Below are 57,671 nucleotides of genomic sequence, written 5' to 3'. Positions count from 1 at the left end.
TGCGTGACTGGGACGTGCAGGCCCAGGTGGGCGGGCAGTGGCAGACGGTCGCCCAGGTGCGCGGCAACACGGCGGGGAACGCGCGCTCGGAGTTCACCCCGGTCACGGCGGACGCCGTCCGCGTCGTGGTGCTGGCGTCGAACGGCGCCAACGACTACACGCGCATCATCGAGATCGAAGCCTACTGAGCGGCCCTGGAGAAGCAGGGAAGCCCGCTGAAAGGAGCACATCCGTGACCACCGGCACGTTCACCCGCGTCACCCCGCGCCGCATCAAGGTGGGGCTGGTCGCCGGCGGGCTGGGAGCCTACTGGCCGCAGTTCCCCGACCTCCTCCCCCAGCTCCAGCGCTCGGCCGACCGCGTCTCGGAGCGCATGCGGGGCTTCGACGCGGAGGTGGTGGACGTCGGTTTCATCTCCGACGCCCAGGAGGGGGCCGAGGCGGCGGAGAAGCTGCGGGCGGCAGGCTGCGATCTCATCGTCGGCTTCCTGACCACCTACATGACGGCGACCATGCTCGTGCCGATCGCCCAGCGCAGCGGCGCGCCCGTGCTGCTGATCAACCTGCAGCCCACGGAGTCGATGGACCACGCCACCTTCGACACCGGCCAGTGGCTGGCCTACTGCGGCGCCTGCCCGCTGCCGGAGATGGCCAACGCGTTCACCCGCTGCGGCATCCCGTTCCGGTCGGTCTCCGGCTACCTGGAGGACGAGCGGGCCTGGGAGCGGATCGGCCGCTGGGTACGGGCGGCGGGCGTGCGCGCCGCGCTGCGCCACGGGCGGCACGGCCTGATGGGGCACCTCTACCCGGGCATGCTGGACGTGGCCACCGACCTGACGCTGGTGAGCGCGAACTTCGGCGGCCACGTGGAGGTGCTGGAGTTCGACGACCTGCGGGTGCGGGCGGAGAAGGTCTCCGACGCCGAGGCCGGTGAGCGGGTGGCGCTGACCCGCGAGGTGTTCGAGCTGGCGGACTCGGTCAACGAGGACGACCTGGCGTGGGCGGCCCGCGTGTCGGTGGGCCTGGACCGCCTGGTCGAGGACTTCGGGCTGGACAGCCTGGCCTACTACCACCGGGGCCTGGACGGCGAGATCCACGAGCGGCTCGGCGCGGGCATGATCCTCGGCGCCTCGCTCCTCACCGCCCGGGGCGTGCCGGCCGCCGGCGAGTACGAGCTGCGCACGTCGCTGGCCATGCTGATCATGGACCGGCTGGGCGGCGGCGGCTCGTTCACCGAGTTGCAGGCGCTCGACTTCGCCCGCGGCCACGTGGAGATGGGCCACGACGGCCCCGCCCACCTGGCGATCAGCTCCCGCCGGCCGCTGCTGCGCGGGCTCGGCGTCTACCACGGCAAACGCGGGTGGGGCGTGTCGGTCGAGTTCGACGTGACGCGCGGCCCGGTGACCGCGTTCGGGCTGCGGCAGGCCAAGGACGGGAGCTACGGTTTCGTCGTCTCGGAGGGCGAGGTCGTCGAGGGGCCGCTGCTGCAGATCGGCAACACCACCTCCCGCGTCGACTTCGGCTGCGACCCGGGCGAATGGACCGACGCGTGGAGCGCCAGCGGCATCTCCCACCACTGGGCCCTGGGCACGGGCCACCGCCTGGCCGACCTGCGGGCGGTGGCCGACCTGCTCGGCGCGGAGGTGACCCACGTCCAGCCCTGAAGCCCGGCCCCGGGTTCAGGTGCCGAAGTTGCTGACCATCCGGTAGTAGAGGTTCGAGGTGAAGGTGCACGCCCGGTGGTGCGATGACGGGAGCTGGGACTCGCAGGCGGCGTACATGTCCTGCAGGAACATCCAGTCCACGTACCGTTTGACGTTGTAGCCGAAGAGCCCCATGGCTTTGGCGTTGCGGTAGCCGAAGTCATGGCGGTGGCAGGCGTCCCGGAAGTCGACCCGCCTGTTGTAGATCCACGGCTGGTCCCGGGCCCAGCTACAGCCGTCGTTGTCCCAGTTGAAGCCGTAGGTCGAGTAGTAGCTCCGGTTGAAGAGCCCGTCGTTGAACCACGCCCGCCCGTGGCGCCGATCATCGTGAGGTGGTTGTACATCTGGACCTTCGGCATGAGCACCATGGCCGTCCGTGAGCCGCCCTCGTGCTCCCCCGCCGGGTTGACGGCCGCGACCTTCACCTCGTAGCGGATCGGCGCCACCCACTTCAGGGTGGCCGAGGTCTTCGTGGTGGGATACCTGCTCCTGGTCCACGGGCCGTTCCAGGGGAACGAGGGACGCCAGTACACCCAGTACATGACGCCGGGCGTCCTGCTGGCGGTCCAGAGGAGTTTGATGCCGCCGATGGCCGAGGTCGCATGGAGGTTCTCCGGCTCGTACGGGTAGGCGTGGGTGGGGCCGCCCCAGACGGTGTTGCTCGCCGCGCTCGTCCCCCACCGGTTCACGGCGACGATCCGGAAGTCGTAGGAGAAGCCGGTCCAGAGCGGGTAGGTCAGGCGGGCGGTGGTCCCGATCGTGGGGTAGGCGAAGTAGTACCAGGTCGAACTGCCCGCCGACCTGAAGTGGGCCCAGTAGTACGCGTAGGGCGTGTCGCTCGGGTCCCAGGTCAGGCTGACGTAACCGTACCCCTCGCCGGTGACGCGCAGGTTCTTCGGCGCGGTCGGCGGGGCCGAGGCGGGGCCGGTGGTGATCGTGTTCGACGGGCCGCTCATGCCGTCGCGGTTGTTGGCGACGACGCGGAAGTCGTACGTGAAGTCGTTCCACAGGGGGGTGGTCAGGCGCGCCGAGGTCGCGCTGGTCGGGTAGGCGAAGGTGAACCAGGTGGAGCCGCCCTGGGAGCGGAACTGCACCCAGTAGAAGACCGGCTCCGACGACCCGGCGTCCCAGTCCAGGTCCACGAAGCCGTCGCCGGTGCGGACGGCCCGCAGGTTCCTGGGCGCGGCGGGCGCGGCCTGCGGGGCGACGGGCGCGACCTTGGCGACCGGCTTGGCCGAAGGCTTGGCGTGCGCCGACAGGACGGCCGGCGCCGCCACCGCCGCCGTCATGCTGGCGGAGGCCGCGCGGGCCGCCTGGTACGCGGGCGACGGCGACCTGGCCCGCGACGTCGCGCACCGGCTGAACACCCTGACCGCCACCCCTTCCCCCCTCGCCCGCACCCTGACCTGCCTCACCGACCTCCTCCGGGGAGAGCCGGCCGCCGGGGTCCCCCGGATCCGGGCGCTGATCCAGTCGGCCCGCCGTTCCCCGCCCGCAGACCCCCGCCTCGCCCTTGTCGTCGCCTCCGTCGGCCTGGCCACCCCCGACCACCGCGCCTCGTACGACCTGGCCGTCGCCCTCGTCACCACCTGCCGCACCCGCGGCCTGGTCGGCTCGCTCCCCGGCGCGCTGCTCGTCCGGGCCAGGGCCCAGACGTTCCTCGGCCACCACCGCCAGGCGGAGAGCACCGCCGTGGAGGGGCTCCACCTGGCCCGCGACTCCGGTCAGCGCCACACCGCCGGCCACCTCACCTGCCTGCTCGCCTGGCTCGCCGCCGTCTCCGGCGACCCCTCGCGCCGCACCGCGCCCCAGGGGCACCCGCACGACGACGCCGTGGGCGCCGCTCTGCTGAACTGGGCCCGGCCGGACCCGGCGGCCACCGCGTTCCATCGCTTCGACGCCTGGGCCGTCCAGACCGGCCGGCCCACCCCCGAGGCGCTGGCCCACCGCTGCCGGGCGCTCCTCCTGCCGCCCGGCTCCCCGGACGACGATCGCCAGGGGCACTTCGAGGCCGCCCTGCGCGCTCATGGCCTGGACCCGCAGGCGTACGAGCAGGCGAGAACCGAGCTGGTCTACGGCCGGTGGCTGCGCCGTACCCGCCGCAAGCGCGCGGCCCGCGAGCTGCTGCGCGCCGCCCGGGAGCGCTTCGAGCACCTCGGCGCCCGTCCCTGGGCCCGCCGCGCCGCGGGCGAGCCCTCCCCCGCCCGTACGGGAAGCCCTGTCCCCCGCGATCTGCTCACCGCCCAGGAGCGTCAGGTCACCCGGCTGGCCTCGCGCGGCGTCAGCAACCGCGACATCGCCGCCCAGCTCTTCCTCAGCCCTCGAACGGTCGGCAACCACCTCTACAACGCCTTCCGCAAGCTCGGCATCACCTCCCGCCGGGACCTCGGCGTCCTGCTCGGCCACGACACGCCGTGAGGTGATGATCGGGCACGTCGCGATCAACGCCGCCGAACGGGTGTCCGGGGCCCGCCGTCGCGCCGCGATAACGAGTCCCGGCCGCGCGGCAAAGCAATTGTTTGCTTGACAAGCATTTCCATCCGAGCCAAATTCATAATCGCGATGTCTTTCGTCTTTCGGATTCTGGGACCACTCGAGGTGGTCGGCTCCAATCGACCGATGACGCTCACGTCAGCGCGCCAGCGCGTCGTTCTCGCCACCCTGCTCCTGGAGGCGAACCGACTGGTATCGGTCGATCGCCTTATCGACGCCGTCTGGGACGACAATCCTCCGAGTACCGCGCGGGGCCAGATCCAGACGTGCGTTTCCCGCCTGCGGCGCGCGCTCGACGACGCGGGCCTGGACGACATGATCGAGACGCGGCCGCCCGGATACCTGTTCCGGGTCGGCGACGGTGCTCTCGACATGCACGTGTTCGAGCGCCTGCACGCCGAGGGAAGGAGCGCCGCCCAGGGCGAGCGGCTCGAGGAGGCGGTCGAGACGCTGCGGCGGGCGCTCGCGCTGTGGCGCGGGACGCCGCTCGCCGACGTCGACAGCCGGCTGGTGCGCTCGGCGGGGACGCGGCTCGCCGAGAGCCGGCTGAGCGTCATCGAGGAGTGCGTCGAGGCGGAGCTGCGGCTGGATCGGCACCACGAGGTCATCAGCGAGCTGATGGCCCTGGTCGCCGAACATCCGCTCAGGGAACGGCTGCGCGCCCAGCTCATGACGGCGCTCTGCCAGGCGGGACGGCCGGCCGAGGCCCTGGAGGCGTACCTGCTGGCCCGCAACGAGCTGGTGCAGGAGCTGGGCATCGAGCCGGGCGAGGAGCTGCGCCAGCTCCATTCGGAGATCCTCTCCGGCGGCTCGCCCTCGCTGCACACGCCCGCGCGGCCCCCGGCGGAGCCGCTGGTGATCACCCAGCCCGCGGCCCCCCGCCTGCTGCCCTCGACGATCACCGACTTCGCCTGCCGCGAGGAGCTCGCCGCCGCGCTGAAGGACAGCCTGTACGCCGTCGACGACAACGCGCCCGCCATGAAGATCGTCGCGATCTCCGGCAAGGGCGGCGTGGGCAAGACCACGCTCGCCCTCCACGTGGCCCACGCGGTGGCCGAGATGTTCCCGGACGGCCAGCTCTACGCCGAGCTGCGCGGGGTCGACGCGACGCCCACCAGCCCCCAGAGGGCGCTGGAGCGATTCCTGCGGGCGCTCGGCGTGCCGGGCGCGGTCGTGCCCAGCACGCTGGGGGAGTGCGCGGAGATGTACCGGGACCGGCTCGCCGGACGGCGGGTGCTCGTGCTCCTCGACGGCGCCGCCGACGAGGAGCAGGTGCGGGCGCTGCTGCCGGGCAGCGCCTCCTGCGCGGTGATCGTGACCAGCCGGGCCCGGCTGGCCGGCCTGCCGGGCGCCGGGCAGATCTACCTGGACGCGCTCGACACCGAGCAGGGCATGCAGATGCTGGAGAAGATGACCGGCCGCGAGCGGACGCGCGCCGAGCCCAGCAACGCCCTCACCCTGGTACGGCAGTGCGGCGGCCTGCCGCTCGCCCTCAGGGTGGCCGCGGCGCGGCTCACCGCCCGCCCCCACTGGACGGTCGGCCAGCTCACCGAGCGCCTGAGCGACGAGGAGCACCGTCTCGACGAGCTGGTGTACGCCGGCCAGGGCATCCGGGCCAACATCGCCGTGAGCTACGAGAGCCTGGACCCGCCGGCCAGGCGATTATTCCGGGCCCTCGCGCTCCCCGCCACGGCCGAGTTCCCCGGCTGGATCGCCGCGCCGCTGCTGGACTGCGACGTGGACGAGGCCGCCGAGATCCTGGAGTCCCTGGTGGACGCCCAGTTGGTCGACGTGCGGCGCATCGCCGGTGGCGGCGCCCGCTACCGTTTCCACGACCTGATCAGGGTGTTCGCCAGAGAGCGGATCACGCTCACCGACCCGCCGGAGGAGCGGGCGCTCGCCCTCCAGCGCGTGCTCTCGACCTGGTTGTTCCTGCTCGACGAGGCGCACCGCCGCGAGTACGGCGGCGACTACACGATCATCCACGGCCCGGCCCCGCGCTGCCCGCTGCCCCCGCACTGGGTGAACCGGGAGCTGGAGCGGCCGCTGGACTGGATGGAGTTCGAGCGCGCCTCCCTGCTCGGCGCGATCGGCCAGGCCGCCGACATCGGCGCGACGGACATCTGCTGGGACCTGGCGCTGACGATGACCACGCTGTTCGAGGCCCGCAGCTACTTCGACGACTGGCGCGACACCACGGAGGTGGCGCTGCGGACGGCGCTGCAGGGCAGCCGCCTCGGCGAGGCCGCCATGCTGTACTCGGGCGGCACCCTGGCCCTGTTCCAGCGGCGGCTGGACGAGTCGGCGGCACAGCTCCTGGCGGCCCGGCGGCTGTTCCTGGGCCTGGGCGAGCGGCACGGCGCCGCGCTCGCCCTGCGCAACCTGGCCTTCCTCGACCGCGTGCACGGGCTGCTGGACGCGGCCCTGGCCAAGTACAGCGACGCGCTCACCGCCCTGCGCGACGTGGGCGACCTGGCCTGCCAGGCGCACGTGCTGTGCGGCATCGGGCGCATCCGTCTCGAACGCGGCCAGCACGGCGACGCCCGCCTCTGCTGCGAGCAGGCCCTGAAGATCGCCGAGGTCATCGGCAGCCGCCGTACCCAGGCCCAGGTGCTCGAACTGCTCGGCGAGGTCTACCTGGGGCTGGGCGAGACCGCCCTGGCCGACAGGACCTTCCACGAGGTCTTCGACATCGTCATGGAGACCAGCGACCCGCTCGGCCAGGCGTACGCGCTGTACGGCATCGGCATCGCGCAGACCCTGCGGGGCGACCACCCGGCGGCGGAGACGTCACTGCTGAACGCGAGCGCGCTGGCGCGGCAGAGCGACGAGCAGTTGCTCACGGCCCGGGCCAGCCTGGCGCTCGCCGAGCTCTACCTCGCCATGGGGGAGGCCGGCCGGGCCGGTGAGCCGGCGGCGGAGGCGCGGCTGCTGTTCGAGAGGCTGGACGCGAACCCCTGGCATGCGCGTACCCTCGACCTCCAGGACCAGATGTCCATGGACGAGGGCAGCGCATAACGGCGTGAGATTCAACCCCAATGGGTGTCGCGGACGGCTCGCGCGACCATGACCGGCTCCTAAGATCTACGGACAGTACACGCCCCACGTAAGGGCGGGGCGGTGTCGCCCCGCTGTCGCCTTACTTTCCCCCTGGGCGGCTTTTATGCCGAAGCCGATACGACCGTGACAGCCGGGCGATAGCCGCGCCGGTCACCGTGCCTATGTGGACTCGACACATCCCTTGACCGGCCGAATCCGCAGCGGCCCCGGCCGGGTGCTGCACGAGGAGGTCCTGGCGCCGCAGTTCGCCTCCGAGGCGGCGGGCAACCTGCCGTGGTACGTGCTGATCGAGAAGGTCCTGCTGCTGGAGTACGTCAGGATGGGAGTGCTCAGCGCCGAGGAGGCCGGACGGGTGGCCGCCGCGCTGGCCGGCGTGACGCCGGAGGTCCTCGCCGCCGACCCGGAGACGAACATGTCGGACCTGGCGTTCGCCCTCGAACGCCTGGTGACCGCCCGGCTGACGGTCCCCGTCCCGCAGTGGCACGTCGATCGCAGCCGCAACGACCTGCAGGCCTGCGCGCACCTGATGGCGGCCAGGGCCGAGCTGCTCGAATCCGCGGCCGCCCTGCTCCAGTGCGCGCGTGCCGCCCACGCGCTCGCCGGGCGCCACACCACCTCGCCGATGCCCGGCTACACCCATCTGCAGGCCGCCCAGGTGATGACCCCCGGCCTCCACTTCTCCGCGCTCTCGGCCGCGCTGGTGCACACGCTCGGGCGGCTGCTCGCCACCTACGACGGCATCGACCTGAGCCCGCTGGGCGCAGGCGCCATGACGGGCCAGGAGCTCCCCTTCGACCGCGCCAGGATGGCGAAGCTGCTCGGGTTCGCCGCCGCCCAGCCGCATCCGCTGGTCGCGGTGGCCTCCCGGGCCTGGCAACTGGAGATCGCGGCCGAGCTGTCGATGCTGGGGCTGACGCTGAGCAGGTTCGTCACCGACCTGATGACGTGGGGCGGCAGCGAGCACGGTTTCATCGACCTGCCGGACGAGCTGTCCGCCATCTCCTCCGCGATGCCGCAGAAGAAGAACTTCCCGATCCTGGAGCGCATCCGCGGCAGGGCCGCCGTGCTCACGGGCGGATACCTGGACATCGCCCTGATCCAGCGCGCCACCCCGTTCGCCAACTCCGTGGAGGTCGCCAAGGAGGGCGGCGGGCAGCTCTGCGGGCTGTGGCGCACGGCGCGGTCGGTGCTCAGGCTGCTGACCGCGGTGCTGGAGAACCTCACCTGCCGGGAGCGCCGCATGAAGGCGGCCTGCGAGGAGGCCTATCTCGGGGCGTTCTCCCTGGCCAACCTGCTCACCCTGCGCCAGGGGGTGCCATGGCGGACGGCTCAGGTGATCGTCGGTGAGTACGTGGTCGCCGCCCCGCCGCCGTCGCGGCCCGACCCCGCGCTGCTGAACAGGGTCGGCGCCCGGCACGGCCACCCGGTGCGGATGGCCAAGGACCTGCTCGTCGAGGCGTTCGACCCCGAACGCGACCTGGCGCGCAAGTCGCTGCCGAGCACGGTGCGGCGGCTGCTCGCCCAGCAGGAGGCCGAGCTGAAGCGGCTGTCGCGCCAGTGGGACCGGCGCGGAGCCACCGCGCTCGGAGCCGCCGACCGGATCGAAGAGGAGCTGAGGGCATGCCGTACGACGACGTGATCGACGCGATCGGGCACACTCCGCTCGTCAGGCTCACGCTCGGCCGCGACACGGGCGTGCGCGTGTACGCCAAGCTCGAGCTGCAGAACCTGTACGGCATGAAGGACCGGGTGGCCAAGCGGACCATCCTGTCGGCCAAGGCCACGGGCGAGCTGCCCGACGACGCGCCCATCGTGGAGAGCTCGTCGGGGACGATGGCGCTCGGCGTGGCCCTGGTGGGCACGGCGCTGGGCCATGAGGTCCACATCGTCACCGATCCGCGGATCGATCCGATCACCCTGGTCAAGCTGCGCACGCTCGGCGCCCACGTGCACATCGTCGAGGCGATGACCGGCCATGGCTGGCAGAGCGCCCGGCTGGAACGGCTCGAGCTGCTCCTGCGCGACCTGCCGGGCGCGTTCTGGCCCAGGCAGTACAGCAATCCGGACAATCCGCTCGCCTACGAGGCGCTCGCCGCCGAGCTGTCCGGCGACCTGGACACGATCGACGTCCTGGCCGGCACCGTGGGCAGCGGCGGATCCATGTGCGGGACGGCCAGGACGCTCCGCCGCTCGCTGCCCGGTCTTCGCGTGGTCGGCATCGACTGCGTGGGCAGCGCGATCTTCGGCCAGCCGGACCGGCCGCAGCGGCTGCAGAGCGGCCTGGGCAACAGCCTCATTCCGCCCAACGTGGACCACGCGGTGTTCGACGAGGTGCACTGGCTCAACGACAGGGAGGCCTTCGACAGCACGCTGGAGCTGGCCGCCGAGCAGAAGATCTTCGCGGGGAACACCTCGGGCGCGGTGTACCGGGTGCTGCGGCATCTGAGCGAGCGGGAGCCGCCGGGCAGCGTGGTGGTGGGCATCCTGCCGGACCGGGGCGACCGGTATCACCAGAGCGTCTACGACGACGCGTACAGGAAGGCGCACGACCTGCCCGCGATGCCGGCCCGGCGCGCACCCGTCGAGGTGGAGCCGGGGACCGTGGTGGGCGCCTGGTCGTACCGCGTGTTCAAGGGAGGCGACCGTGCGACGTCTGATCTTCGTCGAGGCCAACACGACCGGGACCGGCATGCTCGCGATCCGTACGGCGCGGCGGTTGGGCCTTGACCCGGTCTTCCTGACCAACCGGCCGGAGCGGTACGGCGGGCTGGGCGAGGCGGCTCCCGAGGTGATCGTGTGCGAAACCAACGAGCCGGCCGAGCTGTCCGCGGTGCTGCGCCGCCTGGGCCGGGACCGGCTGGCCGGCGTCACGACCACGAGCGAGTTCTACCTCGGCGCCGTGGCGGAGCTGGCCGAGCGGTTCGGCCTGCCGGGCAACTCGCCCCGCGCGGTCGGCCGGTGCCGGAACAAGGCCCGGGTGCGGCAGGTGCTCGACGCCGCCGGACTGTCCACGGTGCGGTTCGCGGTGGTCCGGGAGCCCGGTGACCTCGGGCGGGCGCTGCGGGTGACGGGCCTGCCGTGCGTGGTCAAGCCGGTCGACGACTCGGGCTCGCAGAACGTGCGGGTCTGCGGGACGGCGGAGGAGGCGGCCACCCAGGTGGCGGTGGTGCTCGCGGTGCGGGCCAACGTCCGCGGGCAGGCGAGCGCCGGGCTGGCCCTGGTCGAGGAGTACGTGCCGGGGCCCGAGTTCAGCGTGGAGCTGTTCGGGGGCAGCCTCGTGGGCGTGACGGAGAAGGCGGTGACGCCGGCGCAGTGCCTGGAGTGGCGGCACGTCTACCCGGCCGACGTCGATCATCGCAAGGCCGTCGCGGTCGCCGGGCGGGCGCTGGAGAGCGTCGGCGTGCGGTACGGGCCCTCGCACGTGGAGGTCAAGATCGCCGATGGCCGGGTGGAGATCATCGAGATCAACAACCGGCTGGCGGGCGGGATGATCCCGGAGCTGATCCGGCTGGTGGACGGGGTCGATCTGCTGGAGGCGCAGTTGCGCTACGCGGCGGGCCTGCCCGCCCGGGAGGCCGTCGTGACGAGCGACCGGCCGGGCTACGCGGGCATCCAGTTCCTGACGGCGGGGCGGGCCGGGGTCGTGGAGGAGATCGCCGGGGCCGGGGAGGCGCGGCGCATGCCCGGTGTCGCCCAGGTGAGCGTCACCGGGCGGCCCGGCATGACCGCCGGGGAGCCGAGGAGCGCGTACGACCGGCTGGGGTTCGTCATCGCCACGGGCGTCTCACGCGCGCAGGTGCTGGACCGGCTGGCGGCCGCGGCGGGCAGGATCACCGTCCGCAGCCGGGCCGTCAGTAGCCCAGCTCCCGGTCGACCGATCCTCGAAGGGGCCGCCCCGCCGCTCGGCACGCTATGTTCTCCCTGACCAGCGCGGCGAAGGCGGGCATCGCGTACGGCAGGTCGTCCGCGCAGTGCGCGGTGACGAAGCAGTTGGGCAGCGACCACAGCGGATGACCGTCCGGGAGCGGCTCGGGCGCGGTGACGTCCAGCCCGGCGGCGGCGAGTTCGCCGGCGGCCAGCGCGCGCACCAGCTCGTCCGTCACCACCAGCTCGCCCCTCGCCACGTTGACCAGGCAGGCGTCGGCGCGCATCAGCCGCAGCCGGCGCGCGCCGATCAGCCCGCGCGTCTCCGGGGTGAGCGCCGCCGCCAGGACGACGACCCGGGCGGCGGGCAGCGCCTCGTCCAGGGCTCCGGCGGGCAGCACGCGGGTGGCGCCCGGCATCGCCCGCGCGTCGCGGCGGACGACGGTGACGTCCGCGCCGAACGGGCCGAGCAGCTTGAGCAGTTCGCCCGCGATCGAGCCGCCGCCGACGACCAGCACGTCCTGGCCGGTCAGGGTGACCGGCGGCTGCGGCAGCCACCGGCCGGCGCGCGCGGACCGGTCGGCGCCGCGCAGGCAGATCATCGCCAGCATCAGCGCGTGCTCGGCCACGGACGGGCCGTACACCCCTCGCGCGCAGGTCCACTCGCGCCCGTCGGCCATGCCCGGCAGGTACGCCTCGACCCCGGCCCAGGGCAGTTGCACCCACGTGACCTGGGGCGCCTCGCGCAGGCAGGCCCCGAGGCGGGCGGGGTCGTCGCCGAGCCAGACGAGCGCCTGCGCGCTCTCCTTCGGCACGACGACGCCGCCGCCGGCGTCGATGGCCGCGGCCAGGGCGGGCGGCGCGGGTTCGGGCAGAACGGCCACGCGGAGCATCAGATCACCAGTCCCCCGTTGGGGCACAGCACGGCCCCGACGTAGTAGTCGGCCTCCGGAGAGGCCAGGAAACAGATCGAGGCCGCGATCTCGGCGGGCCGCGCCCACCGTCCCGCGGGGATCGCGGCCTGCCGGCCGGGGTTGTACGCGACGGGGTTGGCCATCAGCATCGGCGTCTCGGTCATCCCGGGCGCGACGACGTTGACGCGCACGCCGTAGGGGATGAGCTCGCGCGCCAGCGCCTTGGACAGCCCCAGCACGCCGGCCTTGGCCGCGCAGTAGTGCGCCAGCCGTGCCTCCCCGGTGAAGGCGAGGTCGGAGGAGATGTTGACGATCCGCCCGGACCGCCGGGGGATCATGCTCCTGGCGACGTACTTGCAGCACAGGAAGACGCCGGTGAGGTTGACCGCGAGCACGCGGTCCCATTCGTCCTCGGCCAGCTCGGCGCTGTCGGCCCTGGACAGGATCGCGGCGTTGTTGACCAGCAGGTCGATCGGGCCGGCCGTCTTCTCGACGTGTTCGACCATCTCGCCGACCGCGGCGGCGGCGCTCACGTCGGCCTCGACCGCGAACGCGCCGGTGCCGGACAGCTCGGCGGCCAGCGCTTCGGCCTGCTCGGGCCGCCGCCAGTGGTTGATGGCGACGACGGCGCCCTCGCGGGCCAGGGCCCTGGCGGTCGCGGCGCCGATCCCGGTGGCCGCGCCCGTGACGAGGGCGACCTGGCCGGTGAAGCGCGCGGGGCTCACCGGCTCGCCCCGCCGGTCAGGGAGGGCTCCCGGACCAGGCGGTCCAGCAGCTCCAGGTAGACCTGGCGGTAGACGATGCCGTACCGGTCGGCCCTGGTGTGGGCCTGGGCGTGCACGTCGAGGGGCGCCTCCGCCGGCCACTGGTTCTCGACGATCGGATGGTCCTCGGCGAAGATCTGCCGTTCGTACTCCCACATCTCCTCGATGGACACGCCGTGCGTGGTCGCGACCACCTCGTCGATGCCGACGACCCAGAACTGCCGCACCCGGTCCCCGTCGGCGGTGATCGGGGTGGCGAACTGGGCGACCAGCCGCCGGCCTCCGTCGGGGAAGCGGGTGCGGATGTAGGTGAACATGGGCAGCGCCAGGTGGTAGGTCAGCGTCTGCCCGGTCGCGAGCGGGGTGTTGCCGTTGAGCGCGCTGCCGCCGAGGTCGGTGCCGAGCGTCCAGCGCAGCTCGTAGCCGTCCCGCTCGACGTGGTACGGGGCCACCTCGCGCCGCACGTTGTGCCCCATGGTCTCGGTGTGCACGAACGGGAAGTGGGCCATGTCCCGGAAGTTCTCGGTGAGCTGCCGCATGCCGCAGGCCAGGTCGGTGGGCACGCCGAAGCCGTACTGCCAGCCGGGGACGGCCCAGTCGGCCAGGGTGGGCAGCGGCAGCACCGGCTCGCCCAGGCAGGCCCACACGTGCCCGTAGGTCTCCCGTGTGGGATAGGTGCGCAGCGCCACCCGGGGCGGGCGCGCGCCCTCCGGCAGCGAGGGCACCTCGACGCACCTGCCGCTGCCCGCGCTGAAGAGCCAGCCGTGGTAGGGGCACTCCAGCGCGCCCTCGCGGATCCGGCCCATCGGCAGGGCCGCGCCCCGGTGCGGGCAGGCGGCGTCGGCCACGGTGGTGACGCCGTCCACCCGGTAGACCACCAGCGCGCGGCCCAGGATGTTGCCCGCGATCACGCCGCCGGTCAGGTCCTCCGACCGCGCGACGGGGAACCAGGTGCCCTCCAGCAGGGTGCGCTCTCTCGGATCCATCATGAGGCCCTCGCGATCAGTTCGCCGTCCCTGGTGAGCGTCTGGACGGCGCCGGCCGCGCCGGCTCCCGGCCGTACCGGCGCGCCCATCGTGTGCAGGGTCAGTTCGAGCGCCGCGATCGTGGCGAGGACGTCCAGGGTGTCCACGTACCCGCAGTGGCCGACGCGGACGACCCGGCCGGCGAGGGGGCCGCCGCCGCCCACGATCTGCACGCCGTAGTCCTGCCTGACGCGCCGCACGACCTCCTCGCTGTCGATGCCGGCCGGCATCAGCGCGGTGGTGACGGTCGCGTTGCGGTCCCGCGCGGGCGCGAGCAGCTCCAGGCCCATCCCCTGGAGGCCGGCCCTGGCGACGCGACCGAGCAGCACGTGCCGCCGCAGTGCCTCGTCGAGCCCCTCCTCCAGCAGCAGGCGCAGGGCCTGGTCGAACTGGACGAGCAGGCTGATCGCCGGGGTCCAGGGGGTGCGGGGGATGTCGGAGTCGTAGGCCTGCCGGGTCTGCGTCCAGTCGAAGTAGAAGCGCGGCAGCCGGGCCTCGGCGTGCCGCCGCCAGGCGCGCGGGCTGACGCTGGCGAAGGCCAGCCCCGGCGGGGTCATCAGCGCCTTCTGCCCGCCGCCCACCACGACGTCCACCCCCCACTCGTCGGTGCGCAGCTCGCAGGCGCCGACCCCGGAGGCGGAGTCCACCACGGTCAGGACGCCGGACGCCGCGGCGGCGAACGCCTCGACGTCGTTGACCACTCCGGTGGAGGTCTCGCAGTGCACGCAGATGGCGGCGGTGATGGCCGGGTCGGCGGCCAGCGTCTCCGCGACGCGCGCGATGTCCAGGTCGTCGCCCCAGCCCGCGGAGTGCTCGACGACGTCGAGCCCGAAGGCGCGGCACATGTCCACCCACCGCCGCCCGAAGGCGCCGTTCTCGGCCACCAGCACCCGTTCTCCCGGGGAGAAGAGGTTCTGCACGGCGCCTTCGAACGCGCCGGTCATGCTGGAGGTGAACACCAGGACCTGGTTCCTCGTGCGCAGCACCCGCCGCAGGTTGTCCACCATGCGGGTGAACAGCCCCGCGAAGTCGTGGGTGCGCTCGTCCTCGATGGGCAGGCAGGCCGCGGCCGACACCTCCGGCGGGAGCGGAGTGGGGCCGGGCACCATCAGCCGGTGCTTGCTGAGCACCGTCACCACCTCTTCTGTTCGATCGCGTTCCTGATCGCCGCCGCGGTCACGGCCACGTGGGGCGGCCGCAGGCAGCCATGGTGATCTCCTGGCACGTCGAGGACGGTCCGCGGCCCGGTCAGGAGCCCCGACCAGCCGTGGTCCGGCACTCGCCGGCCGTCGCCCGCGCGGCTGCCCACGGCCCGTACGAGCGTGACCGGGCCGTCGAACGGCCGGTCGAGCCGGTAGCCGGTGATGGCCCGCACGTTGGCGGCGAACACCCCGGCCGCCGCCCGGAGGCGGTCGGGCGGCAGGTCGCACGCCCGTCGCAGCAGGTCGTGCCGGGCCTCCACGCTCATCCCGCGCACGGTGTCGGCGTCGATGCCGAAGTCGGCGCCCGCGGTCAGGCCGAGGTCCTCGGCGAAGAGCGCGAACGTGCCGGCCTCGTCCAGCCCGCCGGGCACGGCCAGGTGGGGGGCCCAGCTATCGATCATGAGGACCTCGTACGAGCCGCTCGCCTGCCGGGCCATCTCGAGGGCGATGACGCCGCCCATGGACCAGCCGCCCAGGAGGCGGTCCGGCGGGAGGCCGGCCGTGTCGAGCGCGTCGAGGTAGCACTTGGCCATCTCCTCCACGCTCTCCAGCGGCGGCTCCGCGCCGTCGGCGCCGCGGGCGGTGAGCCCGTACACCGGGCGGTCCCGGCCCATGAGCTCGGCCAGGCCCGCGTAGCACAGGACGGAGCCGCCGACCGGGTGGACCAGGACGAGAGGGCGGCCGGGCCCGCCGGGGCTGAGCGTCGTCAGCGGCCCGGCGGAGGCGGGGCCGGGGCCGCTCTCCAGCAGGGCGGCCAGTTGCTCGACCGTGGGGTGCTGGAACAGGTCGGCGGGGGCGAACACGTGGCCGAGCTCGCTCTCCACCCGCGCGGTCAGCTTCAGCACGTCGAGCGAGTGGCCGCCCAGGTCGAAGAAGTCGTCCCCGGCGCCGACGCGGTCGAGGCCCAGCACCTGCTCCCAGGCCCGCCCGAGCGCGGCCTCCAGCTCGGTGCGCGGCGCGACGTAGGCCGTGGCCGACTGGCGGGCGCGCACGCCCGCCACGGGGTCGGGCAGGGCGTCGCGGTCGAGCTTGCCGTTCGGGCTGAGCGGCATGGCGTCCAGCGTGAGGAAGGTTTCCGGGATCATGTACGCGGGCAGCCGCCCCGCCAGCCGCCCCCGCAGGAGGGCCGGGTCGGCGGTGCCCACCACGTAGGCGACGAGCTGCTCGGCCGTCTCGTGCTTGATCACGACCGCCTGGTCCACGCCGGGGTCGGCGCGCAGCAGGGTCTCGATCTCGCCGGGCTCGATGCGGTGGCCCCTGAGCTTGATCTGGAAGTCGGCCCGGCCCAGGTATTCGAGCTCTCCCCCGGCCAGCAGCCGGCCCCGGTCGCCGGTCCGGTACATGCGCGCCCCCGGCTCCGCCGCCAGCGGGTCGGGCAGGAACCGCTCGGCGGTCAGGCCGGGCCGGTCCCGGTAGCCCCGGGCGAGCAGGTCGCCTCCGACGTACAGCTCGCCGGCCACCCCGACGGGCACCGGGCGGAGGTGGTCGTCGAGCACGTACATGGTGGTGTTGTCGGTGGGGCGGCCGATGGGCACGACGGGCGTGGGCGGCAGGCCGGGGCCGATACGGCGGTGGCTGCACCAGACCGTGGTCTCGGTCGGGCCGTACATGTTCCACACCTCGTCGGCGCGCCCGATGATCTCGGCGGCCAGGTCGGTGGGGAGCAGCTCGCCCGAGGAGACGACGCGGAGGCCGGGGGTCGGCTCCCAGCCCGCCTCGACCAGCAGGCGGTAGGTGGCCGGGGTCGCGTTGAGCACGTTGGCGCCCGAGCGGGCGCGCAGATCGAGCAGCGCCTTGCCGTCGCGGGCCTGCCGCTCGGTGGCGAGCACGACGCGGGCGCCGGCGGTCAGCGTCGCGACCAGCTCGTACACCGAGATGTCGAACGCGGCGGTGGTCGGGGCCAGCACGATGTCGCGGGAGGTCAGCCCGGGGGTGCGGCGGACGTAGGACGCGAACGTGCTGAGCGCGCGGTGCGGGATCTGGACGCCCTTCGGCCGTCCGGTCGAGCCCGAGGTGAAGATGATGTACGCCAGATGGCCGGGCGTGACCTGGTGGACGGGGTTCGTCTCCTCCCCCGGCGCGTCCTCCAGCGCGATGACCGTGTCCACCCGCCCCGCGAACCTGCCGCCCTGCGTCGTCAGCAGGACGGGCATCCGGGAGTCCTCGATGATGAGGTCCAGCCGCTCGTCCGGATGGCCGGGGTCGAGGGGGACGTAGCCGCCGCCCGCCTTGAGGACGCCCAGAATGGCGGCGACGAGCATCGGCGAGCGCTCCGCGCAGATACCGACCGGGGTGTCCGGGCCGACGCCGAGGGCGCGCAGCCGGTGGGCGAGCCGGTTCGCGCGGCGGTTGAGCTCGTCGTAGGTGAGGGTCTCGGCGCCGAACTCGACGGCGATCGCGCCGGGGTCGCGCGCGCACCGCTCCTCGAAGAGCCGGTGGGCGGGCGTGCCGGGGATCGGCTCGAAGGCCGGGTTGAGGCCGGCGATGGCGGCCCGGTCCGACGGCGTGAGCAGCGGCAGCTCCGCGATCGGCGCGTCAGGGGCGGCCAGCACGCCCCGCAGCAGGGTGGCGAACAGGTCGGCGAAGTGCCGCACGGTCCCGTCGTCGAACAGCGCGCTCCGGTACTCGATGGTGGAGCGGGGCCGCTCGCGGTCGGCCCAGACCGTCCACGTCAGGTCGAACTTGGAGCTGCCCGTCCAGATCTCCTCCAGCGGGTCCATCTCGAGGCCGGGCACGTCCCCGTGCGTGGCGTGCTCCTCCACCGAGAACAGCACCTGGTAGAGGGGGTTGTGGCTGAGCGTCCGGTCCGGCCTGAGCCGGTCCACCAGCACGTCGGCGGGGACGTCCTGCTGCGCGAACGCCTCCATCGAGGTGCGCCTGACCTGCGCGAGCACGTCGCGGAAGGTCATCTCGCCGGTCAGCTCGGCCCGGAGCGGCAGGACGGTCATGAACAGGCCGATCAGGTCCTGCAGCTCGGCGCTGACGCGGCCGGCGCTCGGCACGCCGATGGTCATGGACGACTGGCCGGTGAGGCGGTGGACCAGGACGGCGAAGGCGGCGAAGAAGGTCATGAACAGCGTGCCGCGCTCGCTCCTGGACAGGTCTTTGACGGCTTCGAGCAGGCCGGGGTCGAGGGGGATCTCGGCGGCGGCCCCCCGGTGGTCGTTCACCGCCGGGCGGGGCCGGTCGAGAGGCAGCTCCAGGACGGCGGGCGCGCCGGCCAGCCGCCGGGTCCAGTAGGCGATCTGCCGGTCGAGGCCGCCGCCGTCCAGCTCACGGCGGCAGCGTTCGGCGTAGGGGCCGTACTGCACCGCGACCGGCGGCAGCGCCGGTGACCGGCCGCCGAGGAAGGCCGTGTAGTGGGCCCAGAGCTCATCGGTGAGCACCCCCATCGACCAGCCGTCCACGACGATGTGGTGCACGTTGACGATCAGGACGTGCTCGCGGCCGGCGAGGTGGACCACCTCGAGCCGGATCAGCGGGCCCTGGTCGAGGACGAAGGGGCGGGCGGCGACCTCCGCCGCGATGCCCGCCAGGTCCTGCGGGTCCGCCCAGGTCTCGTGCCATCCGGGTGTGAGCTCGGGCAGCACCTCCTGGGCGGGCACGCCGTCGTCGGCGACGACGAACCTGGTGCGGAGGATCTCGTGCCGCTCGACGACGGCTTCGAGCGCCCGGCGCAGCGTCCGCGTGTCGAGGTCACCGCGCAGGCGCACCATCCAGGGAACGCTGTAGAGCGGCAGGTCGCCGACCAGGCGGTCGAGGAACCACATGCCGCGTTGCTTCGGGGACAGGGGGTACGTCCGCCGCTCGGCCTGGGCCGGCCATTCGAGCATCTGGGCCCGTCTGCCCGGCGGGAGCGCCGAGAGGCGTTCCGGTGTCAGCCCGTCGGCGGGCGCAGGCTGCGCGGCCGCATGTCCGTCCATATCTCCTCGATCCGGCTGATGCATTCCGCTTTGCTGCCACGAGTCCCCTCCACGGTCCAGCCCGGTGGGATCTCCCGGCCGGCCGGCCAGATGGAGTACTGATCCTCGTGGTTCACCACGACGTGAAAGACCATGGCCTCAGCCTCCACACCCCCGCTATCGCCCGGCTGTCCCGCCCCGCCGGGATCGGTGCCGCGCTCGGATGGCCGGACGATAGCGGCCGGACATCGGCGCGCCGTTGGGTGTCTGCCAGAGACCGATCCAGGGACGGATGTCCAGAGACGGAGACGGAGGTCCGCAATGGCGGGACAAGTGCTGAACGGGACCGAGGAGGAACTGGTCAGGATCTGCGAGAAGGTCCTCCAGCGCGACGGCATCCGGCCCGAGGACGACCTCTTCGACCTCGGCGCGACGTCGCTGACCTTCATCCGCATTCTGGTGGAGGTCAACAAGCGCTTCGACGTCGGCCTGACCGGCGCGGAGCTGGGAGAGGACGCGTCGATCCAGCGGCTGGGCGCGTGTGTGGCGACCGCGAAGAACCCGACGTAGGGATGAAAGGCATGCAAACCACCAAAGAGCAGGCGCTCTCTTCCGATGAGCTGGCCAGGTTCCACGCACAGGGCTACTTCGGCCCCTTCACGGTCTACGACGTCGAGGAGATGAAGGCGCTGTGGCGGCGTGAGCGGCTGCTCATGCTGGACCGCAGCCACGCCATCTACCAGGACGAATACGCCACCTCAGGCAACACCAACATCGCCAACTACGACCGCCACCTGGACTCGGAGTTCCTGGCCAGGCACGTCGGCAGGCAGGAGATCGTCGACCGGGTGAGCAGCGTCCTCGGGCCCGACCTGCTGTGCTGGCGCACCGAGTTCTTCCCCAAGTACCCCGGCGACGAGGGCACCGACTGGCACCAGGCCGACACCTTCGCCAACGCCTCGGGCAAGCCGCAGATCGTCTGGCCCGACGAGGTGAAGAAGTTCGGCGGGACCATCACCGTCTGGACCGCGTTCACCGAGGCCAACGTGGACACCGGCTGCCTGCAGTTCATCCCCGGCACCCACGAGCGCATGATGTACGACGAGAACAAGGTCATGAGCTACAACCCCGGCGCCATCAACGCGACGGAGAAGGAGGGCGTGCGCCGCGGCTTCTTCGGCTACGACTACCGCGAGCTCCAGATCGACCCCGACTGGAAGCCGGAGGAGCAGCGGGCCGTCTCGATCGTGCTGCGCCCCGGCCAGGCCGTCATGTTCTGGTCGACGCTGCAGCACGCCTCGCACCCGCACAGCGGCAAGACCGACGAGATGCGGCTCGGCTTCGCCTCCCGCTACGTCCCCACGGCGGTCAAGATCTACCCCGACACCGACGTGATCGAGGAGTACGGCGGCAGCGTCTCGCTCGAGAGGTACGGCGCGGTCCTGGTCGCCGGCGAGGACCGGTACGGCCACAACACCCTCGCCACCCGGACCACGCGGGGACACGTCTTCGACCACCGATAGGCACCAGGCAGGGCACCGCGCCGGTCGTACCCGGTGCGGCGCCGGCCTGTGGAGGGACACATGACCAAGCAGGGCGGCGAGCTGACCTTCGTCGGCGCCGGAGACGTCGATCACCTCGATCCGGTGAACGCCAACTACACGGCCACCTCGATCATCGAGCGGGCCTACACGCGCCAGCTCGTCACGTACCCGTCGACCAACGACGTCGCGGAGGCGGGCCGGCTGGTGGCCGACATGGCCACGCGCGTGCCGGCCGCCGAGGGCGTGACCTACACCTTCACCATCCGGGAGGGCGTCCGCTGGGACACCGGCCCGCCCCGCCAGGTCACCGCGCAGGACGTGGTGCGCGGCATCAAGCGGCTGGCCAACCCGCTGGCCCCCTGCCCGCTGCTGCAGTATTTCACCGAGACGATCAAGGGACTGCGCGACTTCGCCGCCAAGTTCAGCGAGGCGGAGTCGATCGCCGGATATCTGGAGGGCAACGAGGTCGAGGGCGTACGCGCGGAGGACGACCGTACGGTCGTGTTCACCCTCAACCATCCGACCCCGGACTTCCTGGACATCCTCACCCTGCCGTTCGCCTCCGCCGTCCCCGTGGAGTATCTCCGCCACCTGCCCTCCAGCCCGGAGCAGGACCAGCACATCATCTCCAACGGCCCCTACCGGATCACCTCCTACCTGCCGGGCCGGGAGATCCTGCTCGACCGGAACCCGGCCTGGGACCAGGCCACCGACGAGGTACGCGGCCAGTACGCGGACCGGATCCGGGTGGTCCAGGGGCTGACCCAGCGGGAGGCGTTCGACCGGGTGCTCGACGGCCGCGCCGACGCCCTGTGGGACGTGCCGCCGCCGACCTCGGAGCTGCCCGCCCTGTACGGCGACCCCCGGCTGCGCACGATCGCCAACGGCCACCTCAACCCGTGTCTCATCATCAACCTCGTCAGCCCCAACGCCGACGGGGCGACCGGCCGGCTGAAGGTCCGCCAGGCCCTGCACCACGCCCTGGACAAGCCCGCCATCGTCGAGGTCCTCGGCGGCCCGCGGCTCAACACCGTGACCGACCACCTGCTGCCGCCCTGGAACGACGCCCACCGGGACTTCACCCTCTACCCGCCGGACCCGGCCCGGGCCCGGCGGCTGCTCGCCGAGGCCGGCTACCCGGACGGACTGACGCTGAGGATGATCCACCGCGACGCGGGCAACCACCCGGCGGTCGCCAGGGCTGTCCAGGCGGGGCTCGCCCGCGCGGGCATCACGGTGGAGCTGCACCCGGTGCCGCAGGCCGCCTTCTACCCCGAATACCTGGAGGTCGCCGAGAACGCGCGCCGCGGCGTGTGGGACATCACCGTCCAGGGCTGGCTGCCCGACTGGCAGGGCAACAACGCGCGCACGTACCTGCAGCCGCATTTCGACAGCTCCGGCATCCACCGGGACGACGCCACGTACGGCGTGGTGTACGGCTGCTACCGGAGCGCCCGGACGAACGAGCTGATCGGGCGGGCCGTCACGGCGCCCACCGTGGAGCTCGCCAACGAGCTGTTCCACCAGGCGGAGCTGCAGGTGCTCCAGGACGCCGCCGTCGTGCCCATCGCCTGGCAGCGCAGCACGACGCTGCACTCCGCCCGGGTGCGCGGCTTCACCGGCTTCCCCAACTACCTGGGGGATCCGACCCGGATGTGGATCGAGGAGGGGAGCACCTGATGGAAGGGCCGGCCGATCCCCGGTGCGACGTGCCGGTGCCGATCCACTTCGAGCGGCAGGCCGCGGCCACGCCCGGCGCGGTCGCCGTGGTGGACCCGTCGGGCGAGCTGACCTACGCCGAGCTCGCCGCGCGGGTGAACGCCGTCGCCGCGCACCTGGCCGGGCTCGGCTGCGGCCCGGGGCAGCGCGTCGGGGTCATGCTCGGCCACTCGGCGGACCTGCTGGTCGCGCTGCTGGCCGTCCTCAAGACCGGGGCCGCGTACGTGCCCCTGGAGGAGGGCTATCCGCGCGCGCGGCTGGAGTTCATCCGGTCCGACGCCGCGATCGGCCACGTGGTCACGGACCTGGGCCCCGGGAGCGAGGACGCCGCTCCGGGGCCCTTCGGCCCGGCCGGCGCGGACGACGTGGCCTGCGTCCTGTACACCTCGGGCTCGACCGGCACGCCGAAGGGCGCGCAGATCACGCATCGCGGGCTGTCCAACCTCGCGCACGCGGCCGGCGAGGAGTTCGGCCTCGGCCCCGGCGACCGGTTCCTCATGCTGGCCTCGGCCGCGTTCTCCGCCTCGCTGGAGGAGCTCTTCCCGCCGCTCCTGCGGGGCGCCACCGTCGTGTTCCCGCCGGACCGGGCCGCGCTGTCGTCGGTGGACGCGCTGCTGGAGGTGGTCGAGGAGTACGGCGTCACCGCGCTCATCACGCAGACGGCCCTGTGGCACGTCCTGGTCGACCACCTCACCGAGACGCGGCGGAGCCTGCCGTCCCCGGTCCGGCTGGTGGGGGTGAGCGGCGAGCGGATGCTCGAGGAGTCCTTCGCCCGCTGGCGGAGCCTGGGCGTGCCGCTCGTGCACATCTACGGCCCGACGGAGACGACGGCGACGGCCACGTACTGCACGGTCCCCGCCGGGGACGGGCACGCGTACGCGACGCCGCCCATCGGCCGGGCGATCCTCAACACCCGGCTGTACGTGACCGACGAGCGGATGGAGCCGGTGCCGCCGGGCCGGCCGGGAGAGCTGTACGTGGGTGGCGGCTCGCTGGCCCGGGGCTACCTGGGGCGGCCCGGCCTGACCGCGGAGCGGTTCGTTCCCGACCCCTTCTCCGGCCTGCCCGGCGCGCTGCTGTACCGGACCGGCGACCTGGTGGAGGAGCTCCCCGACGGCCAGTTGCGCTTCCTCGGCCGGGTGGACGGCCAGATCAAGATCCGCGGTCATCGGATCGAACCGGGCGAGGTCGAGGCGGCGCTCGTCCGGCACCCGGCGGTCCGCCAGGCCGTGGCCGTGGCCAGGGAGGACGTTCCCGGGCAGCGGCGCCTGGTCGGCTACGTCGTGGCGGCCCCCGGCTCGGTGACCCCCGCCGGGCTGCGGCGTTTCCTCGGCGACCGGCTGCCCGCCGCCCTGGTCCCGTCGGCGTTCGTCCGGCTCGACGCGCTGCCGCTGACCGTGCACCGGAAGGTGGACAAGGCCGCGCTGCCCGCGCCGCCAGCCGACCGCCGGGAGTTGCCGGCGGAGTTCGTGCCGGCCGGCAGCCCGCTGGAGAAGGAGCTGTGCGAGCTGTGGGCCGAGCTCCTCGGTCTCGACGCCGTCGGGGTCACCGACGACTTCCTGGAGCTCGGCGGCGACTCGTTGCTGGGCAGCCGGATGGTGGGCCGGATCCTGGCGCGCCACCACGTACGCGTGACGCCGCGCCACCTGTTCGAGGAGCGCACGGTCCGCGGGCTGGCCGCGCTCATCGAGACCCTCCCCCGCCACGCGCCCGGCCGGGTGGAGCCGGCCACGCGCCCCGCGCCCGCCTCCCCCGCCCAGCAGGGGCTGTGGCTGCTGAGCCGGCTGCTGCCCGGCAGCCCGGTCAACAACTCTCCGTGGCAGTGCCGGCTGCGCGGGCCGCTGGACCCCGCGACGCTGCGCGCGGCGATGGAGGAGGTGACGCGCCGGCACGAGGTGCTGGCGTGCGCCTACCCCGCGATCGACGGGGAGCCGACGCAGGTCGCGTCTGGGCCGCCGGAGTGGCGCGAGGCCGATCTGAGCGGACGGCCCGGGGCCGTGGACGAGGCCCGCCGGCTGGCGCTGGCGCTGGCCCGCCGCCCCTTCGACGTCGCGGCGGGGCCGCTGCTGCGCTTCCTGCTCATCCGCTTCGCCGACGACGACCATCTGCTCGTCTGCAACGTGCACCATCTGATCATCGACGTCCGCTCCCTGGAGCTGCTGCTGCACGACCTCGCCGCCGTCTACGAGAGCCTGCGGCACGGCCGGCCGCGACCGCCGGTCCCGGCCCCGCGCTTCGCCGACCTCAGCGTCCGGCTCACCCGGGCGCAGGCCGAACCGGCCTTCCAGGACGGCCTGGAGCACTGGGCCGAACGGCTGTCCGGCCTGGAGCCGCTGCGGCTGCCCACCGATCCGCCGGACCGGCCGCGGCCCGGCTACGACGGGGGCGTCCACGAGTTCCGGCTGCCCGCCCGGCTGTTCGACGGGGCCAGAGCGCTCGGCCGGCGCCATCGGGCGAGCACGTTCATGGTGTTGCTCGCCGCCTACGTCGCCTGGCTGCACCGCTGGACCGGCGCGCGGGACGTGGCGGTGGTCACCCCCTTGGCCGGGCGGACGCTGCCCGAGGCCGAGGAGGTGATCGGCATGTTCATCGTGACGGCCGCGCTCCGTACCCGGGTCGAGGGCGATCTGACGTTCGGCGCGCTGGTCGACCGGGTGCGCGCGAGCGCGCTGGCCGCCTTCGAGCACCAGGACGTGCCGATCGAGCGCGTCGTGGAGAGGCTGCGGGCGGGCCGGAAGAACCTGTTCAGGGTGCTGTTCGCGGTGCAGCGCGAGGCGTCGCACGAGGTCCGCTGGCCCGGCGTCACGGTGGGACCGGTCGAGGACGTGCCCACCGGGACGGCCAGGCTCGACCTGTCGCTCATCTTCATCGAGCGGCGGGACGGCGTGGCGGGCCGGGTGGAGTATCGCGACGCCGTCCTCGACGAGGCCGCCGCCGTGCGGATCAAGGACGACTACCTGGCGGTCCTGGAGGCCGTGCTCGCCGACCCCGGCAGGACGGTCGGCGCGCCGCTCTGATCGATCGGGTCCGCCAGGGCCACGACCACCTCGCGGGGGCCTTCGTAGGGCTCGCGGCTGTGCGCGGTCAGGATGTTGTCGATGACCAGCACGTCCCCGTCCTGCCAGGGCTCCCGTACGGTGTGCCGGTCGTACGTCTCGTTGATCAGCCCGACCACGTCCGCGCCGATGGGCTCCCCGTCGCCGAAGCAGGTGTCGAAGGGCAGCCCGCCCGGCCCGAAGACCATGAGCAGATAGTCGCGCACCTCGGGATCCATGGTCCAGCCGTTGAGGAAGGCGACCTGGTTGAACCAGCACGGGTCGCCGGTGAGCGGATGGCGGACGATCGCGGGCCTGGACTGGCGGGTCCGCAGGCCGCCGTCGTCCTCCCAGCGGGTCTCGATCCGGTGGGCGCGGCAGTACGACTCCACCAGGGCGCGGTCCTCGGTCCCGAACGCCTCCTGCCAGGTGAGCCCGACGAGCTCGTTGTAGTGGCGGGTCAGGCACCAGCCGGTGCGGGCGAAGCGGTCCACCAGCCCGGCGGGCAGGGCGGCCAGGACCGCGCGGGAGTCCGCCAGCGCGGTCGCGCCGCCGGATGATGGCGCGCGAAGGCAGATCTGGATCATGAGCCTCGGCGGCGCGGTCGTGTAGCTCAGCTCGTGGTGCATGCACATCGGCTGGTCGGGGGGCCACTTGGCGGAGGAGTAGAGGCTCCCGCCGAGCCTGTCGCGGGGCGCGAAGCCCTCGCGCTCCTCGATGAGCCGCGGCGCGACCAGGGCGGCGGCGGTCGCGGCCTGCCCGGCCGTGCCGGCGTCGAGGCCGCGCAGGCGTACGGCGCCGTGTTCGAGGACCAGATCGTGCACCAGGTCGTGGAGGGCGGCGGGGTCGATGTCACGGGTGTGGAGCAGCGGCACGGGAGGCACCTCTCTGCGCGAGCAGCAGGACGAGCGCGGCCAGGGCGCTGAGCATGGGCAGGGCCAGGGCGACGCGTACGGGGAAGGCGGCGAGCAGCACGCCGCCGACCGCGAACCCCAGGCCGTTGAAGGTGTAGAGCCAGCTGAAGCCCTCCTGGCGGCGGCCGGCCGGCAGCAGCGACTCCAGGGCGAAGGAGCGGATGGCGTTCAGCGGGGCGGTCGCCACGCCCACCAGCACGACCGCGCCCAGCAGCACGATCCAGTCGGTCGCCAGGCTGGCCACGACGATCATCACGGCGACGACGACGAGCAGCGGCGCGGCGCGGGCGGCGGAGCCGCCTTTGAGGCGCCGGGCCAGCCCGGCGTAGGCCAGCCCGGCCGCCGCGCCGCTGACGGCCAGCGTGGCGATGATCCCGCCCGCGCCGAGCGGCCCGGCCCTGAGCTGCTGGGCGAGCGCCAGCGCGGCGGTCTCGATGGTGCCGAGGGCCTGGCCGAAGGCGAAGCTGACGGTGAACCAGGCGATCGTGGGCAGGGTCCACAGGCCGGTGCCGCCGGGCCCGCCCGCCGGTGTGCTCTCCTGCGGGTTCCCGATGTCGGCGCGGTTGAGGAAGAGCAGGACGGCCGACGCCGCCGCGGCGACGGCCATCGCGTGGACCCCGGCCGAGGGGCCCAGCAGGAGGGCGGCGGCGACCACCAGGGGCGCGGCGGCCACGGTCATCTCCACCATGGTCGCGTCGATGGACAGCGCGCGTTCGAGCAGGCCGGACGGGACCGCCGAGCTGAGGCGGTGGCGGACCGCGCCGGGAAGCCCGGCCAGCAGCGCCCCGGACAGGGCGCAGAGCACCGCGAGGAGGGGCAGGCCGGCGCCGGCGGCGCCGGCGAGGCCGAGCACGACGAGCATGGCGGCGCCGACCGCGGCGAAGGCGGCGGCGGCACCGGCACCGGCGCCGCCGCCGCGGTCCAGCAGCCGGCCGACCGGTCCGGCGAACACGACCTGGGAGAGCATGAAACTGCTGACGAGCACGCCGCCGGTCTTCGCCGAGTCCACGGTGCTCGCCGTCAGCCCGGTGAACGCCAGCGCGGCCATGAGCACCGGTGATCGGGCGAGCTGGGCGGTCAGTGACCAGAGCCAGAAGGAGCTGCGGCGCAGCAGGGACAGCAGCGCCGTGTCGGACCCCTCAGACCCCATCGGATGCCCCTTTCGCGCGGCGCGCCTGCGCGGCCAGCAGCCAGAGCCCCTCCTTCAACTGCCCGAGGGAGCCGCCGAAGCCGACGCGTATCCGGTCGGCGTGGCCGAAGCATCGGCCCGGCACGACCAGCACACCGTGGTCGCGGGCCAGCCGGGTGCACAGGTCCGTGACGTCGGCGAGGCTCTTCAGCCGAGGAAACGCGCTTACTCCTCCCCGTGGCACGGGCAGCGAAACCAGATCGGCGTGTTCCCGCGCCCACTGGAGCAGCAGATCGCGTCCTTGCCGCGCCTGTTCCATGCGCGGCGTGAGGAAGCGGCCGGCGTCGCGCAGCACGGCGGCGGCTATCGCGTCGTTGAGGGGGGAGAGGTTGAGGGTGAGGTAGTCGCGTACGCGGACCATCTCGGCCAGCAGCTCCCTGGGGGCGAAGCACCAGCCGACCCGCAGGCCCGGCAGCCCGTACGCCTTGGACAGGGTGCCGAAGGAGACGCACCTGCCGAGGACGCCGGCCGGGTCGGGCAGGGGCGGCTCGTCGTAGACCAGCTCCGCGAACGCGCCGTCCCAGAACAGGTGGCAGCCGTGCTCCGACACCAGCTCCAGCAGGTCCTGGTACTGCCCGGGGGTGAGCGTGGTCCCGGTGGGATTGTGCGGGAAGTTGACCACGATCGCGCGGGTCCGGGGGGTGAGCAGCCCGCGCAGCGGTCCGAGGTCGGGGACGAAGGAGCCGGGCAGTTCCCAGACCTTGAGCCGGGCGCCGAGGGCCTCGGCGATGGAGACCAGCGACTGGTAGACCGGCCGCATCACGACGATCTCGTCGCCGGGCCGGATGAGCGCGGTCATCGACAGGAAGATGGCCTCGCTGGAGCCGCTGGTCACCATCACCTTCCCGGCGTGGCCCGGGGCGAAGCGCGCCGCCACGGCCTCCCGGAGCTCCTGGCTGCCCAGGCTGGGGCTGTCGCGGAAGTCGATCAGGTCGAGCTCCTCCCAGCCGAGCCCGAGCATGGCCCGTACCTCGCCGAGCGAGTACGTCTCCACCCCCGAGCAGGAGATGTCGAGGCGCGCCTGGAAGTAGCGGTCGCGCAGCCAGTCCTCCAGCAGCGCCGGCGCGATCTCTCCGATGGCCATCGGGATCAGCCGATCACCCGGTCGTGGGCGGTGGCCCGTCCCGGCCGGGTCCGCCGCAGGTCGGTCACCACGTTGACCCGCTTCAGCCAGCGGTCCTTGCCGTCGTAGCGGGGCTGGAACGGGCGCCGGCCGTGGACGGAGTTGTTGTTGTCGATCAGGCAGGCGTCACCCGGGCTCAGCGGGATCTCGTAGAGGTTGCCGTCGAGATGGCGGGTGATCCAGGCCAGCGCGCGGGCCGAGTCGGCGTCGTCGGCGGCGGGCAGGACGAAGTCGCGGTCGATGCGCAGGACGGGCGCGTCGAGGTTCCCGGACAGGATGGGCACGCGGGGCGGGTCCACCCGCAGCCCCTCGAGCCGGTCGAACGCCTCGGCGGAGGCGTAGTGCTGTTTGTCGCTGTTGTTGTCCGGGTCGTGGGACAGGTCGGGCAGCAGGGTGAACCGGTCGTCGGCGAGGAGCTCGGCGATGTCATCCGGCACTTCCGACATGTCAACATAGGAGACGGTGGTGGCCGTGCTCGTGGGCGAGCGCAGGCAGTACAGGCCCACGTAGTCGGCCCGGTACGGCGAGAACGCGTCCTCCGTGTGCCAGCTCAGCTCCCGCTTGCTGCACGAGCTCACCAGGCCGTCCTCCTGGCCCGGGGTCGGCACCACGTCGGTCACGACCCGGCCGTCCTGCTGCGTGGCCCAGCCGATCATGTCGCCGAACAGGGCCCCGTACAGGACGAGCAGGAACCCGTACACGCGGGAGCCCGGCGTGTCGGCGTCGCGCCAGTGCCAGGGGGTGGGCTCGATGGCCTCGTCGTTCACCAGTCCACCGGAGAAGAGGACGGCGTGCTTTCGGTCGTCCAGCCTGGCCGTGTTCGCCAGCCTCCGTACGCCGTCCGGCAGGTCCTGGGCGATGTAGCCGGCGTCGGCGAGAAAGCTCGGGTCGCCGGGAGACTCGTACCGCCGCCGGCACGCATGGGCCAGCGCGATCGCATCGGCCGCCTCGTCCACCGACAGCGCGTGATGGTGGACGAAGTGCCTGGTCTGGGTCGTCGTCATGCGGTCACGCTGGATCGCCGCGGTATCGCGTGCCTCTCCGGGGGCTGTCTCACGCCCTCCGCGACGGCGGCGGCCGTGATAGCGGGCGGACAGCTCAGCGATAAGCGCCGTGCCGACGCTTGCTCCGTGAATGACGCAGAGACCGCGGGCCGCATTCCGCGCTGGACGTCCCCGCACACCGACACATCCATGGGCCTTCGACAGTCGTGGTGGCCGGACGGGCTGGCGGCGCGCGTGCGGCGCTGGGCCCGCGGCCACGACGTCGACGTCAAGACCGTGCTGCTCGCCGTGCACCTCAAGGTCCTGAGCACGATCACCCGCGAGCCCGAGGTGATCACCGGTTACCGTGCCGACGCGTCCGTTCGGACGTACCGGCTGCCGATCCCGGACGGAACGTGGCACGACCTGGTCGGCCTCGCCGCTCGGGAGCGCCAGGAGGACGGGCCGGGCGGCGGAGGGCCGTACGAGTCGCTGCTCGACCTGTCGGGGATGGACGGCGGCCGGCCTGCCGAGCCGGCCGACGAGATCCCGCTGCAGGTCTGCTTCTCCGGCCGGGGAGAGCGGGTGCTCATGCGGTTGCGCCACCGCCTCGATGTCCTCGACGGCGACTACGCCGAGCGGCTGGCGGGCTACTACATCACCGCGCTGCGACTGCTCGTCGCCGACGCCGGGCAGGACCACGACGGGCAGAGCCTGCTCTCCGAGCACGAGGTGCGCTTCCAGCTCTACGGCCTGGCCGGCCGGACCGAGCCCGCGCCCGCGCGGCTGTTCGTCGAGGCATTCGAGGAGCGGGTACGCCTCGCGCCCCGCAGGCTCGCCGTCGCCCACCACGACCGCCGCTGGAGCTACGAGGAGCTGGACCGCCGCGCCAATCAGGTGGCCCACGCCCTGCTCGACCACGGCGCGCACGCCGAGGACGTGGTCGCCGTGGCGATGGAGCGCACCCCCGAGTGGGTGGCCGCGCTGCTCGGCGTGCTCAAGGCGGGCTGCGTCTACCTGCCGATCCGCCCCGACTTCCCGGCCGAGCGGGTCGCGAAGCAGCTCGCCAGGAGCGAGTGCCGGCTCGTGGTGTCACAGGAGGGGTCCCCGCACGGGGCGGCGCGTGGCCGCGCGTCGATCGAGCTGGACAAGGTGTTCGCCGCGCCGTACTCGACGGCGGCCCCGGGCATCGTGCTCAAGCCCGCCCAGCTCGCCTACATCTACTTCACCTCGGGCTCGACGGGTGAGCCGAAGGGCGCGATGTGCGAGCACGCCGGGCTGATCAACCACCTCCACGCCAAGATCGAGGACATGGAGCTGGGCGAGGGCGACGTCGTCGCCCAGACCGCCTCGCAGTGCTTCGACATCTCGCTGTGGCAGCTCGCCGCGCCGCTCCTGGCCGGCGGATCGGTGCGCATCGTCGACACCGACGACCAGCTCGACGTCTCCCGGTTCCTGGCCGAGACCGCCGACGTGCACGTCCTGCAGGTGGTCCCGTCCTATCTGGACGTGCTGCTGTCCGGTGAGCACCGTGACCTGGGCGCCGTGCGCTCGGTCTCGGTGACCGGCGAGGCGCTGAAACTGGAGCTGGTGCGGCGCTGGTTCGCCCGCTATCCCCGTATCAGGCTGGTCAACGCCTACGGCGCGACGGAGGTGTCCGACGACACGATGCACGCGGTGCTGGACGGCCCGCCCGCGCGTGACTTCGTGAGCGTCGGCCGGCCGCTGCGCAACGTGTGCGTCTCGATCCTGGACGACCGGCTGCGCCTGGTGCCGCTCGGCTCGCCGGGTGAGATCGCCTTCTCCGGGGTGAGCGTGGGCCGGGGGTACATCAACGACGCCGAGCGTACGAAGCACGCCTTCGTCGCCGACCCGTACCGGCCGGGCACCCGCATGTACCGGACCGGCGACTTCGGCCGCTGGCTGCCGGAGGGCACGATCGAGTTCCTCGGCCGGCTGGACGAGCAGGTCAAGGTCCGCGGGTTCCGCATCGAGATCGGCGAGATCGAGAACCGGCTGCTCACGATCGCGGGCGTGCGCGGCGCCGCGGTGGTCGTCGACGAGACCTCCCGCCTCGTGGCCTTCTACGGCGCCCCGGAGTCCGTCCGGCCCCAGACGCTGCGCGACGCCCTGGCCGCGTCCCTGCCCGACTACATGGTGCCGACGTACTTCCACCGGCTGGACGCCCTGCCCATGTCGGAAAACGGCAAGGTGGACAAGAAGCCCCTGCGCCTGCTGGCGGCGACGATCGGCCACGCCGGCGGCGCGTACATCGCCCCGGCCACCGGCACCGAGCACCGCATCGCGACCGCGTGGGCCGAGGTGCTCAACGTGCCGCTGGAGCGGATCGGCCGCGACGACGACTTCTTCGAGCTCGGCGGCACCTCGCTCGCCGCCGTCCGCCTGGTGGTGCGGCTCGACCGGCAGATCTCGCTGAAGCAGCTCAGCCGCTCGCCCCGGCTGCGCGACCTGGCGGCGTCCATGACCCGCGGCTCGCGCGACGAGCTGCTGCAGCCGCTGTCCACCGGCGCGCGCGAGCCGGTCGCGACCCTGGTCTGCTTCCCGTACGCGGGAGGCAACGCGGTCAACTTCCAGCGGCTCGCCCGGGAGCTCCAACCCCGCGGCATCGCGGTGTACGCGGCCGAGTTGCCCGGCCACGACTTCGGCTCCCCGCTGGCCGGGGTCGGCGACGTCGCCAGGCGCGTCCACGACGAGATCATGAAGCTGCCCATCATGCCCGTCCTGCTCTGGGGTCACGGCGCCGGGGCCGCGCCGGCCGTGGAGACCGCCAGGCTGCTGGAGGAGAGCGGGCGCGAGGTGGCCCGGGTGTTCGCCGGCGCCTGCCCGCTGGGGCCGGTCGAGCGGCTGGAAGCCGAGATCGCCCAGGTGTCCGGGCTGGCGGAGCGCGAGCTCATCGAGCGGCTCCGGGAACAGGGCGCGTACGTGGAGCTCGACGGGCTCAAGCCGGAGCGGCTGGCGCTGGTCGGCGCGGCCTACCGGCACGACGTCCGGGCCGCGGGCCGCTACCTGATCGAGGCGCAACGCGACCCCGGGGCCCATCGGCTGGCGGCGGCCCTCGACGTGGTCGTGTCCGCCGACGATCCCCAGCCGGTCGACCGCTGGTCTCTGCTGTCACCCGAGGTGACGGTCCACGAGCTGGCGGAGGGCGGCCCGTACTTCATCCGGACCAGGGCGGCCGACGCCGCCGCGATCGTGCTGACAGCCGTACCGGCGTGGGGGTGACACCATGAAGACCGCCGAACAGACGCGGCCGCACAGGTCGTACCGAGGAGTGGTCGGGGTCGGCACGGCCTTCGGCACCTTCGGCGAGCTGCTGCAGGGAACCGTGCCGGAGCCGGACGGGGACTTCCTCGTGACGCTGCCCATCGCCCGGTGGAGCATGGCCACGTTCCGCAGCGACCCGTACTCGCGGGAGCTGCGGGTGGAGCCCGCCCACAAGACCAAGGCGCTGCGGCTCACCGAGATGATCATCGACGCGACCGGAGCCGACACCGGCGGCGTGCTCACGCTGGAGAGCGGGCTGCCCGAGGGCAAGGGCATGGCCAGCTCGTCGGCGGATCTGGTCGCCACGGCGCGGGCGGTGTCGAACGCGCTGCGCGCCGACCTGCCGTGCCGGCGGATCGAGGAGATGCTGCGCCGGATCGAGCCCACGGACGGCGTGCTCTATCCGGGCGTCGTCGCCTACCACCACCGGACGGTACGGCTGCGCGCCTACCTCGGCACCCTCCCCCAGCTCACGGTGATCGCCATCGACGAGGGCGGCCAGGTGGACACCATCGCCTTCAACCGCATCCCGAAACCCTTCTCCCCCGCGGACAAGCGCGAATACGCCCGGCTCCTCGACCGGCTCGGCGCCGCCGTGCGCGCCGGGGACGTGGCCGCGGTCGGCGAGGTGGCGACCCGCAGCGCGATCATGAACCAGGTGCTGCAGCCGAAGCGCACGCTGGCCCCGATGCTGGACATCTGCGCGGCCCACGGCGGGCTCGGCGTGGTCAACGCCCACAGCGGGACCACGCTCGGCGTCCTGCTCGACACCGCGGATCCCGACTATCCCGACAAGATGGTCGCGATCGCCAGCGACTGCTACGCCCTCGCCGGAAACGTCAGCGCCTACTGCGCCCTCACGTTCGAAGGCCCCTCATGACCCCCGTCGCGACCCTGACCGCGGGCCAGTTGCTGCTGTTCCTGCTTCAGGTGAGCCTGCTGCTCACGCTCGCCCTCTGTCTCGGCCGGCTGGCGGCGCGCCTGGGCCTGCCGGCCGTGGTGGGCGAGCTGCTGGTCGGCGTCCTGCTCGGTCCTTCGCTGCTCGGCCACACCTTCCCGCAGGTCTCCGCGTGGCTGCTGCCCCGCGACCCCGCGCAGTTCCACCTGCTCGACGCGTTCGCGCAGGTCGGGGTGTTGCTGCTGGTGGGGCTCACCGGCATGCAGATGGACCTCGGGCTGGTACGCCGCAGGAAGGCCGCCGCGGCCTACGTCAGCCTGGCCGGGCTGATCATCCCTCTCGGCCTGGGCGTGGCCATCGGGTTCCTGCTGCCCGCCTCCCTGCGGGGGCCGGCGGCCCAGCCCGTCGTCTTCGCGCTGTTCCTCGGCGTGGCGATGTGCGTCAGCGCGATCCCGGTCATCGCCAAGACGCTGATCGACATGAACCTGCTGCACCGCAACATCGGCCAGCTCACGCTCACCGCGGGGATCATCGACGACATCTTCGGCTGGCTGATGCTCTCCGTCGTCTCCGCCATGGCCACCCAGGGGGCCCGCGCGGGCCACGCCGTCCTGTCGCTCCTCTACCTCGTGATCACCGTGGCCATCGCCGTCCTCCTCGGCCGGCGACTGGCGGGGGGACCGCTCGGCTGGGCCGCCCGCTCGGGCGAGCCCGGCGCCGGGCTGGCGGCCGTCGTCGCGATCATCCTGCTCACGGCCACGGCCACGCACGCCATGGGCCTGGAGCCGGTCTTCGGCGCCTTCGTCGCCGGCATGGTCCTCCGCGCGTCGGGAAAGGTCCCGCCGAGCGCGGAGAGCGTGCTGCGGGTGATCGTCCTGTGGGTCCTCGCGCCGATCTTCTTCGCCACGGCGGGGCTGCGGATGGACCTCACGGCGCTGGCCGACCCACGCGTGCTCGGCGCCGCGCTGATCGTGCTGGCCGTGGCCATCGCCGGCAAGTTCATCGGCGCCTACGTCGGCGCGCGGGCCAGCCGGCTCACCCACTGGGAGGCCCTGGCCCTCGGCGCGGGGATGAACGGCCGCGGTGTCATCGAGGTGATCGTGGCCATGGTCGGGCTGCGCATCGGGGTGCTCAACACCGCCGCCTACACCATCATCATCCTGGTCGCCGTGGTCACCTCGCTGATGGCCCCGCCGCTCCTGCGCTGGGCGTTCGCGCACATCGAGCGGTCGGCCGAGGAGGGGCTGCGCGAGATGGAGGCCCGCGCCAGGATGTCGGCCCAGCCGCGCGCCTGAAACCGCCGCGTCGGTGCCCCCCGCGTTACGGCGGCGGGGCATTGACGTTTCGCGGACGATATCTCATGATCGCAGCAGGCCGATGTCAACGTTGACTTATGTCAACGTTGACATCCGTGATCATTCGAGATGGAGGGCCCTGACCTCATGAAACGGCTCACTCGATGCTTAACCGCGCTGGTCTCGATCACCGGACTGGTCGCGTTCTCGTCCGCCACGCCCGGCCACGCCGGCGACGCCGCCGACTACCCCGAGTTCCCCTATCAGCCGACGACGTACAGCGAGCCGTACCGGGGTCAGTTCCACTTCAGCTCTCAGGGCGGCTGGATGAACGACCCCAACGGGCTCCTCCACTATAAGGGCACCTATCACTTCTTCTACCAGCACAACCCGCACGGGCTCGGCTGGGACACCATGCACTGGGGGCACGCCACCAGCACCGACCTGGTCCACTGGACGCAGAAGCCCATCGCGCTCGAACCCGGCGTGCACCCCGGCGACCTGTGGTCGGGAGCGGGCGTCGTCGACTCGGGCAACACCTCGGGCCTGCGTACGGGCACCGAGGACCCGCTCGTCGTCTTCTCCGGCACCAACGGCGTCTCCGTCTTCTACAGCCTCGACGCGGGCCGTACCTTCCAGTCCTACGACGGCGGGCGCAAGGTCGTCACCATGCCGGGCACCAGCCGCGACCCCAAGGTGCTGTGGCACGCCCCCACCAGGCGGTGGGTGATGGTGGTCTGGTCCGACGAGGGCGGCAACGGCGTCAACGTCTACACCTCACCGAACCTGCTCGACTGGACCCACCGCAGCAGGTACGCGGCGGACTGGCTGTTCGAGTGCCCGGACCTGTTCGAACTGGCGGTGGACGGCGACGGAAAGCGCAGGAAGTGGGTGCTCACCGACGCGAGCGGCGAATACGTGGTCGGCGACTTCGACGGCACGACGTTCGCCACCGACTGGCGGCAACCGCAGCGGATGGACCACGGCGGCAACCACGCCGGCGGCTCCTTCTACGCCGGGCAGGTCTTCAACAACATGCCGGACGACCGGGTCGTGCAGATGGTCTGGATGGGCGGGAACCAGGGCGCCACCTGGACCGGGAACGCCAGTTTCCCCGCGGAGCTCGGGCTGCGCACGACGCCCGCAGGCCCGCGCCTCACCCGCCGGCCGATCGAGGAGATCGGCGAGCTGCGCTACCGGACCTCCTCCTGGCGCGACCGCAGGCTGACCCCCGCCTCGGCGGCGGCGCTGCTGCGCACCCAGTCCGTGGACACCTACGAGGTCGAGGCCGAGTTCGACCTGAAGGGCGCGACCGCCAAGCGGTTCGGGTTCCGGCTGGACGTGCGGCCGGGCGGCGCGGCGGGGAGCGAGGTCCTCTACGACACGGCCGCCCGCACGCTGATGGGCGCCCCGCTGGAGCCGGTACGCGACCGCGTCAAGATCCGGATGCTGGTGGACCGGGCGCAGCTCGAGGTCTTCGGCAACGACGGCCTGGCCTCGATCACCAGTAACGTCGCCTTCGACCAGCGTCCGGACACCAGGGGCCTCTCCCTGTACACGGAGGGCGGCGGTGTCCGGCTGGTCTCACTCGACCTCCACGAACTCGCCCCGGCGTGGGGCATGGGCGAGCCGACGCTGGTGCACAACCTGCCCGGCCAGTGGCGCGTGGTCAACGGCTCGTGGACCGACGTCGCGGCCGGCAAGCAGGGCTCGGCGGGCGGCGACGCGTTCTACCTCAGTGACCGCACGGGGGCGGACTTCACGTACGAGGGCGACGTCCGGCTGGTCTCCGGCACCGCCGCGGCGCTCACCTTCCGCGCCGATCCCCAGGCCAAGGGGCACTACACGGCCAACATCGACAGCCGGGCCGGCGTGGTGAAACTGTGGCGGCCCGGCCGGGACATCGCCACGTACAAGACCTCCGTCGTCGCCGGCCGGGTGTACCACCTGAAGGTGGTGGCCAAGGGGGCGAGCATCAAGGTCTACCTGGACGGCGGGGCCACGCCCGTCATCGACGCGACCGACGACCAGTACGCGAGCGGCCACTTCGGCCTCAACGTCTTCGACGGCACAGCCCAGTTCCAGAACATCCGGCTGAACTGACGTCATCCCGAGGACCCGGCGGGCGGCATCACGACCCAACGACCACACCTCCCACCACAGTCCACCCGCCGGACACTCACCCAGGCAACACGCCCCCGCGCCCAGACAAACCCGAAAACCGCGCCGCACGGACAGGCGGGCGCACGGACAGGCGGGCGCCCCGACCCGCCGCTCACCATCGCGGTCCGCTCCACCGCACACGGCGAGGCTCCCGGCGGCCGGGTCGGGCCCGCCCGACGCGACGCGAGGGCCTGGCCTGCGCGAGACCCGGCGCGTGAGCCCGGTCGCGGGCCGTGAGGTGGAAGGGGTGTGGTGGCCGGGCGTCATCAGGTGACCGGAAACGTGGGTGTCGGAGAGACCCCTCGCGCCGAAGCCCGGCCTGCGCAAGGGACCAGCCTAAGCGAGGCCCGGCCGGTGCCAGAGCTCCCGGCTGCGAGAGCCTGGCCTGCGCAAAGGCCCGATCCGCACAAAAGCCGGCCTACGCGACAGCCCGGCCGTCGCAAGGGCCCGAGTTGCGTGCGAGCCCGGTCGTGGGTTGTGGTGGCCGGGTGTTACCACGTGATCTGGAATGTGGCGTCGGCGCGGCCCTGGGGGTCGGTGATCGGGTCGATCCGGAGCAGGTGGCCGGAGTGCCGCAGGTAGCGGTCCGGGTAGTTGTGGGAGCGGAAGGACGTCCAGGCGCCGTCGGCCAGGCCCGCCGTCCGGTGGAAGGTGGCGTCGGCCCGGAACGTCGCGGTGTTGTCGTTCGGGTCGAGCCTGAGCGCGAAGCCGGAGTGCCGCAGGTACCTGCCGGGCAGGTTCACCGACTCGAACGACACTCCGGCCGCGTCGGCCAGTCCGGGCACCAGCCGCCACTGCTGGTCGGCCGTCGGGTCCATCGGGAAGGGGTCGACCCGTGCGACGTTGTTCGCGTGGCGCACATACCGGTCGGGCAGGTTGTACGACTTGAGCCGGTTCCACTGCGGCGCGCCCCACCGGCCGACCAGCGCGGCCCGCTCGGCCTCGGTGATCGGGGTGATGGTGGCGTGCTTGGCGTTGATGGGCGGGGTGTAGGCGCGCTGGCCGAGCGGCGACCAGGCGTTGCCGTTGACGTTGGCCGACTGCCAGGCGTAGAAGACGGCGTTGGCCGGCGAGAACGAGTCGCCCCACGGCCAGTACGTGCCGCTCGTGTTCGACCTGACGAGGATGGGCGCCTCGATGGCGCCACCCTGCCGCAGCCCGCCGGTCAGGGTGGTGAAGCTGTTCGGCGCGCCCGTGGTGGAGCGGGCCACGTAGAGGTTGCCGTCGGCGAGGTTCTTGTAGGACAGGTAGAAGGCGCCGCCGTCCACGAGCACGTCTCCGTCGAGCACGTTGAAGCCCGGGTCGAAGAACACCTGGGGTGTGCCCATCGTGACGAAGTCGGTGGTGTAGTTGACCATGAACACGTCGCGGGTGCCGTTGTGCGCCGAGTAGATGACGGCGTACTGGTTGCGCGACGGCACCCAGAACGCCTCCGGCGCCCACGAGTGCGTGTTCATGCCGTGCAGGCGCACCCGCCGGTAATTGCTGAAAGCGGTCAGGTTCGCCGAGTCCCACACGTGGATGTACTGGTTGTCGAGGTTGAACACGCGCCCTTTGAGGTCGGTGGCCAGGACCACGAACGTGCCGTCCTGTTCACGCAGGATGTACGGGTCCCGCAGCCCCTGCATGCCGGCGGTCGGCGTGGCGACGGGGTTGTTCTGGTTCAGCGGCATCCAGGTGAGCCCGTCGGAGCTGACGGCCAGGTGCAGGGCGTAGCTGTCCCCCGACTGGTTCGGCGACTCCTTGAAGTACCCCATCACGTAGGCCGCGTACGCCGCCGCCGACGCGGGCCGCTCCACGACGATGATCGAGCTCAGCACAACGGTCAGTATCGCGAGGATCGTTCGGCGCAGGACCACGGCGGACACCTCCGGCAATTTCCTGTTAGCGCTAACATTCGATCGCCCAGCTATTTCCGGCACGTTTCCGCAGAGTGTCAACACTCTAAGCAAAGATGTCAATACCTGTTTGTCAGGCGGCAGCGGCGCTATTCTGTGGGCTCCATCACGCCGTCGTGAACGACATGTCTCCGCCCTGAAATGTTAACGCTAACAGCCATTCCTTCCGGAAGAAGGTCTCCATGATGTTGCGGATGGCGGCCGCGCTGGCGCTCCTGGTCATCCACAGCGGCAGCCACAGCGGCAGCCACACCGGCACCCCACCGCCCCCCGCGTACGCCGCCGCGCCGCCGACCGGCGCCCACTCACTGGAGTCGGTCGACCATCCGGGCCGCTACGTGCGGCATGCCGATTTCCTCGGCCGGCTCGACCCGGTGACCTCGGCCGCCACGACGCAGACCAAACTGGACGCCACCTTCACGATCGTGAACGGCCTGGCCGCACCGCACTGCGTGTCGTTCCAGGCCAGGGACGGCCGGTTCCTGCGGCACCGGGACTGGCGGCTGCGGACCGACGTCAACACCGGTGACGCCGCCTTCCGGGCCGACGCCACGTTCTGCGCCACGGACGGCTCAGCCGCCGGGTCGCTCTCGTTCGCCTCGTACAACTACCCGGAGCGCCGCGTCCGGCACCGCGACTTCGCGCTGTGGCTGGACCCCGACCAGCGCAGCGCCGGCAGCTCGTTCCGGATCACCGCGCCGTGGGCGCCCAGGACGGCCAAGGGGCCGGTCATCCCCGGACTGTTCGCGGACCCGCACCTCGCCGCCTTCGACGGCCGCTACTACCTGTACCCCACGACCGACGGGTACGCGGGCTGGCGCGGCACCTACTACAAGGCCTTCTCCTCGGCCGACCTGGTGAACTGGACCGACCACGGCGTCATCCTCGACCACGGGCCGGACGTGTCGTGGGCGGACGACTCGGCCTGGGCCCCGGCGGTCGCCACCCGCGACGGCCGCTACTACCTCTACTTCAGCGGCGGCCGGGCCACCGGCGACACCACGAAGCAGCTCGGCGTGGCGGTGGCCGCCTCCCCCACCGGCCCCTTCCGCGACGCCCTCGGCCGGCCGCTGGTCGCCGGGGGCCGGGTCGCCGGCGGCCAGGCGATCGACCCGATGGTGTTCACCGACGACGACGGGCGGTCCTACCTCTACTGGGGTCAGGGCGTGGCCCGCGTCGTACGGCTGAACGCCGACATGGTGTCCTACGATCCGGCGCAGGTCCGCGTCATCACGCCGGCCGGCTACAACGAGGCGCCGTTCGTGTTCAAGCGCGACGGCACGTACTACTTCATGTGGTCCGAGAACGACACCCGCAGCGAGGACTACCGGGTCGCCTACGCCACCGGTGCCGGCCCGCTCGGCCCGTGGACGCCGCGCGGCGTCGTGCTGCGCAAGCGGCTCGAGGCGGGCGTCAAGGGCACCGGCCACCACTCCGTGGTCCGGGCGCCCGGCACGGACGTCTGGCACATCGCCTACCACCGCTTCGCCGTCCCGGCCGGCGACGGCACCAACCGGGAGACCACCATCGACCGGATGGAGTTCAACGCGGACGGCACCATCCGCCCGGTCGTGCCCACCCTCTGAGAAGGAGACGCGCATGTCGAGAGCCTGGTCCCGGATGGGCGCGGTGCTCGCCACCGCCTGCCTGCTGTTCACCTCCCTCACCCCGCAGCGGGCGGCCGCCCTCGAGCCGTTCACCGGATACCTGATGGCGCACTTCACCGGGGAGTCGGCGAACGGCGAGCAGATCTACCTCGCCCACAGCGACGACGGGCTGCGCTGGACCGACCTGAACAACGGCCAGCTCGTCCTGCGCTCCACGGTCGGCACGCGCGGCGTACGCGACCCCGCCCTCGTCCGCTCCCCCGCCGGCGACCGGTACTGGATCGTCGCGACGGACCTGCGCATCGCCGGCGGCACGTCGTGGGGCGACGCCGCGAACCGGGGCAGCACCTCGCTCGTCGTCTGGGAGTCGCGCGACCTGGTCACCTGGTCGGCCCCGTGGCTGATCAACGTCGCCGGCGGCATCTCCGGCGCCGGCAACGCCTGGGCCCCCGAGGCCATCCACAACCCCGCGACCGGCGACTACGTGCTGTACTGGGCGACGAACTCGCCCCGCAACGGCGTGACGAAACACCGCATCTGGTACGTCCGCACGAGCGACTTCCGCACCTTCACCGCGCCCCAGCTCTACATCGAACGCGGCGGCGGCCAAGGCCTCATCGACACGCAGATCATCGACGTGCCCACCGGCGTCGGCGGCTACCGCTACTACCGGGCCTCGGCCGACGGCCACATCACGATCGAGGCCGCCAACGCGATCCTCGGCTCCTGGACGACGCTCGGGAACCTGTCGCACATGGGCATCTCCAACGGCACGGGCGGCGGCAACGTCGTGGAGGGCCCGATGTGGGCCCGGTTCAACGACCGCGACGAGTGGGCGCTGTGGCTGGACCAGTTCGCCACCGGCCGCGGTTACATGCCGATCACCTCGGCCAACCTGGGCAGCACGCAGAACTTCCGTACGCGCTCCGACTACGGCATGGGCGCCAGCCGCAAGCGCCACGGCTCCATCCTCAACCTGACCGCCGCCGAGGAGGGCCGCGTGCTCGGCCGCTGGGGCGGCACGGTGCCGGTCAACCGCATCCAGTCCTACAACTTCCAGGACCGCTACGTCCGCCACGTGAACCTCGACGTGCGCATCGACGCGAACGTCAGCCCGGCCCAGGACGCCCAGTTCCGGCTGGTGCCCGGCCTGGCGAGCGCGTCCGGCCACGTGTCGTTCGCGTCGGTGAACTTCCCGGGCTACTACCTGCGGCACTACGGCTTCGACTTCGTGCTGGCGCCCGACGACGGCACCGCGACGTTCGCCGGCGACGCCACGTTCCGCCAGGTCGCGGGGCTGGCCGGCTCGTCGTGGACGTCGTTCCAGTCCTACAGCCATCCCGACCGCCACATCCGGCACTCCGGTTACCTGCTCCGGCTCGACCCGATCACCGACACGCAGGGCCGGGCCGACGCCACGTTCAGGGTGACGTCGTAGCCGGTGCGACGACGAACCGGGTGGTGGCCCAGGCCGCGTACAGCAGGGGCGAGGCCAGGACGAGCAGGCCGAGCACGGGCTTGACCAGGATGACGGCCACGACCAAGCCGAGCACGACGAGGACGGCCGCGGACAGGTACCAGCGACGGGCCACCAGGAAGAGGACGGCCGGCGTTCGCGGCCGCTCGTCGATCGAGGTCAGGAGGGCGAACGTCAGCGACATGACCAGCGCCGCCGCCGTGCAGAAGAACGGCACGAGCGCCGGCCCCCACGCCGTCCGGGCGACGGTCACCGCGTCCACCGCCAGCACGCTCACGACCGCCGCGCCCGCCGCCCAGACGGCCAGGGCGCGCGGGGCGGCCCGCCGATAGGCGCCCCAGAACGCGCGCAGCACGCTCGTGGAGCCGCGGTTCAGTGCCTCGAAGCAGCCGAACGCCCCCGCCAGCGCCGGCCCGCACGGCAGGGACAGCACCGCGAAGAACGGCCAGGACGCCAGCGGGTCCCGTACGATCGCCAGCGCCGCCAGGAGCGGGGCGCAGGCGATGGCGAGCAGGACGTTCGTCATCAGTGCGACGTAGACGGTGGCGAACACCTGCTCGTAGGTCTCCTGGCGGGCCGGGCGCAGCAGCCGGCGGACGGCCCCGCCCTCCCCGTGGCCGCTCATCCCTTGAGTCCGCTCGTCGCGATGCCCTGGATGAAGTAGCGCTGCCCGAACAGGAAGATGACCAGGATGGGCAGCACCGACAGCACGGCGCCGGTCATGATCATCGCGTATTCGGCATCGTACTGGCCGACGAACGAGCGCAGGCCGAGCTGGACGGTCCACAGCTCGTTGCTCGTCAGGTAGATGAACGGTCCCATGTAGTCGTTCCAGGTGTTGACGAAGGTGAGCAGGGCCAGGCTCGCCAGCGCCGGCTTGGACAGCGGCAGCATGATGCGCCGGTAGATGCCGTACTCGCTGAGCCCGTCGATCCGCGCGGCCTCGCACAGGTCGTCGGGGATCGACATGTAGTACTGGCGCATGAGGAACACGCCGAACGCGCCGAACGCCTGCAGCAGGATGATCGACCAGTACGTGTCCGTCAGCTCGGCCTTCTGCATCATGATGTACTGCGGCACCATGTACGCCTGCCACGGCACCGCGATCGTCCCGATGTAGGCGAGGAACAGCGCGTCCCTGCCGGGGAAGCGCACCTTGGAGAAGCCGTAGGCGGCGAAGCTGCCGGTCAGCACCTGCAGGCAGGTGACCGTGACGGACAGGAACGCCGAGTTGCCCAGGTAGGTGAGCAGCGGGATGCGTTCCCAGATCTCGGCGAAGTTCGACCAGCGCAGTTCGTCCGGGATCCACTGGATCGGCACCGCGAAGACCTCGTTGTCCTGTTTCAGCGACGAGGACACCATCCACGCGAACGGCACCAGCACCAGCGCCGTCACCACGATCAGCCCGGTGTAGGCGAGCACGCTGCGGGCCAGGCTCCGGCTCCGGGGCGGCGCGGTCATGTGGCGCTCCTGCGCTCGTTGATGCGGAACTGGACGACGGTCACCGTCAGCACGATGACGAACAGCACCAGGGCGATGGCCGAGGAGTAGCCGAACTGGCCCTCCCTGATGCCCTCGCGGAAGATGAGCTGGGCCAGCACCAGCGTGCTGCGTCCCGGCCCGCCGTCGGTCATGACGAGGATCAGGTCCAGGACCTTGAAGCTCTGGATCGTCAGCATGACCAGGACGAAGAACGTCGTGGGCCGCAGGCACGGCAGCGTGACGCTCCAGAACCGCTGCCAGGCCGAGGCGCCGTCGACCCTGGCCGCCTCGTAGTACTCGCGCGGGATCGTCTGCAGTCCCGCCAGGTAGAGCACCATGTAGTAGCCCATGTCGCGCCACACGCTGGTGACGATCACCGCGGGCATGGCCCAGTCCGTGCTGGCCACCCACCGGGGCGGGTCGGTCAGGCCGAGCGCCTCGAGGACCTGGTTGACGGGTCCCGCCGTCGGGTTGAACAGCATGTTCCACACGACCGCGACGGCGACGAGCGAGGTGATGTAGGGGAAGAACGCCGCCGTGCGGAAGAACTGCACGCCGCGGATCTTCCGGTTGAGCACGAGGGCCAGGCCGAGCGCGGCGACGAGCGTCAGCGGGATGTGGCCCGCCGCGTAGAAGAGTGTGTTGCGGAGCGCGACGTGGAAGTTCTCGTCGCCGAGCAGCCGGGTGAAGTTGTCCAGGCCGGCCCATTCCGGGCTGCCGTAGGAGTCCCATTCGAGGAAGGCCAGCGCGAACGCGGCCAGCATCGGCACGAGCGTGAACAGGGCGAAGCCGACGAAGTTCGGGAGGATGAAGCTCCACCCGACAAGGATGTGGTGCCGGCCGCGTCCGCGGCGGGGCGGGGCGGCCGGCGTCGGTTGCGTCATGGCAGGAGTCATGCCTAGTTGAGCACTTCGTTCTTCACGCGCTCGTTCATCGAGCGGATACCGTCTGCCACGGACTTGTCCCCGACCATGATCAGCTCGTGCTCCTCGTTGAGGATCGTGTCGATGTCGGAGGTCTTGTCGCTGACCGGCATCTCCAGGTTGACCTTCTCGGGTTCGAAGGCCTTCTTGGACAGCTCGTCGGCCGGCATGCCCTCGAGGGCGAAGTAGGCCTTCGTGATCTCCGGGCTCTGCAGCGCCGGCACCACGCCGACCTTGGTGATCGCCTCGGCGCCCGCCTTGCTCGCGGCGAACTCGACGAACTTCTTCGCCGCGTCGGCGTGCTGGGCCTTCTTGTTGACGGCGAACGCGGTCGGCGAGCCGAACGTCGTCGTCCCGGTCGCGCCGGGGCGCTGCGGCATGGGGGCCAGCGCCCATTCGACGTCGGTGGCGCCCTTCTTCCTCGCCTCCAGGATGCCCGAGATGTACCAGGTGCCCATCGGCATCATGGCGGTCTTGCCGCTTTCGAACATGCTGCGGTAGTCGGCCTGCTGGGCCTTGGCGGTGCCGAAGTCGAGGACGGCGCCGGCGTCCTGGAGGCCCTTGGCCACGTTGTACTGCTCGGTGAAGAAGGTGTAGTCGCCGCCGAGCTGGTCGCCGCCGGTCTGCGCCGCGGAGATGGCCTGCACCACCGACCGCCAGGTGTGGTGGTAGGCCCCGTGGATCTTCGCGCCCCCGTCGCCCGAGGTGAGCTGTTTGGCGAGCTTGGCGTACTCGTCCCAGGTCAGCGGGTCGGGGAGCTTGACGCCCGCCTTGTCGAGCAGCGTCTTGTTGTAGTAGAGCAGCCAGAAGTCCTGCCGGTACGGCAGCGCGAAATAGGAGCCGCCGACCTTGAAGGCGTCCAGGCCGGCGAGCCCCGCGGTGTCGACCGACCTGACCGTGTCGGAGATGTCGAGGAGCTGGCCGCGGCTGGAGTAGCGCGAGTAGTCCGTGACGTTCTTCATCGTGATCACGTCGGTCTTGTCGCCGCCCGCGAGCATCGTGGTGACCTTGTCGGGATAGTCGTCGGCCAGGATGTCCACCGGCTTGACGGTGATGTTCGGGTTGGCCTGCTGGAAGGCGTCGAAGAGCGCCTTGAACTCGGGCGTCTTCGCCAGGTTCCAGACCGTGACGCTCAGGGTGATCTTTCCGTTGGGGTCGGCCGGTTCGGGGTCGCCCGAGCCGCAGGCCGCGATGGTGAGCGAGAGCGCGGTCACGAGGCCCAGGCCCCTCACCGCCCGCCGCCGTGCCCCGGTCTTTCCTGACGTGATCATTGATCCGGTCTCCTCTCCGTCACACGGGGGTTTCTCAGGCGCTGACCGCGAACTCGTCCGGGGTGACGGCCGTGCGGAGCGGCCTTCCCGACAGGTGGCGTTCGAGTTCGTCGAGAGCGCTTTCGCTCATCCGCCGGGTCTCGTTGCCGAGAGAGCCGGCGATGTGGGGGGTGATCATGACGTTGGGCAGCTCGTACAGCACCGAGTGGGCCGGGAGGGGCTCGGGGTCGGTGACGTCGAGGATGGCGTCGAGACGCCCGGAGGCGCACTCGCGCTCGATGGCGGCGGTGTCCAGCACGGCGCCGCGCGCGGTGTTGACGACGGTCGTGCCGTCGCGCAGCAGGGCCAGTTCGGCGGCGCCGATGAGGTGGCGGGTGGCGGGGAGCGAGGGGACGTGCAGGGTGAGCACGTCGCAGCTCCTGAGCAGCTCGGGCAGCGCGACCAGCCGGCCGCCCGCCGTGGCCACCTCCTCCCCGGCCGCGTACGGGTCGGCGACCAGGACGTCCATCTCCAGGTCGCGCAGCCGCTCCACGACCCGGCGCCCCACGCGCGAGAAGCCGACGACCCCCACGGTGCGGCCCCGGTTGGACAGCTCGCCGCGGCCGGTCACGTACGACCAGTCGTCGCGGTGCGTGCGGGCGTCCTGGGCCAGGAACGGCGCCTTCTTCCCGGCGAAGATGATCGCGGCGAGCGTGAACTCGGCGACCGGGATCGCGTTGGCGTCGGCGGCGCTGGTCACGAGGATGCCCCGGCGCCAGACCTCGTCGGTGACGAACGGGCGCACGGTGCCCGCGCAGTGGAAGATCGCCCGCAGCCGCGGCGCGTCGGCCAGCCGCTCGGCGGTCAGCGGCGGGCAGCCCCACGACGTGACCAGCAGGTCGCTCTCACGCAGCCGCCGCCGCGCGGCCGGGGTGTCGAGGTCGGGGGTCCAGATCGGGTCGGGAAGCTCGACGAGAGCGCTCAACCGGCGGAGCTGCCGCTGCCCGAACTGCACGCCGAACGTGTCCGGGTCCATGACCAGCAGGGCCCGGGATCTGGTGGTCAACCTCGTACTCCTTGGGGGTGCGGTTCCGTGCCGTCCCACGACAGGGGGCGGCCTTCCTGTTTCGGTCAACGCACGATCAGGTTCGCTCATCTGTGATCGGCTGACGTTGGGTCGGAGTTAAGCGCGATCGGAGTGAGCTCGTCAAGAGGCAATCGGATCAGACTGATCAGCAATGTTCGACTTAGATCACGACTGCTCAACGAAAGGGGTGGCACGCCTTGACGCGCATGGATGCCGCTGGAACCATCACCGGCATGGTCACGTGAACATGGCGCGCCCGGAACGCGCGGGCCGCGCGATCAGGACGACGAGCCGCGCACGATGAGCTGCGGGCCGACCACGACCCGGTGCGCCGGTCGCCCGGGGTCGCGCAGGCGCTCGATCAGCAGGGCGAACGCGGCCCGGCCGATGTCGGCCTTGGGCGGGCGGATCGCGGTCAGCGGCGGGTCGCACAGCTCGGCCACCTCGTCGTCGTAGGTGACCACGGCCAGGTCCGCGGGAACGCGGATGCCGCGATCCTGGCACCGCTCCACCAGCGAGATCGCCTCCGGATCGGAGTGCACGAGCAGGGCCCGCGTGCCCGTCGCCAGGCACGCGTCGAGCACCTCGTCCATGGCCGGCGCCCAGCCCGGGTCACGCCGGTCGACCGTCCGGGCCTGCGGCGTGCCCTCCGTCTCCAGGCCCAGCTCCTCACAGGCCAGCCGCCAGCCGGCCCGCACGTGCGGCGCCGTCGGGCTGCTGATCGTGGTGATCAGCCCGACCCGCCGATGCCCCAGCACCGCCAGGTGCCGCACGGCCATCGCCGCGCCCAGGGCGTGATCGCTCACGACGGACTCCATCGCCTCGCGGTAGGGCCCCACCACCGCCGCCCGCTCGATCAGCACCACCGGCACCCCGGCCGTCTGCAGCCAGCGGACCAGCTCCTCGCCCTCGTCGCTCTCCGTCGTGGGCGCGACCAGCAGCCCGTCGACGCCCACCGAGTCCACCAGCGAGGCGAGCTGGCGGCGCTCGTCGGCCACCTGGTAGGTGGCCCCGCGCAGCACCACCCGCACCCCCACCGCCCCGGCCGCCTCGCGCACGCCGCGGATGACATCGGGGTAGTAGTAGTCCAGCGACGGCACGACCATGCCCACGACCATGCCAGCCGTCATGCCGGCCGTCATGCCGGCGGTCGGCTCGTGCTCGTCGCCCGTCCCGGCGGACGGCACGACCTCCCGCGCCGCCTCTCGGGCCGTCTCCCATGCGGGCCGGTCGCGGGCCGGCCGCTCCGCGAGCGCGGCGCCGCCGCGGACCCGGCGCACGGCGCCCTCCTCGGCGAGCAGGCCGATGTCGCGCCGGATCGTGATCGCCGACACCGCCAGCTCGGCGGCCAGATCGTGCACCCGCATGATGCCGCGCCGCCGCAGCAGCTCCAGCAGCCGTGTGCGGCGCTCGTCCGGCAACTGCCCCTGCGCGTCCTGGCTCGACATGGGCACGCCTCCGGCTTGATCGTCTTCGGCGGGTGATGCGCCGATGGCCACGTTGGTCATGCTCCTCCTCGCCGCGGCCATAGTACCGATCGAATCTGATCAAAGGTGAATTAACCAGCAACTCACGGGTGGCGGTGGGCGGCGCCCGGGTGGGTGGGGGGCAGGCGGTGCAGGCCGGGGCCGAGGAGGCGTTCGCGCAGGGTCGCGTCGTCGTAGGCGGTGCGGTAGCGGCCCCGTCGCTGCAGTTCGGGCACGACGAGTTCGATGAAGTCCTCGGCGGTGCCCGGCGACAGGTACTGCATGAGGTTGAAGCCCGTCGCGCCGGTCTCGTCGGCCCAGCGCTCGATCTCGTCGGCCACGTGCCCGGGGGTGCCGGCGACGAAGAACGGGCCGCCCTGGCCGATCCGGCCCACGGAGTCGAGCACGTCGCGCACCCGCAGGCCGCGGCCTGTCAGCGGGCGTACGGCCCGCTCGGTGAAGTCGCCGCCGCGGGCCACGATGTCGTCGATCAGCTCGTCCGGGTCGTAGGCGGCCAGGTCGATGCCGCTGCCCCGCTGCGCCAGGAAGCCCTCCGGCCTGATGTGGCGCTGCAGGTCGGCGACCTTGGCGTCCACCTCCCGCCGGGTGGGGGCGACGATGACGGACGCGCTGGGGAAGAACGTGATGTGGCGGGGGTCGCGGCCGTACGCGGCGGCCCGGCGGCGGGTGTCGGCGATGTCGTCGCGCAGCGCCTCCAGGGTGGGGGCGCCGGTGAAGACCGCCTCGGCGTGCCTGGCCGCGAACTCCTTGCCGCGCTCGGAGTTGCCCGCCTGGTAGAGCACGGGGGTGCGCTGCGGCGACGGCTCCGACAGGTGCGGCCCGGCGACCCTGAAGTGCTTGCCGACGTGGTCGATGGGGTGGACCTTGGCGGGGTCGGTGTAGACGCGGCGGTCCCGGTCGCGCACCACGGCGCCGTCCTCCCAGCTCCCCTCCCACAGCTTGTACAGGACCTCCAGGTACTCCTCGGCGATCTCGTAGCGCAGGTCGTGCTCGATCTCGTCGTCCAGGCCGAAGTTGCGGGCCGCGCTGCGCAGGTAGGAGGTGACGACGTTCCAGGCCACGCGGCCCTTGGTGAGGTGGTCGAGGGTGGACATGCGGCGGGCGTGCGCGAACGGCGGCTCGTACGTGGTGGAGAACGTCACGGCGAACCCCAGGTGCCGGGTCACGGCCGCCATCGCGGGCACCACCAGCAGCGGGTCGTTGGCGGGGATCTGCACGGCCTCGCGGACGGCGGTCTCGGGGCCGCCGCGGTAGCGGTCGTAGGCCCCGACGACGTCGGCCAGGAAGACGGCGTCGAACAGCCCGCGTTCCAGCAGCCTGGCCAGGTCCGTCCAGTACTCCAGGTCGGTGTAGCGGTGGCGGTTGTTGGCTGGATGGGTCCACAGGCCGTGCTGGATGTGGCCGACGCAGTTCATCTCGAAGAGGTTGAAATGGATGATGCCGCTCATCGGGGGAAACTCCTGGGGGCGATGCCGTTGAGGTGGTAGTTGCCGACGTCGTGCACCTTGGCCCGCCGCGGGTCGTGGACGGTGTGGGTGCGGGCGTTGCGCCAGTGCCGGTCCAGGTTGAGCCCGCTGCGCGTGGCGCCGGCCCCGGCCAGCTCGAACCACTCGCCGGTCACCCGGTTGGCGGCCCGGTCGGCCTGTGCTCGGGCGGCGGCCATCGCGACGGCCGCCTCCCCGGCCAGGCGCTCGAAGTCCTCCGGCGCGGCGGCGCGGGCCCGGTCCACGGCGTCGCCCGCGCTCTCCAGCAGGGCCCTGGCCGCCCGGGTCAGCACGGCCAGCTCGCCGAACGTCTGCACGACGACCGGGTCCTCGACGACCTTCTCGGCCTGGCTGCCGGGCCAGCCGCCCTTGACGTAACCGCGCAGGAACGCGGCTGCGTCGGCGAGCGCGCCCTCGGCGATGCCGGTGTCGATGGCGGCGTGGATGAGCAGCCCGAAGCTCCTGAACGTGCTGACGTCGTCGCGGCGCACCGGCATGACGTGATCGGCGGGCACGAACACGTCGTCCAGCAGCACCGTGCCGCTGGCGGTCGTGCGCTGGCCGAAGCCGTCCCAGTCGTCCACCACGGTCAGGCCGGGCGCGTCACGGGGCACGAACGCCACGCTGTAGGAGTCGCCGTCGGTGGCGGTCACCGGGATCCAGTGCGCGAACAGCGCGCCCGTCGAGTAGACCTTGTGGCCGGAGATGAGGTGGCCGCCCTCGTGGGGACGCAGTTTCGCGTGCTCGCGGGCGCCGCCGGGGCCGCGCGCGTCCACGGCGGCGTTGCCGAGCCGCCTGCCCGCCAGCACCTCCCGGTAGAAGAACGCCTGCTGCTCGGGGGTGCCGTGCTCGCGCAGCGAGTCGACGTACCAGAAGTGGTTCTGCGGGATCTGGCCGATGCTGCCGTCGGCGGCGGACAGCTCCCTGATGACGGCGCCGACGGTGGCGGTGCGCACGCCCGCGCCGCCGTGCCGGGCCGGGACGGTGATGGCGAGCAGGCCGCTGCCGGACAGCGCCTCGATCTCGGCGACCGGCAGGACGCGCTCGGCGTCGCGCCGGGCGGCGCCCTCGGCGAAGCCCGCCGCCAGCTCGCGGGCGACCGCGACGGCCTCCTCGTCGGTCTTGATCACATGTGCCATGTCACGCCGCCGCCAATCTCGGGATGGCCGCCACCAGTTCCCGCGTGTACGGGTGCGCCGGCTCGTTGAAGACCGTCTCGACCGGGCCCTCCTCGACCACGTGCCCGTCCTTCATCACCAGGACCCGGTCGCACAGGTGGTGCACCACGCCCAGGTCGTGGGAGATGAACAGGTAGGCCACGCCGGTCTCGCGCTGGACGTCCTCCAGCAGGTCGAGCACCTGGGCCTGGACGGACACGTCGAGCGCGGACACCGGCTCGTCGCACACGATCACGGACGGTCCCGGGGCCAGGGCCCGCGCGATGGCGACCCGCTGCCGCTGCCCGCCGGACAGCCGCAGCGGGCGCCGCGCCAGGTGCTCGGCGCCAAGCCCGACCAGCTCCAGCAGCTCGACGGCGCGTCCGCGGCGCCGCTCGCGCGGCACCCCGGCCACGGTCAGGGCCTCGGCGAGCACCTTGGCCACGGTGTAGCGGGGGTCGAAGGAGGCGAGCGGATCCTGGTAGACGACCTGGACGTCCCGGCGCTGGGCCCGGTCACGCCGGGTCCAGGGCCGTCCGTGCACCTCGACGGTCCCGGTGTCGGGCGGGGTCAGCCCGAGCGCGATCCTGGCCGTGGTGGTCTTGCCGGAGCCCGACTCACCGACGATCCCGAGGGTCTCGCCCTGACGCAGCGTGAACGACACCTCCTGTACGGCGGCCCGCCCCCCGAACGACGTGCCGATCCCCTCGGCCCGCACCACGACCTCGCCGGGAGCGGGCCGCGGCGCGGCCGGGGCGGCGTCGGAGAGCCTGGTGCCCTTGGTGTGCTCGGCCGGGATCGCCCGGAGCAACTGCCTGGTGTAGTCGTGCGCGGGCTCGGTGAGCACCCGCGCGGTGGGCCCCTGCTCGACGATCACGCCGTCCTTCATCACCGCGACCCGGTCGGCCAGCCTGGCCACCACGGCGAGGTCGTGGCTGATGACCAGCAGCGACCTGCCCTCGTGCTTGATCCCGGCCAGCAGGTCCAGCACCTGGGCCTGGATCGTGACGTCCAAGGCGGTGGTCGGCTCGTCGGCGATGACCAGCTCGGGGTCGGCGGCGACGGCGGCGGCGATCAGCGCCCGCTGGCGCAGCCCGCCGGACAGCTCGTGCGGGAGCTGCCCGGCCCGCAGCTCGGGGTCGGGGACGCCGGCCGAGGCGAGCAGCTCGCGCACCCGGGCCCGGCGGGCCGGGCCAGGCAGGTCGGTGTGGGCGGCCAGGACCTCCTCGATCTCCTTGCCGACCTTGCGCAGCGGGTCCAGCGACACCAGGGCGTCCTGGAGCACGAAGCCGATGCGGCCGCCGCGCAGGCGCCGCCAGCCGCGCTCGCGCAGCCTCGTCAGGTCCTGCCCGGCGAAGGCCAGCCCGCCCGCTTCGACGCGGGCGCCCTCGCCGGTGAGACCGACCAGGGTGCGGGCGGTGACGCTCTTGCCCGAGCCCGACTCGCCGACCAGCGCCAGGCACTCGCCGGCGGCGATCTCGAAGGAGACCCCGCGCACGACCGGCGTGTCCCCGAACCGGACCCGCAGGTCCTCGACCTTGACCACGCTCACGGGGTCCTCCCTTCGGATCGCAATCTGAGCGCCCGGCCGACCACGGTCACGCTGATCACCGTCAGCGTGATCGCCGCGCCCGGGAAGAGGCCGTACCACCAGGCACGCGAGATGAAGTTGCGGGCGGTGGACAGCATGGAGCCCCATTCGGGCTCCGGCGGCGGTGTGCCGAGCCCGAGGAAGCTCAACGCGGAGCCGGCCACCAGGGCCGTGCCGACGCCGATGGTGGCCAGGATGAGCACCGGTTTGACGGCGTTCGGGAGCACGTGCCGCAGCACGACGCGCGGCGCGGACAGGCCGAGCGCGTACGCCGCCTCCACGTAGCTCGACCGGCGGATGCTCAGCGTCTGGGCGCGCACCAGCCGGGCGTAGGAGGGGATGCCGGCCACGCCGATGGCCAGGATCGCGTTGGCCGTGCCGCCGCCCGCCACGGTGATGACGACCAGGGCCAGCAGCAGCTCGGGGAAGGCCAGCCCGATGTCGGACAGGCGCATGATGACGTTCTCGACGACGCGGTTGCCCAATCCGGCGGCCAGGCCCAGCAGCCCGCCGAACACCAGCGCGACCGCGATCGCGCCGAAGCCGAGCAGCAGCGAGGTGCGCGTGCCGTGCACGATGCGGGCCAGCACGTCCCTGCCGTTCTCGTCGGTGCCGAGCAGGTGCTCGGCGCTGGGCGGCCGCAGCGTCTGCCCGCTGTCCACGGCCAGCGGGTCGTGGCCGGTGAACAGGCCCGGCGCGAGCGCGGCCAGCACGAGCAGGGTCAGGACGGCGGCGGCCAGGTAGAGGCCGAGGCGCTTCACGCGGCCTCCTTCAGCCGGGGGTCGATGGCCAGGTACAGCAGGTCGACCACGAGGTTGACCAGGACGTAGACCAGCGCGGACAGCAGCACGACGCCGAGCACGACCGGCAGGTCCTTGGCGTTGACCGCGGAGACCAGCAGGCGGCCGATGCCCTGGCGGGTGAAGAGCGTCTCGGTGATGACCGCGCCGCCGAGCAGCGCGCCCACCCAGTAGCCGGTCATGGTGACGAGCGGGGTCAGGGCGTGCCGGAGCGCGTGCCGGACCCGTACGGCCGTGTCGGACAGCCCGCGGGCGCGGGCGCTGACGACGAACGGCTCGTCCAGCACCTCCTCCAGCGCCTCGCGCAGCACGTGGCCGAGCACGCCCGCGATCGGCAGGGCCAGGCAGAGGGCGGGCAGCACCAGCGAGGCGACGCCGTGGCTGCCGGTCGCGGGGAACAGCCGCAGCCCGAAGGAGAAGACGGTCAGCAGCACGATCCCGAGCCAGAACGTCGGCGTGGAGGCCACCAGCAGCTCGGCCCCGGCGGCCAGGCCGCGCACCCAGCGCCGCCGCTTGGCGGTGAACAGGGCGACGGCCACGGCCAGCACCAGGCCGGCCACGGCGGCGGTCAGCGCCAGCTCGACGGTGGCGGCGGCCTGCTCGCCGATGGCCCGGGTGACCGGGGTGTGCAGGCGGTAGGAGGTGCCGAAGTCGCCGGTGACGATCCGGCCCAGGTGGGCGGCGTACTGCTCGTACCAGGGGCGGTCGAGGCCGTACTCGGCGGTGACCTGGGCGAGCACCTCGGGGGTCGGGGCCGCGCCCTCCCCGCCGACGATGACCTCGGCGGGGTCGCCCGGGGTGAAGTGCAGCACCAGGAAGGTCAGCGTCGCCGCACCCCACAGCACGCCGATCCCGGCCAGCAGGCGCCATCCGACGAATCTCAGCGTCCTCATTCGTCCAGCCAGGTGTCGTAGAAGTACGGCGACGGGTAGGCGGGCGTGAAGGCCAGGTCGCGGACCTTCTTCTGGTAGGAGACCGGCCGCGGGTCGTCGTAGAACGGGATGGCGGGGACGAGTTCGAGCAGCCTGGCCTGCGCCTGGTTGTACAGCTCGGTCCGCTCGGCCTGGTCCGTGGAGCGCCGTGCCTTCTCCAGGAGGTCGTCGAGGTCGCCGTCGGACAGGCGGGCGACGTTCTGGCCGCGCCGCGCGGCGGTGGTGATGTTCTTGGAGGAGTACTGGATCCACAGCACGTCGGCCGTGTTGGTGGCCCACAGCCCTGAGGTCAGGTCGTAGTCGCCCCTGGTCGAGCGGTCGGTGAGCTCCTGCTCGGGCGGCGTCTGGATCTGGATGTCGAGGCCGATCTTCCTGGCGGCGGCCTGGGTCTGCACGGCGATCTGCATGCGCTGGGCGGGGAAGTTCGCCGCGATCGGGAAGTACGCGGTCAGCCGCTTGCCGTCCTTGAGCCGGATGCCGTCCTTGTCCCTGGCCGTCCAGCCGGCCTCGTCGAGCAGCTTGCCGGCCTGGTCCGGGTCGTGGGCGATGGTGCCCGCCAGGCCCTTGGCGTAGCCGGGGGTGGAGGTGGTGACGAAGCCCTGGGCCACCTGGTACTGGCCGAAGGAGATGCCCTTGATGATCGATTCGCGGTCCACGGCGGCCAGCAGTGCCCGGCGTACCCTGACGTCGTCGAACGGGGCCCGCGAGGTGTTCAGCCAGAACGCCATCGGGTGCCCCGGCCGGATCGCGCTGAGGAAGCCGAGGTCGGGGTTGGCCTTGACGTCCTCGACGTTCTGCGGCGGGGTGAAGTCGATGGCGTCCACCTCGCCGGCGGCCAGCGCGTTGTAGCGGGTGGCGTCCTCGGCCAGGAAGCGGATCTCCAGCCTCTCCAGGTACGCGGGACCGGTGTGCTTGGCGCTCTTCGGGCCCCAGTTGTAGTCGGGGTTGCGGTGATAGGTGACGCTCTGTCCCTTGGTCCACTTGTCGAAGACGAAGGGACCGGAGCCGATCGGGTGCTCGCAGATGCTCTGCGGCGACTCCTTGATCTGCCGGGGCGAGATCATGCCGAGGTAGCCCTGCGCGAGGATGTCGAGGAACGGCGAGTACGGCGACGACAGGCGCACCTCGAGCGTGTGCTCGTCCACGACCTTGGCGTCCTCGTAGGGCGCGATGTACGCCGCCGCCAGCGGCGACTTGGTCGCCGGGTCCTTCATGTGCTCGAAGTTGACCTTCAGCGCCTCCGCGTTCCAGACCGCCCCATCATGAAATTTCACCCCCTGACGCAGCTTGAACGTGTACGTCAGCCCGTCGTCGGAGATCTTCCAGGAGTCCGCCAGCCACGGCTTGATCGTGCCGTCGGTGTCGAACCACACCAGCGAGTCGGCCACCGGGACCGTGGTCACCGGGCCGTCGGAGCTGGCGTTGCCGTGCGGGTCGAGGCAGGGCGGCTCCTGGCCGTTCTCCCCGAGCACCAGCGTCCCGCCGGGCTTGGGGGTGGTGGCGCCGCCGGCCGTGACCCCAGCGGTGCTCCCGCAGCCGGCGAGCAGCAGGGCGGCGGTGAGGATGGCGAGAGTCTTGGTCATGTGTCAGCTCACCCAGGTGTCGTGGAAGGTGACCGCGCCGTAGGCGTGGTCCCAGGTCAGCCCGTGCACCGTCGTCCTGGCGGAGACGAGGCTGGGCCGGTCGTAGAGCGGGATGGCGGGCGCGAGGCCGATCAGCCGTGACTGCGCCTCGCCGTAGATCGCGGCGCGCTCGGCGGCGTCGGTGGTCCCCCTGGCCTCTTCGAGGAGCTCGTCGAGCCGCTCGTCGGAGAGCCGGGTGGTGTTCTGGCCGCGCCGCGCGGCGGTGGTGATGTTCTTGGAGGAGTACTGGATCCACAGCACGTCCGCCGTGTTGGTGGTCCAGATGCCGACCGAGACGTCGAAGTCGCCCTTGGCCGTGCGCTCCGAGGAGATCTGCGCGGTGACGTTCTCGATCTTGATCTCGATGCCCAGCTTGGCGGCGGCGGCCTGCGTCTGGACCAGGATCTGCGTGTTCTGCGGGTTCACGCCGGTGTCCAGGGCGGTGGCGGTCAGGCGCTTGCCGTCCTTGACGCGGATGCCGTCCTTGTCCCTGGCCGTCCATCCGGCCTCGTCGAGGAGCGTGGCGGCCTTGGCGGGGTCGTGGGCGATCGTGCCCGGAGCGTGGTCGGGGGTGGAGGAGGACAGGAAGCCGGTGGCGGTCTTCCACTGGCCGAACGAGACGCTGCCGATGATCGCCTCGCGGTCCACGGCGAGGGTGAGCGCCTGGCGTACCTTCTGGTCGTCGAAGGGGGCGCGGCCGGTGTTGAGCCACACCGAGAAGGGGTGACCGGGCCGGTCGATGCTGGTGAAGGCGAGGTCGGCGTTGGCCTTGACGTCCTCGACGCTGGCCGGCGGGGTGTTGTCGATCACGTCGACCTCGCCGGAGAGCAGGGCGTTGTAGCGGGTGGCGTCCTCGGCCAGGAAGCGGATCTCCAGGCCGTCCAGGTACGCCGGCTCGTCGCGCCCGCCCGGTCCCCACGCGTAGCCGGGGTTCTTCTTGTAGGTGATGCTCTGGCCCTTGACCCACGCGCCGAAGACGAACGGACCCGAGCCGATCGGGTGCTCGCACGTGCTCTTGGGGTCGTCCTTGAGCTGCTCGGGCGAGATCATGGCGAGGTACGACTGCGCGAGCACGTTGAGGAAGGCCGAGTAAGGGGAGCTCAGGCGCACCTCGAGCGTGCGGTCGTCGACGACCTCGGCATCCTTGTAGGGGGCGATGTAGGCGGCGGCCAGCGGTGACTTGGTGGCCGGGTCGCGCATGTGCTCGAGGTTGAGCTTGAGCGCCTCGGCGTTCCAGGCCGATCCGTCGTGGAACGTCACGCCCTCCCGCAGGGTGAAGGTGTAGGTCAGGCCGTCGTCGGAGATCTTCCACGCGGTGGCCAGCCAGGGCTTGAGCTCGCCCTTCGCGTCCTGCCACAACAACGAGTCGAAGAGCGGCCGGCCGACGACCGTGGTGTTGGTGGTGGAGAGCTGGTGGGGGTCGAGGCAGGCGGGCTCGTCGCCGTTCTCGCCGAGCACGAGCGTGCCTCCGGGCTTGGGGGCGCCGCCGGCGGCGGCGGTCTCGCCGGCGGGCTCCGAGCCGCAGGCGGCCGACAGTGACGCGATCAGGGCCGTGACGAGCAGCAGTTTCGAGCGGGTGAGCATGGGGGTCCTTAAACAGGTATTGCCTACCTGCATTGCAGGGATTACGGTGAACCATAACGTAACACGCAGAACGGACGAAACAACATGACCCACGTGATCGCCGACGACGCCGAGGCGCGGGCGGCCGCCTCGAGGATCGCCTCCCGGCGCACCAGCCGATCGATTCTCTTGGGCATGCCCTCATTATGACTGACCGGTCAGTCATAATGAACCATT

Annotated in this window: 45 protein-coding genes (1 of these 45 running past the window's edge); 19 read left to right on the top strand and 26 right to left on the bottom strand. The window is 72.2% G+C overall.

The window, feature by feature from the left end:
- Both AB0I15_RS51935 and AB0I15_RS51930 read left to right on the top strand, forming a co-directional pair.
- Nucleotides 1–188 carry the final stretch of a discoidin domain-containing protein gene (locus AB0I15_RS51935; RefSeq protein ID WP_358114183.1) on the top strand. It extends 703 nt beyond the left edge of the window, so only the last 188 of its 891 coding nucleotides appear in the window; its start codon lies off the left edge, out of view; it ends in the stop codon at nt 186–188.
- Nucleotides 189–232: 44 nt separating this feature from the next.
- The gene (locus tag AB0I15_RS51930) at nt 233–1,663 is read left to right on the top strand and encodes an L-fucose/L-arabinose isomerase family protein (RefSeq protein WP_358114181.1); all 1,431 of its coding nucleotides are present in this window, start codon (nt 233–235) and stop codon (nt 1,661–1,663) included.
- A 15-nt stretch (nt 1,664–1,678) separates the two neighbouring features.
- Here AB0I15_RS51930 and AB0I15_RS51925 read toward each other — a convergent pair whose 3' ends face one another.
- Nucleotides 1,679–2,152: a phospholipase A2 gene (locus AB0I15_RS51925; RefSeq protein WP_358114178.1), complete on the bottom strand. Its 474-nt coding sequence runs from the start codon at nt 2,150–2,152 to the stop codon at nt 1,679–1,681.
- Nucleotides 2,153–2,158: 6 nt separating this feature from the next.
- Here AB0I15_RS51925 and AB0I15_RS51920 point away from each other — a divergent pair, with 6 nt between their 5' ends.
- The 7 genes from AB0I15_RS51920 (at nt 2,159) to AB0I15_RS51890 (ending at nt 11,180) form a co-directional block, all read left to right on the top strand.
- Nucleotides 2,159–2,332 (top strand): hypothetical protein, encoded by a 174-nt coding sequence (locus AB0I15_RS51920; RefSeq protein WP_358114176.1) that lies wholly within the window; start codon nt 2,159–2,161, stop codon nt 2,330–2,332.
- Between the two features lie 249 nt (nt 2,333–2,581).
- Nucleotides 2,582–2,752: a hypothetical protein gene (locus AB0I15_RS51915; protein WP_358114174.1), complete on the top strand. Its 171-nt coding sequence runs from the start codon at nt 2,582–2,584 to the stop codon at nt 2,750–2,752.
- 105 nt (nt 2,753–2,857) lie between these two features.
- Complete coding sequence (locus AB0I15_RS51910) at nt 2,858–4,120, top strand: LuxR C-terminal-related transcriptional regulator (RefSeq protein ID WP_358114171.1); 1,263 nt, start codon at nt 2,858–2,860, stop codon at nt 4,118–4,120.
- A 201-nt stretch (nt 4,121–4,321) separates the two neighbouring features.
- On the top strand, nt 4,322–7,213 hold the full coding sequence (locus AB0I15_RS51905) for a BTAD domain-containing putative transcriptional regulator (RefSeq protein ID WP_358114168.1): 2,892 nt from the start codon (nt 4,322–4,324) through the stop codon (nt 7,211–7,213).
- A 223-nt stretch (nt 7,214–7,436) separates the two neighbouring features.
- Nucleotides 7,437–8,894, top strand: coding sequence for a lyase family protein (locus tag AB0I15_RS51900; RefSeq protein WP_358114165.1), 1,458 nt, complete (start codon nt 7,437–7,439; stop codon nt 8,892–8,894).
- The gene (locus AB0I15_RS51895) at nt 8,876–9,982 is read left to right on the top strand and encodes a cysteine synthase family protein (RefSeq protein WP_358114162.1); all 1,107 of its coding nucleotides are present in this window, start codon (nt 8,876–8,878) and stop codon (nt 9,980–9,982) included. Before AB0I15_RS51900 ends, AB0I15_RS51895 begins: the two co-directional genes overlap by 19 nt.
- Nucleotides 9,900–11,180: an ATP-grasp domain-containing protein gene (locus AB0I15_RS51890; protein ID WP_358114160.1), complete on the top strand. Its 1,281-nt coding sequence runs from the start codon at nt 9,900–9,902 to the stop codon at nt 11,178–11,180. Before AB0I15_RS51895 ends, AB0I15_RS51890 begins: the two co-directional genes overlap by 83 nt.
- On the opposite strand, the gene AB0I15_RS51885 is transcribed toward AB0I15_RS51890, so the two are convergent.
- From AB0I15_RS51885 to AB0I15_RS51860, 6 genes are read right to left on the bottom strand one after another with little or no spacing between them, the layout of a single operon-like run.
- Nucleotides 11,107–12,003, bottom strand: a complete 897-nt coding sequence (locus AB0I15_RS51885) for an NAD(P)-dependent oxidoreductase (RefSeq protein WP_358114157.1) — start codon at nt 12,001–12,003, stop codon at nt 11,107–11,109. The two genes, AB0I15_RS51890 and AB0I15_RS51885, sit on opposite strands and share 74 nt — an antisense overlap.
- Before the next feature lie 8 nt (nt 12,004–12,011).
- Complete coding sequence (locus tag AB0I15_RS51880) at nt 12,012–12,758, bottom strand: SDR family NAD(P)-dependent oxidoreductase (protein WP_358114155.1); 747 nt, start codon at nt 12,756–12,758, stop codon at nt 12,012–12,014.
- A complete protein-coding gene (locus AB0I15_RS51875) occupies nt 12,755–13,786 on the bottom strand; it encodes an aromatic ring-hydroxylating dioxygenase subunit alpha (RefSeq protein WP_358114152.1) in 1,032 nt (343 codons plus the stop codon). The genes AB0I15_RS51880 and AB0I15_RS51875 overlap by 4 nt, the downstream gene beginning before the upstream one ends.
- Entirely contained in the window at nt 13,783–14,952 is a 1,170-nt protein-coding gene (locus AB0I15_RS51870; protein WP_358114149.1) for an alanine--glyoxylate aminotransferase family protein, read from the bottom strand. Before AB0I15_RS51870 ends, AB0I15_RS51875 begins: the two co-directional genes overlap by 4 nt.
- Nucleotides 14,953–14,954: 2 nt before the next feature.
- Nucleotides 14,955–18,947: an amino acid adenylation domain-containing protein gene (locus tag AB0I15_RS51865; RefSeq protein WP_358114147.1), complete on the bottom strand. Its 3,993-nt coding sequence runs from the start codon at nt 18,945–18,947 to the stop codon at nt 14,955–14,957.
- The gene (locus AB0I15_RS51860) at nt 18,902–19,081 is read right to left on the bottom strand and encodes an MbtH family NRPS accessory protein (protein WP_358114225.1); all 180 of its coding nucleotides are present in this window, start codon (nt 19,079–19,081) and stop codon (nt 18,902–18,904) included. Before AB0I15_RS51860 ends, AB0I15_RS51865 begins: the two co-directional genes overlap by 46 nt.
- 166 nt (nt 19,082–19,247) lie before the next feature.
- Here AB0I15_RS51860 and AB0I15_RS51855 point away from each other — a divergent pair, with 166 nt between their 5' ends.
- From AB0I15_RS51855 to AB0I15_RS51840, 4 genes are read left to right on the top strand one after another with little or no spacing between them, the layout of a single operon-like run.
- On the top strand, nt 19,248–19,496 hold the full coding sequence (locus AB0I15_RS51855; RefSeq protein ID WP_358114144.1) for an acyl carrier protein: 249 nt from the start codon (nt 19,248–19,250) through the stop codon (nt 19,494–19,496).
- Nucleotides 19,497–19,507: 11 nt separating this feature from the next.
- The gene (locus AB0I15_RS51850) at nt 19,508–20,449 is read left to right on the top strand and encodes a chlorinating enzyme (protein WP_358114141.1); all 942 of its coding nucleotides are present in this window, start codon (nt 19,508–19,510) and stop codon (nt 20,447–20,449) included.
- Nucleotides 20,450–20,509: 60 nt separating this feature from the next.
- Nucleotides 20,510–22,150 carry an ABC transporter substrate-binding protein gene (locus tag AB0I15_RS51845; protein ID WP_358114139.1) on the top strand — a complete coding sequence of 547 codons (1,641 nt, stop codon included), beginning with the start codon at nt 20,510–20,512 and terminating at the stop codon, nt 22,148–22,150.
- A complete protein-coding gene (locus tag AB0I15_RS51840) occupies nt 22,150–25,206 on the top strand; it encodes an amino acid adenylation domain-containing protein (protein WP_358114137.1) in 3,057 nt (1,018 codons plus the stop codon). Before AB0I15_RS51845 ends, AB0I15_RS51840 begins: the two co-directional genes overlap by 1 nt.
- Here the strand turns inward: AB0I15_RS51840 and AB0I15_RS51835 are convergent.
- Genes AB0I15_RS51835 through gntD form a run of 4 tightly spaced genes read right to left on the bottom strand, consistent with a single transcriptional unit; the run spans nt 25,143 to nt 29,454 of the window.
- Nucleotides 25,143–26,099 carry a TauD/TfdA family dioxygenase gene (locus AB0I15_RS51835; RefSeq protein WP_358114133.1) on the bottom strand — a complete coding sequence of 319 codons (957 nt, stop codon included), beginning with the start codon at nt 26,097–26,099 and terminating at the stop codon, nt 25,143–25,145. The genes AB0I15_RS51840 and AB0I15_RS51835 overlap by 64 nt on opposite strands.
- On the bottom strand, nt 26,077–27,288 hold the full coding sequence (locus tag AB0I15_RS51830) for a hypothetical protein (RefSeq protein ID WP_358114131.1): 1,212 nt from the start codon (nt 27,286–27,288) through the stop codon (nt 26,077–26,079). Before AB0I15_RS51830 ends, AB0I15_RS51835 begins: the two co-directional genes overlap by 23 nt.
- A complete protein-coding gene (gene vioD, locus AB0I15_RS51825; RefSeq protein ID WP_358114129.1) occupies nt 27,278–28,411 on the bottom strand; it encodes a capreomycidine synthase in 1,134 nt (377 codons plus the stop codon). The genes AB0I15_RS51830 and vioD overlap by 11 nt, the downstream gene beginning before the upstream one ends.
- Before the next feature lie 5 nt (nt 28,412–28,416).
- The gene (gntD, locus tag AB0I15_RS51820) at nt 28,417–29,454 is read right to left on the bottom strand and encodes a guanitoxin biosynthesis L-enduracididine beta-hydroxylase GntD (protein ID WP_358114127.1); all 1,038 of its coding nucleotides are present in this window, start codon (nt 29,452–29,454) and stop codon (nt 28,417–28,419) included.
- Between the two features lie 189 nt (nt 29,455–29,643).
- On the opposite strand from gntD, the gene AB0I15_RS51815 reads away from it, so the two are divergent.
- The 4 genes from AB0I15_RS51815 (at nt 29,644) to AB0I15_RS51800 (ending at nt 37,014) form a co-directional block, all read left to right on the top strand.
- Nucleotides 29,644–32,676, top strand: coding sequence for an amino acid adenylation domain-containing protein (locus AB0I15_RS51815; RefSeq protein ID WP_358114125.1), 3,033 nt, complete (start codon nt 29,644–29,646; stop codon nt 32,674–32,676).
- A gap of 4 nt (nt 32,677–32,680) precedes the next feature.
- Nucleotides 32,681–33,598 (top strand): hypothetical protein, encoded by a 918-nt coding sequence (locus AB0I15_RS51810; RefSeq protein WP_358114123.1) that lies wholly within the window; start codon nt 32,681–32,683, stop codon nt 33,596–33,598.
- Nucleotides 33,595–34,911, top strand: coding sequence for a cation:proton antiporter (locus tag AB0I15_RS51805; RefSeq protein WP_358114121.1), 1,317 nt, complete (start codon nt 33,595–33,597; stop codon nt 34,909–34,911). Before AB0I15_RS51810 ends, AB0I15_RS51805 begins: the two co-directional genes overlap by 4 nt.
- Nucleotides 34,912–35,058: 147 nt before the next feature.
- A complete protein-coding gene (locus AB0I15_RS51800; RefSeq protein ID WP_358114119.1) occupies nt 35,059–37,014 on the top strand; it encodes a glycoside hydrolase family 32 protein in 1,956 nt (651 codons plus the stop codon).
- Between the two features lie 551 nt (nt 37,015–37,565).
- Here AB0I15_RS51800 and AB0I15_RS51795 read toward each other — a convergent pair.
- Complete coding sequence (locus tag AB0I15_RS51795; protein ID WP_358114117.1) at nt 37,566–38,933, bottom strand: glycoside hydrolase family 43 protein; 1,368 nt, start codon at nt 38,931–38,933, stop codon at nt 37,566–37,568.
- Between the two features lie 221 nt (nt 38,934–39,154).
- On the opposite strand from AB0I15_RS51795, the gene AB0I15_RS51790 reads away from it, so the two are divergent.
- Both AB0I15_RS51790 and AB0I15_RS51785 read left to right on the top strand, forming a co-directional pair.
- Nucleotides 39,155–40,558, top strand: coding sequence for a family 43 glycosylhydrolase (locus AB0I15_RS51790; protein WP_358114115.1), 1,404 nt, complete (start codon nt 39,155–39,157; stop codon nt 40,556–40,558).
- Nucleotides 40,559–40,571: 13 nt separating this feature from the next.
- The gene (locus AB0I15_RS51785; RefSeq protein WP_358114113.1) at nt 40,572–42,017 is read left to right on the top strand and encodes a glycoside hydrolase family 43 protein; all 1,446 of its coding nucleotides are present in this window, start codon (nt 40,572–40,574) and stop codon (nt 42,015–42,017) included.
- On the opposite strand, the gene AB0I15_RS51780 is transcribed toward AB0I15_RS51785, so the two are convergent.
- The 14 genes from AB0I15_RS51780 to AB0I15_RS51715 form a co-directional block, all read right to left on the bottom strand.
- On the bottom strand, nt 42,001–42,681 hold the full coding sequence (locus AB0I15_RS51780; RefSeq protein WP_358114111.1) for a hypothetical protein: 681 nt from the start codon (nt 42,679–42,681) through the stop codon (nt 42,001–42,003). The two genes, AB0I15_RS51785 and AB0I15_RS51780, sit on opposite strands and share 17 nt — an antisense overlap.
- Nucleotides 42,678–43,517, bottom strand: coding sequence for a carbohydrate ABC transporter permease (locus AB0I15_RS51775; RefSeq protein WP_358114109.1), 840 nt, complete (start codon nt 43,515–43,517; stop codon nt 42,678–42,680). The genes AB0I15_RS51780 and AB0I15_RS51775 overlap by 4 nt, the downstream gene beginning before the upstream one ends.
- Nucleotides 43,514–44,422 (bottom strand): sugar ABC transporter permease, encoded by a 909-nt coding sequence (locus AB0I15_RS51770; RefSeq protein ID WP_358114107.1) that lies wholly within the window; start codon nt 44,420–44,422, stop codon nt 43,514–43,516. The genes AB0I15_RS51775 and AB0I15_RS51770 overlap by 4 nt, the downstream gene beginning before the upstream one ends.
- A gap of 14 nt (nt 44,423–44,436) precedes the next feature.
- Complete coding sequence (locus AB0I15_RS51765; protein ID WP_358114105.1) at nt 44,437–45,732, bottom strand: sugar ABC transporter substrate-binding protein; 1,296 nt, start codon at nt 45,730–45,732, stop codon at nt 44,437–44,439.
- Between the two features lie 34 nt (nt 45,733–45,766).
- Nucleotides 45,767–46,777, bottom strand: a complete 1,011-nt coding sequence (locus tag AB0I15_RS51760; RefSeq protein WP_358114103.1) for a hydroxyacid dehydrogenase — start codon at nt 46,775–46,777, stop codon at nt 45,767–45,769.
- 299 nt (nt 46,778–47,076) lie between these two features.
- Nucleotides 47,077–48,306: a substrate-binding domain-containing protein gene (locus AB0I15_RS51755; protein WP_358114101.1), complete on the bottom strand. Its 1,230-nt coding sequence runs from the start codon at nt 48,304–48,306 to the stop codon at nt 47,077–47,079.
- Between the two features lie 62 nt (nt 48,307–48,368).
- Nucleotides 48,369–49,733, bottom strand: a complete 1,365-nt coding sequence (locus tag AB0I15_RS51750) for an LLM class flavin-dependent oxidoreductase (protein ID WP_358114099.1) — start codon at nt 49,731–49,733, stop codon at nt 48,369–48,371.
- Nucleotides 49,730–50,908 carry an SfnB family sulfur acquisition oxidoreductase gene (locus AB0I15_RS51745; protein WP_358114097.1) on the bottom strand — a complete coding sequence of 393 codons (1,179 nt, stop codon included), beginning with the start codon at nt 50,906–50,908 and terminating at the stop codon, nt 49,730–49,732. Before AB0I15_RS51745 ends, AB0I15_RS51750 begins: the two co-directional genes overlap by 4 nt.
- Before the next feature lies 1 nt (nt 50,909).
- Nucleotides 50,910–52,478: an ABC transporter ATP-binding protein gene (locus tag AB0I15_RS51740; protein ID WP_358114095.1), complete on the bottom strand. Its 1,569-nt coding sequence runs from the start codon at nt 52,476–52,478 to the stop codon at nt 50,910–50,912.
- A complete protein-coding gene (locus AB0I15_RS51735) occupies nt 52,475–53,278 on the bottom strand; it encodes an ABC transporter permease (RefSeq protein WP_358114093.1) in 804 nt (267 codons plus the stop codon). The genes AB0I15_RS51740 and AB0I15_RS51735 overlap by 4 nt, the downstream gene beginning before the upstream one ends.
- A complete protein-coding gene (locus tag AB0I15_RS51730) occupies nt 53,275–54,210 on the bottom strand; it encodes an ABC transporter permease (RefSeq protein ID WP_358114091.1) in 936 nt (311 codons plus the stop codon). The genes AB0I15_RS51735 and AB0I15_RS51730 overlap by 4 nt, the downstream gene beginning before the upstream one ends.
- Nucleotides 54,207–55,832, bottom strand: a complete 1,626-nt coding sequence (locus AB0I15_RS51725; RefSeq protein ID WP_358114089.1) for an ABC transporter substrate-binding protein — start codon at nt 55,830–55,832, stop codon at nt 54,207–54,209. Before AB0I15_RS51725 ends, AB0I15_RS51730 begins: the two co-directional genes overlap by 4 nt.
- Nucleotides 55,833–55,835: 3 nt before the next feature.
- Nucleotides 55,836–57,455, bottom strand: coding sequence for an ABC transporter substrate-binding protein (locus tag AB0I15_RS51720; protein ID WP_358114087.1), 1,620 nt, complete (start codon nt 57,453–57,455; stop codon nt 55,836–55,838).
- Nucleotides 57,456–57,496: 41 nt separating this feature from the next.
- Nucleotides 57,497–57,631, bottom strand: a complete 135-nt coding sequence (locus AB0I15_RS51715) for a hypothetical protein (protein ID WP_358114085.1) — start codon at nt 57,629–57,631, stop codon at nt 57,497–57,499.
- Nucleotides 57,632–57,671 lie beyond the last annotated feature (40 nt).

The organism is Nonomuraea sp. NPDC050643 (genome assembly GCF_040654715.1).
In the GTDB taxonomy this organism is placed as follows: Bacteria; Actinomycetota; Actinomycetes; order Streptosporangiales; family Streptosporangiaceae; genus Nonomuraea.
Note: the sequence above shows the minus strand (reverse complement) of the source record. Positions and strands in the feature narration are given on the sequence as shown.

What these genes read in the sequence shown, in the direction of transcription:
- AB0I15_RS51845 (WP_358114139.1), top strand. Translation starts at nt 20,510, where the DNA reads ATGACCAAGCAGGGCGGCGAGCTGACCTTCGTCGGCGCCGGAGACGTC.
- AB0I15_RS51905 (WP_358114168.1), top strand. Translation starts at nt 4,322, where the DNA reads ATGACGCTCACGTCAGCGCGCCAGCGCGTCGTTCTCGCCACCCTGCTC.
- AB0I15_RS51755 (WP_358114101.1), bottom strand. Translation starts at nt 48,306, where the DNA reads ATGACCAACGTGGCCATCGGCGCATCACCCGCCGAAGACGATCAAGCC.
- AB0I15_RS51840 (WP_358114137.1), top strand. Translation starts at nt 22,150, where the DNA reads ATGGAAGGGCCGGCCGATCCCCGGTGCGACGTGCCGGTGCCGATCCAC.
- vioD (WP_358114129.1), bottom strand. Translation starts at nt 28,411, where the DNA reads ATGGCCATCGGAGAGATCGCGCCGGCGCTGCTGGAGGACTGGCTGCGC.
- AB0I15_RS51770 (WP_358114107.1), bottom strand. Translation starts at nt 44,422, where the DNA reads ATGACGCAACCGACGCCGGCCGCCCCGCCCCGCCGCGGACGCGGCCGG.
- AB0I15_RS51775 (WP_358114109.1), bottom strand. Translation starts at nt 43,517, where the DNA reads ATGACCGCGCCGCCCCGGAGCCGGAGCCTGGCCCGCAGCGTGCTCGCC.
- AB0I15_RS51785 (WP_358114113.1), top strand. Translation starts at nt 40,572, where the DNA reads ATGTCGAGAGCCTGGTCCCGGATGGGCGCGGTGCTCGCCACCGCCTGC.
- AB0I15_RS51720 (WP_358114087.1), bottom strand. Translation starts at nt 57,455, where the DNA reads ATGCTCACCCGCTCGAAACTGCTGCTCGTCACGGCCCTGATCGCGTCA.
- AB0I15_RS51790 (WP_358114115.1), top strand. Translation starts at nt 39,155, where the DNA reads ATGATGTTGCGGATGGCGGCCGCGCTGGCGCTCCTGGTCATCCACAGC.
- AB0I15_RS51745 (WP_358114097.1), bottom strand. Translation starts at nt 50,908, where the DNA reads ATGGCACATGTGATCAAGACCGACGAGGAGGCCGTCGCGGTCGCCCGC.
- AB0I15_RS51865 (WP_358114147.1), bottom strand. Translation starts at nt 18,947, where the DNA reads ATGGACGGACATGCGGCCGCGCAGCCTGCGCCCGCCGACGGGCTGACA.
- AB0I15_RS51750 (WP_358114099.1), bottom strand. Translation starts at nt 49,733, where the DNA reads ATGAGCGGCATCATCCATTTCAACCTCTTCGAGATGAACTGCGTCGGC.
- AB0I15_RS51815 (WP_358114125.1), top strand. Translation starts at nt 29,644, where the DNA reads ATGGGCCTTCGACAGTCGTGGTGGCCGGACGGGCTGGCGGCGCGCGTG.
- AB0I15_RS51765 (WP_358114105.1), bottom strand. Translation starts at nt 45,732, where the DNA reads ATGATCACGTCAGGAAAGACCGGGGCACGGCGGCGGGCGGTGAGGGGC.
- AB0I15_RS51780 (WP_358114111.1), bottom strand. Translation starts at nt 42,681, where the DNA reads ATGAGCGGCCACGGGGAGGGCGGGGCCGTCCGCCGGCTGCTGCGCCCG.
- gntD (WP_358114127.1), bottom strand. Translation starts at nt 29,454, where the DNA reads ATGACGACGACCCAGACCAGGCACTTCGTCCACCATCACGCGCTGTCG.
- AB0I15_RS51800 (WP_358114119.1), top strand. Translation starts at nt 35,059, where the DNA reads ATGAAACGGCTCACTCGATGCTTAACCGCGCTGGTCTCGATCACCGGA.
- AB0I15_RS51805 (WP_358114121.1), top strand. Translation starts at nt 33,595, where the DNA reads ATGACCCCCGTCGCGACCCTGACCGCGGGCCAGTTGCTGCTGTTCCTG.
- AB0I15_RS51725 (WP_358114089.1), bottom strand. Translation starts at nt 55,832, where the DNA reads ATGACCAAGACTCTCGCCATCCTCACCGCCGCCCTGCTGCTCGCCGGC.
- AB0I15_RS51830 (WP_358114131.1), bottom strand. Translation starts at nt 27,288, where the DNA reads ATGGGGTCTGAGGGGTCCGACACGGCGCTGCTGTCCCTGCTGCGCCGC.
- AB0I15_RS51850 (WP_358114141.1), top strand. Translation starts at nt 19,508, where the DNA reads ATGCAAACCACCAAAGAGCAGGCGCTCTCTTCCGATGAGCTGGCCAGG.
- AB0I15_RS51860 (WP_358114225.1), bottom strand. Translation starts at nt 19,081, where the DNA reads ATGGTCTTTCACGTCGTGGTGAACCACGAGGATCAGTACTCCATCTGG.
- AB0I15_RS51895 (WP_358114162.1), top strand. Translation starts at nt 8,876, where the DNA reads ATGCCGTACGACGACGTGATCGACGCGATCGGGCACACTCCGCTCGTC.
- AB0I15_RS51875 (WP_358114152.1), bottom strand. Translation starts at nt 13,786, where the DNA reads ATGATGGATCCGAGAGAGCGCACCCTGCTGGAGGGCACCTGGTTCCCC.
- AB0I15_RS51730 (WP_358114091.1), bottom strand. Translation starts at nt 54,210, where the DNA reads ATGAGGACGCTGAGATTCGTCGGATGGCGCCTGCTGGCCGGGATCGGC.
- AB0I15_RS51715 (WP_358114085.1), bottom strand. Translation starts at nt 57,631, where the DNA reads ATGCCCAAGAGAATCGATCGGCTGGTGCGCCGGGAGGCGATCCTCGAG.
- AB0I15_RS51810 (WP_358114123.1), top strand. Translation starts at nt 32,681, where the DNA reads ATGAAGACCGCCGAACAGACGCGGCCGCACAGGTCGTACCGAGGAGTG.
- AB0I15_RS51855 (WP_358114144.1), top strand. Translation starts at nt 19,248, where the DNA reads ATGGCGGGACAAGTGCTGAACGGGACCGAGGAGGAACTGGTCAGGATC.